Origin of the sequence: Massilia niastensis DSM 21313 (genome assembly GCF_000382345.1) — a bacterium.
Lineage (GTDB): Bacteria > Pseudomonadota > Gammaproteobacteria > Burkholderiales > Burkholderiaceae_D > Telluria > Telluria niastensis.
Genome location: NZ_KB908122.1, coordinates 1 through 47,052, shown reverse-complemented (window position 1 = coordinate 47,052; position 47,052 = coordinate 1). Strand labels below are relative to the sequence as shown.

43 protein-coding genes and 1 pseudogene are annotated in these 47,052 nt (G+C 66.6%); 31 read left to right on the top strand and 13 right to left on the bottom strand.

Annotated elements, in window-relative coordinates:
- On the bottom strand, positions 1–177 hold a 177-nt coding region (locus tag H162_RS33475; protein ID WP_211223712.1), incomplete at its 3' end, for a transposase domain-containing protein.
- Positions 178–457: 280 nt separating this feature from the next.
- Here H162_RS33475 and H162_RS0122545 point away from each other — a divergent pair.
- The gene (locus H162_RS0122545; protein WP_020655758.1) at positions 458–2,290 is read left to right on the top strand and encodes a DUF885 domain-containing protein; all 1,833 of its coding nucleotides are present in this window, start codon (positions 458–460) and stop codon (positions 2,288–2,290) included.
- Between the two features lie 19 nt (positions 2,291–2,309).
- Here the strand turns inward: H162_RS0122545 and H162_RS0122540 are convergent, their stop codons facing one another.
- Complete coding sequence (locus tag H162_RS0122540; protein ID WP_020655757.1) at positions 2,310–2,681, bottom strand: cupin domain-containing protein; 372 nt, start codon at positions 2,679–2,681, stop codon at positions 2,310–2,312.
- 123 nt (positions 2,682–2,804) lie between these two features.
- Between H162_RS0122540 and H162_RS0122535 the strand changes: the two genes are divergently transcribed.
- Positions 2,805–3,638: a metallophosphoesterase gene (locus tag H162_RS0122535; RefSeq protein WP_020655756.1), complete on the top strand. Its 834-nt coding sequence runs from the start codon at positions 2,805–2,807 to the stop codon at positions 3,636–3,638.
- Here H162_RS0122535 and H162_RS0122530 read toward each other — a convergent pair.
- The 3 genes from H162_RS0122530 to fnr form a co-directional block, all read right to left on the bottom strand.
- Positions 3,635–4,552, bottom strand: coding sequence for a DMT family transporter (locus H162_RS0122530; protein WP_040787942.1), 918 nt, complete (start codon positions 4,550–4,552; stop codon positions 3,635–3,637). The two genes, H162_RS0122535 and H162_RS0122530, sit on opposite strands and share 4 nt — an antisense overlap.
- Positions 4,553–4,616: 64 nt before the next feature.
- On the bottom strand, positions 4,617–5,375 hold the full coding sequence (locus H162_RS0122525; RefSeq protein WP_020655754.1) for a helix-turn-helix transcriptional regulator: 759 nt from the start codon (positions 5,373–5,375) through the stop codon (positions 4,617–4,619).
- A gap of 4 nt (positions 5,376–5,379) precedes the next feature.
- Positions 5,380–6,144: a fumarate/nitrate reduction transcriptional regulator Fnr gene (gene fnr, locus H162_RS0122520; RefSeq protein WP_020655753.1), complete on the bottom strand. Its 765-nt coding sequence runs from the start codon at positions 6,142–6,144 to the stop codon at positions 5,380–5,382.
- A gap of 223 nt (positions 6,145–6,367) precedes the next feature.
- Here fnr and H162_RS0122515 point away from each other — a divergent pair, with 223 nt between their 5' ends.
- The 21 genes from H162_RS0122515 to H162_RS0122415 all read left to right on the top strand — a co-directional run bounded on the left by H162_RS0122515 (position 6,368) and on the right by H162_RS0122415 (position 25,896).
- Complete coding sequence (locus tag H162_RS0122515; RefSeq protein ID WP_020655752.1) at positions 6,368–7,804, top strand: cytochrome ubiquinol oxidase subunit I; 1,437 nt, start codon at positions 6,368–6,370, stop codon at positions 7,802–7,804.
- A gap of 2 nt (positions 7,805–7,806) precedes the next feature.
- Positions 7,807–8,826, top strand: a complete 1,020-nt coding sequence (gene cydB / locus H162_RS0122510; RefSeq protein WP_020655751.1) for a cytochrome d ubiquinol oxidase subunit II — start codon at positions 7,807–7,809, stop codon at positions 8,824–8,826.
- Positions 8,826–8,993, top strand: a complete 168-nt coding sequence (locus tag H162_RS33470; RefSeq protein ID WP_020655750.1) for a DUF2474 domain-containing protein — start codon at positions 8,826–8,828, stop codon at positions 8,991–8,993. The genes cydB and H162_RS33470 overlap by 1 nt, the downstream gene beginning before the upstream one ends.
- 127 nt (positions 8,994–9,120) lie before the next feature.
- Entirely contained in the window at positions 9,121–9,741 is a 621-nt protein-coding gene (locus tag H162_RS31625) for a TorD/DmsD family molecular chaperone (protein ID WP_020655749.1), read from the top strand.
- Positions 9,734–10,018 carry a formate dehydrogenase gene (locus H162_RS0122495; RefSeq protein ID WP_229452198.1) on the top strand — a complete coding sequence of 95 codons (285 nt, stop codon included), beginning with the start codon at positions 9,734–9,736 and terminating at the stop codon, positions 10,016–10,018. The genes H162_RS31625 and H162_RS0122495 overlap by 8 nt, the downstream gene beginning before the upstream one ends.
- Positions 10,019–10,037: 19 nt before the next feature.
- Entirely contained in the window at positions 10,038–12,860 is a 2,823-nt protein-coding gene (locus H162_RS0122490; protein WP_020655747.1) for a formate dehydrogenase subunit alpha, read from the top strand.
- 27 nt (positions 12,861–12,887) lie between these two features.
- Positions 12,888–13,571, top strand: a complete 684-nt coding sequence (gene fdh3B / locus H162_RS0122485; RefSeq protein ID WP_026354955.1) for a formate dehydrogenase FDH3 subunit beta — start codon at positions 12,888–12,890, stop codon at positions 13,569–13,571.
- Positions 13,568–13,786, top strand: coding sequence for a hypothetical protein (locus H162_RS0122480; protein WP_020655745.1), 219 nt, complete (start codon positions 13,568–13,570; stop codon positions 13,784–13,786). The genes fdh3B and H162_RS0122480 overlap by 4 nt, the downstream gene beginning before the upstream one ends.
- 13 nt (positions 13,787–13,799) lie before the next feature.
- On the top strand, positions 13,800–14,909 hold the full coding sequence (locus tag H162_RS31620) for a formate dehydrogenase subunit gamma (protein WP_084677096.1): 1,110 nt from the start codon (positions 13,800–13,802) through the stop codon (positions 14,907–14,909).
- Positions 14,910–14,917: 8 nt separating this feature from the next.
- Positions 14,918–15,361, top strand: coding sequence for a hypothetical protein (locus H162_RS0122470; RefSeq protein ID WP_020655744.1), 444 nt, complete (start codon positions 14,918–14,920; stop codon positions 15,359–15,361).
- Entirely contained in the window at positions 15,358–15,912 is a 555-nt protein-coding gene (locus tag H162_RS32850) for a hypothetical protein (RefSeq protein ID WP_020655743.1), read from the top strand. The genes H162_RS0122470 and H162_RS32850 overlap by 4 nt, the downstream gene beginning before the upstream one ends.
- Positions 15,913–15,928: 16 nt before the next feature.
- Positions 15,929–16,369 carry a DUF3305 domain-containing protein gene (locus tag H162_RS0122460; RefSeq protein WP_051109976.1) on the top strand — a complete coding sequence of 147 codons (441 nt, stop codon included), beginning with the start codon at positions 15,929–15,931 and terminating at the stop codon, positions 16,367–16,369.
- Positions 16,366–16,908, top strand: coding sequence for a DUF3306 domain-containing protein (locus tag H162_RS31610; RefSeq protein ID WP_084677095.1), 543 nt, complete (start codon positions 16,366–16,368; stop codon positions 16,906–16,908). Before H162_RS0122460 ends, H162_RS31610 begins: the two co-directional genes overlap by 4 nt.
- On the top strand, positions 16,905–18,572 hold the full coding sequence (locus H162_RS0122450) for a 4Fe-4S binding protein (protein WP_020655740.1): 1,668 nt from the start codon (positions 16,905–16,907) through the stop codon (positions 18,570–18,572). The genes H162_RS31610 and H162_RS0122450 overlap by 4 nt, the downstream gene beginning before the upstream one ends.
- A gap of 102 nt (positions 18,573–18,674) precedes the next feature.
- The gene (locus tag H162_RS0122445) at positions 18,675–20,357 is read left to right on the top strand and encodes an AMP-binding protein (RefSeq protein ID WP_020655739.1); all 1,683 of its coding nucleotides are present in this window, start codon (positions 18,675–18,677) and stop codon (positions 20,355–20,357) included.
- A gap of 33 nt (positions 20,358–20,390) precedes the next feature.
- Entirely contained in the window at positions 20,391–20,897 is a 507-nt protein-coding gene (locus H162_RS0122440) for a VOC family protein (RefSeq protein ID WP_020655738.1), read from the top strand.
- Positions 20,898–21,004: 107 nt separating this feature from the next.
- Positions 21,005–21,505: an SET domain-containing protein gene (locus H162_RS0122435; RefSeq protein WP_020655737.1), complete on the top strand. Its 501-nt coding sequence runs from the start codon at positions 21,005–21,007 to the stop codon at positions 21,503–21,505.
- Positions 21,506–21,515: 10 nt separating this feature from the next.
- Positions 21,516–22,706: a nicotinate phosphoribosyltransferase gene (gene pncB / locus H162_RS0122430; protein ID WP_020655736.1), complete on the top strand. Its 1,191-nt coding sequence runs from the start codon at positions 21,516–21,518 to the stop codon at positions 22,704–22,706.
- 87 nt (positions 22,707–22,793) lie between these two features.
- Entirely contained in the window at positions 22,794–23,207 is a 414-nt protein-coding gene (locus H162_RS0122425; RefSeq protein WP_020655735.1) for a DUF4019 domain-containing protein, read from the top strand.
- 436 nt (positions 23,208–23,643) lie between these two features.
- The gene (locus tag H162_RS31605; protein ID WP_020655734.1) at positions 23,644–24,804 is read left to right on the top strand and encodes a GGDEF domain-containing protein; all 1,161 of its coding nucleotides are present in this window, start codon (positions 23,644–23,646) and stop codon (positions 24,802–24,804) included.
- Between the two features lie 111 nt (positions 24,805–24,915).
- Positions 24,916–25,896, top strand: a complete 981-nt coding sequence (locus H162_RS0122415) for a Bug family tripartite tricarboxylate transporter substrate binding protein (RefSeq protein WP_020655733.1) — start codon at positions 24,916–24,918, stop codon at positions 25,894–25,896.
- 226 nt (positions 25,897–26,122) lie between these two features.
- Here the strand turns inward: H162_RS0122415 and H162_RS31600 are convergent, their stop codons facing one another.
- A complete protein-coding gene (locus H162_RS31600; RefSeq protein ID WP_020655731.1) occupies positions 26,123–27,244 on the bottom strand; it encodes a DNA topoisomerase IB in 1,122 nt (373 codons plus the stop codon).
- 328 nt (positions 27,245–27,572) lie between these two features.
- Here H162_RS31600 and H162_RS0122400 point away from each other — a divergent pair, with 328 nt between their 5' ends.
- The 3 genes from H162_RS0122400 (at position 27,573) to H162_RS31595 (ending at position 33,254) form a co-directional block, all read left to right on the top strand.
- Positions 27,573–29,873 carry an FdhF/YdeP family oxidoreductase gene (locus H162_RS0122400; RefSeq protein ID WP_040787939.1) on the top strand — a complete coding sequence of 767 codons (2,301 nt, stop codon included), beginning with the start codon at positions 27,573–27,575 and terminating at the stop codon, positions 29,871–29,873.
- Positions 29,870–30,718 carry a formate dehydrogenase accessory sulfurtransferase FdhD gene (gene fdhD, locus H162_RS0122395; protein WP_020655729.1) on the top strand — a complete coding sequence of 283 codons (849 nt, stop codon included), beginning with the start codon at positions 29,870–29,872 and terminating at the stop codon, positions 30,716–30,718. The genes H162_RS0122400 and fdhD overlap by 4 nt, the downstream gene beginning before the upstream one ends.
- Positions 30,719–30,869: 151 nt before the next feature.
- Entirely contained in the window at positions 30,870–33,254 is a 2,385-nt protein-coding gene (locus tag H162_RS31595) for a sensor domain-containing protein (protein ID WP_169444552.1), read from the top strand.
- A gap of 21 nt (positions 33,255–33,275) precedes the next feature.
- Here the strand turns inward: H162_RS31595 and H162_RS35025 are convergent, their stop codons facing one another.
- Entirely contained in the window at positions 33,276–35,198 is a 1,923-nt protein-coding gene (locus tag H162_RS35025; protein ID WP_211223738.1) for a coiled-coil domain-containing protein, read from the bottom strand.
- A 761-nt stretch (positions 35,199–35,959) separates the two neighbouring features.
- On the opposite strand from H162_RS35025, the gene H162_RS34385 reads away from it, so the two are divergent.
- Together H162_RS34385 and H162_RS34380 are read left to right on the top strand one after the other, a co-directional pair.
- Positions 35,960–36,508, top strand: a complete 549-nt coding sequence (locus H162_RS34385) for a hypothetical protein (RefSeq protein WP_156885753.1) — start codon at positions 35,960–35,962, stop codon at positions 36,506–36,508.
- A gap of 108 nt (positions 36,509–36,616) precedes the next feature.
- Entirely contained in the window at positions 36,617–36,805 is a 189-nt protein-coding gene (locus H162_RS34380) for a hypothetical protein (protein WP_156885752.1), read from the top strand.
- A gap of 9 nt (positions 36,806–36,814) precedes the next feature.
- Here the strand turns inward: H162_RS34380 and H162_RS0122370 are convergent, their stop codons facing one another.
- On the bottom strand, positions 36,815–38,203 hold the full coding sequence (locus H162_RS0122370; RefSeq protein ID WP_020655724.1) for an FAD-binding oxidoreductase: 1,389 nt from the start codon (positions 38,201–38,203) through the stop codon (positions 36,815–36,817).
- A gap of 585 nt (positions 38,204–38,788) precedes the next feature.
- On the opposite strand from H162_RS0122370, the gene H162_RS0122365 reads away from it, so the two are divergent.
- Complete coding sequence (locus tag H162_RS0122365; RefSeq protein WP_026354953.1) at positions 38,789–40,489, top strand: multicopper oxidase family protein; 1,701 nt, start codon at positions 38,789–38,791, stop codon at positions 40,487–40,489.
- A gap of 34 nt (positions 40,490–40,523) precedes the next feature.
- Positions 40,524–41,105, top strand: a complete 582-nt coding sequence (locus H162_RS31590; RefSeq protein ID WP_229452196.1) for an SCO family protein — start codon at positions 40,524–40,526, stop codon at positions 41,103–41,105.
- 102 nt (positions 41,106–41,207) lie between these two features.
- On the opposite strand, the gene H162_RS31585 is transcribed toward H162_RS31590, so the two are convergent.
- The 4 genes from H162_RS31585 to H162_RS34375 all read right to left on the bottom strand — a co-directional run bounded on the left by H162_RS31585 (position 41,208) and on the right by H162_RS34375 (position 46,005).
- The gene (locus H162_RS31585) at positions 41,208–43,391 is read right to left on the bottom strand and encodes a peptidase domain-containing ABC transporter (RefSeq protein WP_229452193.1); all 2,184 of its coding nucleotides are present in this window, start codon (positions 43,389–43,391) and stop codon (positions 41,208–41,210) included.
- The gene (locus H162_RS0122350; protein ID WP_020655720.1) at positions 43,388–44,698 is read right to left on the bottom strand and encodes a beta-barrel domain-containing protein; all 1,311 of its coding nucleotides are present in this window, start codon (positions 44,696–44,698) and stop codon (positions 43,388–43,390) included. Before H162_RS0122350 ends, H162_RS31585 begins: the two co-directional genes overlap by 4 nt.
- Before the next feature lies 1 nt (position 44,699).
- A complete protein-coding gene (locus tag H162_RS0122345) occupies positions 44,700–45,665 on the bottom strand; it encodes a hypothetical protein (RefSeq protein WP_020655719.1) in 966 nt (321 codons plus the stop codon).
- A gap of 175 nt (positions 45,666–45,840) precedes the next feature.
- The gene (locus H162_RS34375) at positions 45,841–46,005 is read right to left on the bottom strand and encodes a hypothetical protein (protein ID WP_020655718.1); all 165 of its coding nucleotides are present in this window, start codon (positions 46,003–46,005) and stop codon (positions 45,841–45,843) included.
- A gap of 302 nt (positions 46,006–46,307) precedes the next feature.
- Here H162_RS34375 and H162_RS0122335 point away from each other — a divergent pair, with 302 nt between their 5' ends.
- Positions 46,308–46,598, top strand: coding sequence for a hypothetical protein (locus H162_RS0122335; protein WP_156885750.1), 291 nt, complete (start codon positions 46,308–46,310; stop codon positions 46,596–46,598).
- Positions 46,599–46,920: 322 nt separating this feature from the next.
- Here H162_RS0122335 and H162_RS34370 read toward each other — a convergent pair.
- Positions 46,921–47,052: pseudogene (locus H162_RS34370) on the bottom strand (IS5/IS1182 family transposase); the annotation flags it as partial.

Below are 47,052 nucleotides of genomic sequence, written 5' to 3'. Positions count from 1 at the left end.
CAACGCAATGACCAACCACACTACCTGCTGTGCTGGCAAACGTCTTCGTCGAATGCTCGCCTTACCTGTATGGCTGAGCGCCTGCTCGATCCACTCAACTGGCAGATGCTCACCCAGCCGTTGCCAATCAGGAGCGGGAAGATCTGCGGTTACAAGTGGGAGGGTATCGGCTAGCATCGGAACCGCAGGTTAACAGAGCCGCTACACGTTTACAACAGCCAAATGATCAAAGGCGGCTTAACTTAACCGCATTAGACTCTGACCCTCACTGTTTGGGGCGGGTGCGGAAGGGCTGTACAGACGCGGGGTGGCAACAGAGGATGTTGGTGGATGGATCTTTTCCGTGTTAGATTTCAGCGCGGCAAAAGCGGTGTACAACACCGCAACAAGGATTGCGACAGGACAGTTGTCGTAGTCGAAAAGCCGCTTACATCAACATATGGAAGAGAGACCCACGATGCCAGCCATCCGCTCGCGCAGCCTGCGCGCCACCGTTGCCGCCCTGTTCATTCCCGCCGTTCTTGTGGGCGCCGTCTTGCCGAGCACGGCGCTGGCGGCGCCGAGCGCTGCTGTTGCCGCCGTCAAGGCGAACAAGGCGTTCGATCTTTGGGCGGACCGGTTCGCGGAAGAGTGGGTGCGCATGAATCCGCAGCTGGCGACCATGACCCAGTACTTCAGCGGCGCCGAGCAGGCGAAACTGGACCGCGAGCTCACGCCGCTGACCCAGGCGCAGCGCCAGAAGGTGCTGGCGCTGGCGAAGAGCGGGCTGGCGCGCCTCGACAAGTTCAAGCCGGCTGCGCTCGACGACAGCCAGAAGATCTCGGCCGCGGTGATGCGCTGGTCGCTGCAGAACGTGGTCGCCAACGAACCCTTCGAAGACCATCACTTCATCTTCTCGCAGTTCAGCGGCGTGCAGGTCGGCCTGGTCAACTTCATGACCACTACCCATCCGCTGCGCAACGCGGCCGACGTCGACAGCTACCTGGCGCGCCTGGAGCAGGTCGGCACCCGCATGGACGAGGCCCTGGGCCGCGCGCGCGGCGCCGCTGCGAAGGAATTCATTCCGCCGCGCTTCATCCTCGAACGCGCCCAGTTCCAGGTCGACCACTTCCTGAAGCCGGAAGCGGCCCAGAACGTGCTGGTCACCACGCTGCAGCAGCGCAGCGCCGAGCTGAAGGACCTGAGCCCGGAGGCGCGCGCCGCCGCCGTCGCGCGCGCGACCCGCATCGTCGAGGACAAGATCCGCCCGTCCTACGCCCGCGTGAAGGAATTCATGGCCGGGATCCACCCGCGCACCGGCGACGTGGCCGGCATCTCGCGCCTGCCGAACGGCAGCGCCGCCTATGCGCGCGCGATCGAGAACTTCACCAGCACCAAACTGAGCGCCGAGCAGATCCACGAGATCGGCCTGCGCGAAGTGGCGCGCATCGAAGGCGAGATGGACAAGCACCTGCGCTCGCTGGGCCTCGCCGAGGGCAACATCGAAACCCGCATGAAGCAGCTGGACGCGCGCTTCCAGCCGAAAGGCGAGGGCGATCCGCGTCCCGCCATCCTGGCCAGCTACGCCGACATGGTGCGCGACGCCGAGAAGCGCAGCGCTTCGCTGTTCAACCTGAAGCCGCGCGCGCCGGTCGACGTGCGCCGCGAACCGCCGCTGACCGAGCCCTCGGCCGCCGCCCACTACTCGCTGCCGGCGCCGGACGGCAGCCGTCCCGGCATCTTCTGGGTGCCGCTGCGCGGCCCGAGCTTCGACATGATCCGCATGCGCAGCCTGTCCTACCACGAGGCGGTGCCGGGCCATCACTTCCAGCTGGCGATCCAGCAGGAACTGACCGGCATCCCGAAATTCCGCAGCCAGCGCATCTTCAGCGGCGGCAGCGCGCATGCCGAGGGCTGGGCGCTGTACACCGAGCGCCTGGCGGTGGAACAGAACTGGTACGAAGGCGACGTCCCCGGCCTGCTGGGCGCACTGGGCTCGGAACTGTTCCGCGCGCGCCGCCTGGTGGTCGACACCGGCCTGCATTCGAAGGGCTGGACCCGCCAGCAGGCGATCGACTACGGCATCGGCGCCCAGGAAGTCGAGCGCTATGTCGCCTGGCCGGGCCAGGCCAACGCCTACATGATCGGCATGCTGCGCATCATCGACCTGCGCGAGAAGTCGCGCCAGGAACTGGGCGAGAAGTTCTCGCTGCCGGCCTTCCACGACCTGGTGCTGGGCGCGGGCTCGGTGCCGCTGGACGTGCTGGGCGAGCTGGTCGACCAGTGGATCGCGCGCCAGAAGAAGGCCTGACCCGCCCTCCGGCCGGATCCTACCAGGGCAGCGGAATCGGCGCCCCCGCGGCGTCGACCACCGGCACCGGCGAAACCGCCAGGATGCCGTACAGGGTCAGGTCCTCGCTGCCGGTGTTCACGATCTGGTGCAGCTCGTTCGGCTGGCACAGCAGCACCGTGCCGGCCGTGCACGGCGTCTCGATGCCGGCATGGTGCATCACGCCGTTGCCGCCGGTAAAGACAATCACTTCCTCGCAATCGTGGCGGTGCAGCGGCGTGGCCGCCCCCGGACCCAGCGACTGCTGCCATACCTCGAACGCATGGATCCCGCCGGCATGGGACGCCAGGGTCTGGTGCTTCAGCCCGGGCAGTTCGATGGCCGGGATCGACTTCACGTTGCGGACTTCCATGGAAACTCCTTTCGCGTTCGGGGTGGTATGGATGCATTATCCACGCCTTCCCGGCCGGCCTGTCGTGCTGCACGCGGAATGTTGCGGATAAACTGAGGTACTGCGCGATATACTGCGCGGATCATGCGCATACAGCTCTTTTCCGATCTCCATCTCGAACGCTACCCGGACTTCCGTCCCGCGATCGCCCACGACACCGACGTCGTGGTGCTGGCCGGCGACATCGGTTCCTACCAGTCCGGCTCCCGCCTCGGCGGCGACGACTTCGGCCTGGAACGCTTTTCTCCCCTGCGCCCTGATGCGCCGCGCGCCAGGGTGCTCTACCTGCCGGGCAACCACGAGTTCGACGCCTTCGAATTCGACGAAGCCTACGCGCGCCTGCGCGCCCTGTGCGACCGGCTCGGCATCGTCTGGCTCGATCGCGAGGTGGTCACGATCGACCACGTGCGCTTCGTCGGCACCACCCTGTGGAGCGACTTCGACGCGCTGGCCAGCCGCCACGACGACCTGAGCAAGCAGCTCCAGCAGCGCAACAAGGCCTTCCGCGCGGCGAACTACTACCTGAGCAAGAACACCACGCTCAAGGCCGGCGCGCCGGTGATGGCCGAGGAAATGCGCGAGATGGCGCTGGAATGCCAGGACTGGCTGCGTGCGGCGCTGGCGGCGCCGTTCGACGGCGTCACCGTCGCGGTGACGCACTTCGCACCCAGCCTGCTGAGCGCCGACCCGCGCTACGGCCTGACGCCCGGCACGGCCGGCTTCTGCAACGCGCTGGACGCGCTGTTCCCCTTCGCCGACGTCTGGATGCACGGCCACCTGCACTGCATGAACGACTACACCGTCGAGGGCAGGGAAGACGGCCGGCCCTGGTCCTGCCGCGTGGTCGCCAATCCGCTGGGCTACCTGAGCAAGGGCGAACAGGAAGCCTTCCGCGCCGACCTGGTCATCGATCTCTAGTCACGTACGCGGTGCGCCGCGGCGCAGGACAGCACGCCGGCGACCAGCAGCGCCAGCGCCGCGCCCTCGGCGGCGCTCGGCCAGCGCCCCTCCCACAGGAAGCCGTACAGCGAGGCGAACACGGTCTCGAACACGATCATCTGTCCCGTCAGGCTCAGGGGCAGTGCGCGGCTGGCGTGGTTCCACAGCGCGTTCCCGAGCACCGAGCAGAAGATGGCCACGGCGCTGACCACGGCGCCGAAGTGCAGCCAGTCGAACGCACTGTGGCCGCCGGACGCCGGGACGAAGGCCGGCACCGCCAGCAGCAGCGCCAGCAGGCCGGTCACCACCCCCACCAGCAGGTTCCACTCGTGGGCCGTGACGCCCTCCAGCCGGGCGAGCCAGCGGCTGTTCCCGACCGCGAAGACGGTCCACGAGACCAGCGCACCGACGGCGCACAGCAGGCCGGGCAGCGACGCCATCCCGATCGAGGACAGCGACTGCCAGCCGATGCAGGCCAGGCCCGCGCCGCTCAGCGCCAGCGAGGGCGCGAGCCGGCGCAGCGGCACGGCGTGGCGGTCGCGGCTGCCGACCAGGGTGACGGCGATCGGCAGCAGGCCGATCACGATCGAGGTCATGGCCACGCCGCCGCGCTGGACCGCGTTGGCCAGGAACAGGTAGTAGATGATGTTGCCGGTCAGGCTGAGCCAGAGCAGGCCGCGCCAGGCTTGCCAGTCGAGCGTGCGCCGCAGCCGCGGCCAGGCCTGCGCGACCAGCACCGCGGCGACCAGGCCATAGGCCAGGTAGCGCCCCGCGGAGAGCTGGAGGGGCTGGAAGCCGGGCGTGAGGATGGGCGCGAGGAACACCCCTCCCCAGAGCGCGCCCGCGGCGATGCCGGCGCCGACGCCGAGCCGGGTGGAAGTCAAAGCAGACATGGATCGAATCTCCTGAAAACAAGGGAGATTCTCGGCGCTGGAGGGGAAGAAATCCTGGCCGGGCCTACTGGTTTTTTGGCCTGGTCTCGCGACTTGCGCGCCGGTAGGCGGCGGGCGTGCAGTCCATGGTCCTGCGCAGCGCGCGCGTCAGGGCGCTCTGGTCGGAGAATCCGGCCGCCAGGGCGATCTCGGCCACCGTGCGCTCGGTACCGGCCAGCCATTCGCACACCCGCCTGATCCGGCACTGCAGCAGCCAGTCATGCGGGCTGGTGTCCAGCGCCTCGCGGAACAGCGCATGCAGCCGGCTCACGCTCAGGTGCGCGGCCCGGGCCATGGCCTCGGTGGTCCAGGGCAGGCCCGGCTCGGCTTCCATGCGCGCCAGCAGCGCGGCCAGGCGCGAGGCGGGCTGCGGCGCGTCCAGCGCCAGGGTGTCGAGCAGCAGCGGCATCCAGCCCTGGACCAGGGAGGGCGCGTGGCCGGGCCGGGCCGCCATGATGCCCATGAACTCGACCAGCTTGCGGGCCGCCGCGCCGAGCGGCGCGAACGGCCGCTCCAGCAGGCCTTGCCACGGTCCCTGTTCCAGGACCGCGCCGTCGATGTCGACGATGATCGAGCGGTTCGCCACCGCGCTCCACTGGGCGTGCCAGGCGCCCGCCGCGACCACCGCCCCGTGGACCGGATCGAGCCGCCCCTGCCGGCCTTCGATGTCGAGCATGACCGTGCCGCTCACCGGCAGCACCAGCTGGGCGTAGGCATGGCGGTCGCCCTCGCGCCCGCCGCCGTAGCTGCGCAGGTGAAGGTCGACGGGCGGCAGCGGCTCCACGCTGTCACTCCATCGGGCTGCAGGCGTCGGTGCCGGCCGCCATGGCCTTCAGCTTGGCCGGGTCGAGCAGGGTGACTTCGCGCTTGTCGACCTGCAGCCAGCCCTGCTTCTTGAAGCGCGACAGCAGGCGGCTGATGCTTTCGATGGTCAGGCCCAGGTAGTTGCCGATGTCTTCGCGCGACATGCGCAGCTGGAAGCTGTTGGGCGAATAGCCGCGCGTGGCGTAGCGCGCCGACAGGTTGACCAGGAAGACGGCGAAGCGCTGCTCGGCGCGCATATTGCCTAGCAGCAGCATGACGTTCTGCTCGCGCGTGATTTCCTGGCTCATGATGCGGTGGAAGTGGCGCAGCAGCGCCGGCACCTCGCCGAACAGCTCTTCCAGCCGCGCGAACGGGATCTCGCAGACTTCGCTGTCCTCGAGCGCCACCGCGTCGCAGTGGTGGTTGCCGCTGATGGCGTCCATGCCGAGCAGCTCGCCGGCCATCTGGAAGCCGGTGATCTGGGCTTCGCCGGCGGCGTTCACCTGGTAGGTCTTGAAGTGGCCGAAGCGCACCGCGTACAGGTTGCGGAACGGTTCGCCCATCTGGTACAGGCGCTCGTCGCGCACAAGGCGGCGCCGGCGGCCGATGATCTGGTCGAGCCGGTTGATGTCGGCATCCTCGAGCCCCATCGGCAGGCATAGCTGGTGCATGCTGCACGCGCCGCAGCTGGCCTTCAGCGCATGGATGCTGACGGGCGGCTCGGTCTGGAACGACACGGTCTGGATCATGGAATGGGTCCTGTTATCGATGGCAGTCCAAATTATAGACGCCCCTTTTGTGCACCCGGCGCGACAAATCGTCCTATCCTTGCCTATTCGACAGAATCTCGTTGCGTATTGATCAGCGCGGGAATAGGATGGGGAGTGGTGATATAAAAAAGACATCGGTCAAGCGTGCACACAGCAGGGCCGTGCTAGATTCGCACACACCCATCAGTACAGAGGAGCATTCATGTTCGGTCTGTCAGCCCTGGATCTTGCACGCGTCCAGTTCGCCTTCACGATGTCGGCCCATATTCTGTTTCCAGCGATCACAATTGGGATGGCCAGTTACCTGGCCGTGCTGGAACTGTGCTGGCTGCGCACCGGGCGCCAGGTCTATGTCGACCTCTACCATTTCTGGCTGAAGTTCTTCGCCGTCTGCTTCGGCATGGGGGTGGTGTCGGGCATCGTGATGGCCTACCAGATCGGCACCAACTGGAGCTACCTCTCCGAATTCGCCGGCAGCGTGATGGGGCCGCTCCTGGCCTACGAGGTCCTGACCGCCTTCTTCCTGGAAGCGGGCTTCCTGGGCGTGATGCTGTTCGGCTGGAACCGCGTCGGTCCGGGCCTGCATGTGGTCGCCACCTGCATGGTGGCCGTCGGCACCCTGATCTCGGCGACCTGGATCCTGGGCGCCAACAGCTGGATGCAGACGCCGCAGGGCTATGCCATCGAAGGCGGGCGCATGGTGCCGGTCGACTGGCTGGCGATCATCTTCAATCCTTCGTTTCCCTACCGCCTGGTGCACATGGTGCTCGCCGCCTATCTCACCACGGCGCTGATCGTCGGGGCCGCGGGCGCCTGGCACCTGCTGCGCCGGCGCGACAATCCGGCGGTGCGCAAGATGCTGTCGATGGCGATGTGGATGATCCTGCTGGTCGCGCCGATCCAGGCCGTGGTCGGCGATTTCCACGGGCTGAACACGCTCGCGCACCAGCCGGCCAAGCTGGCGGCCATGGAGGGCCACTGGGAAAACAAGCCAGGCCATGCGATCCCGCTGCTGCTGTTCGGCATCCCCGACATGGAAGAGGAGCGTACCAAGTTCGCGGTCGGCATCCCGGTCCTGGGCAGCATCATCCTGACCCACAGCCTGGACGGCCAGATCCCGGCGCTGAAGGACTTCGCGCGCGCAGACCGCCCCAATTCGCTGATCGTGTTCTGGAGCTTCCGGCTGATGGTCGGCCTGGGCAGCCTGATGATCGTGCTCGGCGCCTGGAGCCTGTGGCTGCGGCGCGGCAAGCGCATCTTCAGCACGCGGCCCTTCCTGCGCTTTGCCCTGTACATGGGCCCGGCCGGGCTGCTGGCGATCCTGGCCGGCTGGGTCACGACCGAGGTCGGGCGCCAGCCCTGGACCGTGTACGGCGTGCTGCGCACCGCCGATGCCGTCTCGCCGCACGGGGCCGTGTCGCTGGCCCTGACCCTGGTCCTGTTCGTGGTCACCTATTTCTTCGTGTTCGGGGCCGGCGCCATCTACCTGCTGCGGCTGATCCGCAAGGGGCCGCAGCATGTCGACCTGCATCGCGCGCCCCAGGGCGGGCCCGGCGAGGAGCGCACGCCGAGCCGGCCGATGTCGGCGGCCGACGTGCCGAACGACGATTCCGAAGAAGAACATCCGACGAGGAGCTGAGCATGGGGATCGACACTTCCATCATCTGGGCAGTCATCATCTTCTTCGCCGTCTTCATGTACGTGCTGCTGGACGGCTTCGACCTCGGGATCGGCATGCTGTTCCCCTTCACACCCAAGAAGCGCGACCGCGACACCATGATGAACACGGTGGCCCCGGTCTGGGACGGCAACGAGACCTGGCTGGTGCTGGGCGGGGAAGGGCTGCTGGCCGCCTTCCCGGTCGCCTACGCGATCATCCTGTCGGGGCTCTACCTGCCGCTGATCTTCATGCTGGTCGGGCTGGTGTTCCGCGGCGTGGCCTTCGAGTTCCGCTTCAAGGCCAAGGAGCATGAGCGCCACCTGTGGGACAAGGCCTTCATCGGCGGCTCGGTGGTGGCGGCCTTCTTCCAGGGGGTGTCGCTGGGCGCCTTCCTGGACGGCATCGCGGTGTCCGGGCGCAGCTATGCCGGCGGCCCGCTCGACTGGATCGCGCCGTTCCCGCTGCTGGCCGGGGTGGGCGTCATGATCGCCTACACGCTGCTGGGCGCGACCTGGCTGATCATGAAGACCGAGGGCGAGCTGCACGCGCGCATGGTCCAGGTCGCGCGGCCGTTCACCCTGCTGCTGCTGGGCGCGATCGTGGTGATCAGCATCTGGACCCCGCTGCGCGACCCGGCGGTGGCCGACCGCTGGTTCAGCTTCCCGAACATCGTGCTGCTGGCCCCGGTGCCGATACTGGTGCTGGCCTGCCTGGTGCTGATGCTGCGTTCGCTCAGCCGGAACGCCACGCGCGTGCCGTTCCGATTGCCCTTCGTGCTGGCGCTGGGGCTGATCTTCCTCGGCTATAGCGGCATGGCGATCAGCATCTGGCCGCACATCGTGCCGCCCGCGATCAGCATCTGGGAAGCCGCCTCGCCGCCGGCCAGCCAGGGCTTCGCGCTGGTGGGCACGCTGTTCATCCTGCCGATCATCCTGATGTATACGGCCTGGTCCTACTGGGTGTTCCGGGGCAAGGTCAAAGCCGACGCGGGGTACCACTGATGAACGCGCCACGGAAGGAAGCAAAACGCGGTGCGCGCGCCATCGGCCCGCGCGAATGGCTGCGCCGGATCGGCTGGATGCTGGTGCTCTGGGCGGGCGGCGTGGTGACCCTGTCGATCATGGCCTTCCTCATCCGGGTGATCATGCATGCGGCGGGGATGCGTTGATGCAGCAATTGTGCGCGGCCTATGACTTTAGAAGAATACACTTTCCAACAACCTTTGCTATCAGGAGAGCAGCACAGTGACTCAACAGAGCGCGCCTGTCAACGGTCGACCTAGCGCAGGCGCAAGATTGGCCCTGCCCCTGAGTGGCGAGGAGCAGGCCCGCGCCGACCTGTACGCATTGCTGTCAAGGCTGCTTCTGGCGCCTCCCGACGCCGGGCTGCTGGAAGCGCTTGCCGCATCCGATCCGATCCTCGCGCAAGGCGAGGACCTGGCGCTGGAACAGGCTTGGGAACAGCTCACCCTGGCCTCCGGCGTGATGGACCCGCAGGCGGTGGCCGACGAATTCGACGCGCTGTTCATCAGCATCGGCACGCCGCCCGTCAATCCCTACGCTTCGCGCTACCTGTCCGGCTTCATGAACGACGCTCCGCTGGCCGCGCTGCGCGCCGACCTGGCGCACCTGAAGCTGGCGCGCGTGGGCGGCGTGGGCGAGTTCGAGGACCACCTGGGGGCGCTGTGCGAAACCATGCGGGTCCTGATCGCGGGCGGCCCGGGTATCGCGCGCCAGCCGCTGGCGCGGCAGCAACAGTTTTTCGAGGCCCATATCGGGCCCTGGTATGCGCGTGGCGTGGCCGACATCGCGGCCGCCGAGGGCGCCAATTACTACCGGCTGGTGGCAAGGCTGGCCGGGGCCTTCCTGGCCATCGAGGCCGAGGCCTTCGTGGTAGGGGAGGAGACCGATGACTAACTATGATGAGGCAACACGCATGGACCAGCATCCGCAACTGCCGGAAGCGACCGGCACGTCAGTGACAGCGAGCGCCGCGCCGCAGGGCAAACCCGACGCCGCCCGGCGCAGCTTCCTGAAGGCGGCGCCCCTCGGGGCGCTGGCCGTGGTCGCCGGCCGTGGCCAGGCGGCCGAGGCGCCCGCACCGGCGCCGGCCCCGGCCGATCCGCAAGCCAAGCGCGGCTACCACGAAACCGACCACATCCGTCGTTACTATCAGAGCGCCGCCTACTGGTGAGCGTATAAAGGAGGAGCACATGTCCCTCGTCAAAACGACACGCGACAGCGGCCTGAAGCGTCGGCGCTTCCTGGTCGGGGCCGGCGTGGCCGTCGGCGCCGGCGCGCTGGCGCGGCACCTGCCGCTGAACGTGATCGAATCGGCCGGCGCCTCCGACCCGGTCGCCGGCGCCCCGGTGCCGACCGAGATCAAGCGCACCATCTGCACCCACTGCTCGGTGGGCTGCTCGGTGGACGCGGTGGTCGCCAACGGCGTCTGGGTGCGCCAGGAAGCGGCCTTCGATTCGCCCATCAACATGGGCGCGCACTGCGCCAAGGGCGCCTCGGTGCGCGAACACGCCTTCGGCGAGCACCGCCTGCGCTATCCGATGAAGCTGGTGGGCGGCAAGTACCAGCGCATTTCCTGGGACCAGGCGATCAACGAGATCGGCGACAAGCTGCTGCAACTGCGCCAGCAGGCGGGACCCGATGCGCTGATGCTGATCGGCAGCTCGAAGCACAACAACGAGCAGTCCTACCTGCTGCGCAAATGGGTATCGTTCTGGGGCTCGAACAACTGCGACCACCAGGCGCGCATCTGCCACTCGACCACGGTCGCGGGCGTGGCCCAGACCTTCGGCTACGGCGCGATGACGAACTCGTTCAACGACTTGCATCACAGCAAGGCGGTGATGTTCATCGGCTCCAACCCGGCCGAGGCGCACCCGATCTCGATGCTGCACTTCCTGCACGCCAAGGAACTGGGCGCGAAGATGATCGTGATCGACCCGCGCTTCACGCGCACCGCGCGCTTCGCCCACCATTACGTGCGGGTGCGCCCGGGCACCGACATCCCGCTGGTGTGGGGCATGCTGTGGCACATCTTTAACAACGGCTGGGAAGACAAGAAGTACATCGAGGAGCGCACCTACGGCATGGACGAGGTGCGCAAGGAAGTCGCGAAATGGACGCCCGACAAGGTGTCCGACGTCACCGGCGTGCCCGAGGCCTCGGTGCGCATGGCCGCCGAGATGCTGGCCAAGAACCGTCCGTCCTCGGTGGTCTGGTGCATGGGCATCACCCAGCACCACGTCGGCACCGCCAACGTGCGCGCGCTCTCGATCCTGCAGCTGGCGCTGGGCAACATCGGCGTCGCGGGCGGCGGCGCCAACATCTACCGCGGCCACGACAACGTGCAGGGCGCCACCGACGTCGGCCCGAACGGCGAGTCGCTGCCGGGCTACTACGGCCTGGCCGAGGGTGCCTGGAAGCACTTCGCCTCGGTCTGGGGCGTCGACTACAACTGGATCCTGTCGCGCTACGGCTCCAAGGAGCTGATGGAAAAGCCCGGCATCACGGTGTCGCGCTGGTTCGACGCGGTCAGCGAGAAGAACGAGTTCGTCGACCAGCCGAGCAACCTGCGCGCCGTGATCTACTGGGGCCACGCCCCCAACAGCCAGATGCGCCTGCCGGACATGAAGGCGGCGATGCAGAAGCTCGACATGCTGGTCGTGGTCGACCCGTATCCGAGCATGACGGCGGCCATGCACGGCCGCACCGACGGGGTCTACCTGCTGCCGGCGGCGACGCAGTTCGAGACCCAGGGCTCGTGCACCTCGTCGAACCGCTCGATCCAGTGGCGCGAGCGGGTCATCGCGCCCATCTTCGAGTGCAAGACCGACCACGAGATCATGTACCTGTTCGCGCGCAAGCTCGGCTTCGCCAACGAGCTGTGCAAGAACATCAAGGTCGTGCACAACGAACCGGTGATCGAGGACATCCTGCGCGAGATCAACCGTTCCTGCTGGACCATCGGCTACACCGGCTGCTCGCCGGAGCGCCTCAAGCTCCACATGGAGAACAAGCACACCTTCAACCCGACCACCATGCGCGCCGATTCCGGTCCGTGCAAGGGCGACTACTACGGACTGCCGTGGCCGTGCTGGGGCACCCCGGAACTGAAGCACCCGGGCACGCCCATCCTGTACGACCTGAACAAGAGCGTGGCCGAGGGCGGGCTGGCCTTCCGCGCCAACTGGGGCGTCGAGCACAACGGCGCGAGCCTGCTGGCGGGCGACGGTTCGACCAACAAGGACAGCCAGCTCGACACCGGCTACCCGGAATTCGACCATGTGTTCCTGAAGAAGCTGGGCTGGTGGAGCGAGCTCACGCCCCAGGAACAGGCCATGGCCGAGGGCAAGAACTGGAAGACCGACCAGTCGGGCGGCATCATCCGGGTCGTCATCTCGCACGGCTGCTCGCCCTTCGGCAATGCGCGGGCGCGCTGCAACGTCTGGAATTTCCCGGATCCGGTTCCCGTCCACCGCGAACCGCTGTCCTCGCCGCGCCGCGACCTGGTCGCCAGGTACCCGACCTACGACGACAAGGCCGCCTTCTGGCGCCTGCCGACCCTGTACAAGTCGGTGCAGGCGGTCGACTACTCGAAGGACTTCCCGCTGATCATGACCTCCGGCCGCCTGGTCGAGTACGAGGGCGGCGGCGACGAGACCCGCTCGAATCCCTGGCTCGCCGAGCTGCAGCAGAACATGTTCGTCGAGATCAATCCGCACGACGCAGTCCAGATCAAGGCCAGGGTCGGCGACTACGTCTGGGTCGAGACCCCGACCGGCGCCCGCCTGAAGATGATGGCGATGGTGACCGAGCGGGTGCCGATCGGCCTGGTCTGGATGCCCTTCCACTTCGGCGGCTGGTGGATGGGCGAGGACCAGGAGCGCAACTACCCCGAAGGCTCGGCGCCGACGGTGCGCGGCGAGGCCTGCAACACGGGCTGGACCTATGGCTACGACGCCGTGACGATGATGCAGGAAACCAAGGTATCGCTGTGCCGCGTGGTGCGCGCCTGACGAGCCGACAAGACGGAGGAGACTGGCATGGCTGCTAGGATGAAGTTCATTTGCGATACCGAGCGCTGCATCGACTGCAACGGCTGCGTTACCGCATGCAAGAACGAGCACGAAACCCCGTGGGGCGTGAACCGCCGCCGCGTGGTGACCATCAACGACGGCGTCCCGGGCGAGCGCTCGGTGTCCGTGGCCTGCATGCACTGCACCGACGCCCCTTGCCTGGCGGTGTGCCCGACCAACTGCATCTACCACACCGAGGACGGCATCGTCCTGCACAGCAAGGACCAGTGCATCGGCTGCGGCTACTGCTTCCTGGCCTGTCCGTTCGGGGCGCCGCAGTTCCCGGAAACCGGCCTGTTCAACCACCGCGGCAAGATGGACAAGTGCACCTTCTGCGCCGGCGGGCCGGAACCGGACACCTCGGAGGCCGAGTTCAAGAAGTATGGCCGCAACCGCATCGCCGAAGGCAAGCTGCCGGCCTGCGCCGAGATGTGCGGCACCAAGGCGCTGCTGGGCGGCGACGCCGAGATCATCGCCGACATCTACCGCCAGCGCGTCGAGACCCGCGGCTATGGTCCGGAACTGTGGGGCTGGAAGATCGCCTACGGCAGGCCCAAGCGCGGCGGTGAAGTGAAGGCCAAGGGCGACCTGCCGCGCGAGAACCAGGTGCCGAACGACTTCCAGAACGGCGGCGGGAGGATCCCGACATGAGACGGCTCAAGTGCTGCATCGCCGCGCTGCCGCTCATGCTGCTGGCCGGCTGCCTCGAGGTGGACCAGCATCCGGAGTGGGTGCGGGGCGAGTACGCGGGCAAGGAAGACCACCGTCCCTACCAGACCCGCTTCCACAATGACCGGCTGGCGTGGTGGGCGACGATCGCCAACCGCAACAACAGGCAGAACGAGTACAACCGGTCCAACCCTTGAGGAGGAGCCGACCATGCGAGCGAACCTGATAGCCCTGCGCGTCATCCTGCTGCTGGCGGTGGCGCTGCTGCTGCCGTCGGCCTGGGCCGGCGTGCCGAACAAGGAAGCCAAGCCCGCCTATGCGGAAGAACAGACCATGCTGCAGCTCGAGGCCGACTCGCGGGTGCGCGATCCCGGCTATGGCAGCGCCGCCTCGGGCCGGGTCCACATGGACCGCCACTTCCTCGGCCAGTACGGCAGCAACGAGGCCAACGTCATCGTCCAGCGCGGCGGCAATACCTGGCGCCACCTGCGCAACGGGCCGCTGGCCTCGATCGCCGGCACCCTGCTGCTGGTGGTGCCGCTGCTGATCTTCGTGTTCTACAAGACCGTGGGACCGGCGCGCGAGGAAGCGCGCTCCGGACGCAAGCTGCAGCGCTTCAACCGCTGGGAGCGGCAGATTCACTGGGTGACCGCCTTCGCCTTCATCGCGCTGGCCGTCACCGGCATCATCCTCCTGTTCGGCAAGAAGATCATGCTGCCGTGGATGGGGCACGACCTGTTCTCGTGGGTGGCGATCATCTCCAAGTACCTGCACAACTTCGTGGGGCCGCTGTTCATCGTCTGCACCCTGCTGATGTTCTTCACCTTCGTGCGCCGCAACTTCTTCAACCGCACCGACTGGCAATGGGTCAAGCAGGGCGGCGGCCTGGTGTCGCACAAGCACGTCCCGGCGGGCTTCTTCAATGCCGGCGAAAAGGCCTGGTTCTGGGGGGGCGTGATCCTGCTCGGCCTGATCATGTCGATCACCGGCCTGGTCCTCAACTTCGTCAACTTCGGCCAGACCCGCTACCTCATGCAGATGACGAACTACCTGCACCTCGGCGCCGCCACCCTGTTCATCGTGGCGTCGATGGGCCACATCTACATCGGCACCTGGGGCACCCCCGGCGCCTACGAGGCGATGCGCCACGGCACCGTGGACGAGGAATGGGCCAGGGCCCACCACGCCCTGTGGTACGAACAGGTGAAGGCGGGCGTCGCTCCCGGCGCCACGCCGCCCACGGGACCGGGCAGCGTGCCGCCTTCGGCGCGTCCGGAACCGGGACGACCGACGCCGGCGCGTCCGGGTCCAGCGCTGTGAGGAGGCCCATGAAACCGACCACCATCCTGATGTCCTCCTGCCTGGCGGCGCTCGCGCTGCTCGCATCCGGCTGCGACCGCGGCCGCACGCCGGCCGCCGACGGTGTCCTGCAGACCAAGTTCCCGGGCCAGGTCACGTCCGGCGGCGGCAGCAGCGGCGAGGTGCTGGCGCGCAGCGCGCGTCCCACCACCGACGCCACCTATGCCGGCGGTACGCCGGGGATCGCCGGCGGTTCCGGCGGCACCACCGGCGGCGCCGCCATGGGCGGCACGGTGCAGGAGTCCGGCCAGGGCCCGTCGAGCGGCACCACCCAGCCGGCCAGCGCCGGCCAGGCCGGCACCACGCTGCCGTCGGGCGACAACAAGACGCCGGCTGCCGGCCCGACGCCCACGGCCCCGGCCAGCAACGCTTCCCCGCAGGGGCCGGCAGCCCCGAGCAAGGAGACCAGATGATGACACCGACTACGGCAATCAAACTGGCGCTCGCGGCCGGCCTGGCGCTGGCGCAGGGCGCATGGGCGGCGCTGCCGCCGCCGTCCCCGGCCCAGAAGCAGGCCGCCGCGGCCAAGAAGGCCGAGGCCGACGCCAAGGCGGCCAAGGAAAAGGAGCTGCTGGCCGCCTCGATGGACAGGCTCAGCGCGCGCTGGCGCGCCAAGGCGCCCGGCGAGGGCTGGAAGGTGAACGCGCCGGTCGCCATCGCGGCCGCCCCCGCTGCCGCCGCGCCGGGCGCCGCGCCAGCGGGGGTGACGCCGGCCGCGGCCGGCATCCCGGCGCCGGCGCCATCCAACGCGGCGCCAGGCGGCGCGGCGGTGGCGCCGGCCACCGGCGCCGCGCCGCACAGCCCGCAGGCGCTGAACGCCGCCAACGTGCCGGTGAAGAGCGAGAAGCTGGGCACGGCGCGCCCGAGCGAGGACGTGAAGAAGGGGCCGACCAGGCCGGTGCCGGCCGGCACCCCGCCCGCCATCGAAAAGAAGGGTACGCCGGAAACGGCCAACAAGAAGTGAAGGAGGCTGGAAGCGCATGAAAATGGGAAGCATGCCGATCGCGGTGATCATGCAGCGCCGCGCCGTCCAGCACCGCTGGGCGGACGAAGCCTGGGAGGCGGTCGGGATCGTGCCCGACCGCGGCGACCTGCCGCGCCTGCAGGTGCTGAGCGAAAGCCCGGAGCGCGACTACTACCTGGTGTCGGGCCTCGAGCTCGAGCTCTACACCGACGAGAACGAGGGCTATTTCGAGAACTGCATGGCGCCCGAATCGAAGGTCTTCGTCATGTGGCGCATGGAAGAGGGCAGGGCGATGCCGGTGCGCGCCTCGGTCAGCTATGTCGAGGGCACGCGCATGTTCGATAACGGCGAATCGGCCGACGGCGTGGCGATGCCGGCCGAGATCCATGCCTGGGTGGCCGACTACCTGCGCGCCAACTACGATCCGAAGCCGCGCAAGGGACGGCAGCACGGATGAGCGGGGCACCGATGGAAGGCGAAGGCTTCTTGCGCCGCTGGTCGCGGCTGAAATCGACGGGCGGCGAGGCCGCCGCGCCGCAGGAAGCGCCGGCAGCCGCGCCGGCTGGCGCAGCGAGCCCGGCCGATCCGCTGGCGCCGGCGCCTGCCGCGCCGGTCGCGCCTGCGCCGCAACCGGCCGCGCCGCCGGACGACGGCCCGGCGCATCCGGCCCCCACGCTCGAGGATGTGGCGCAGCTGACGGCGGACTCGGATTACTCGGCCTTCGTCGCCCGGGGCGTGGACAAGAACATCCAGCGCCTCGCGCTCAGGAAGCTGTTCACCGACCCGCACTTCAACATCAAGGACGGGCTCGACATCTACATGGACGATTTCACCAAGCCTTCTCCGCTGTCCCCGGCGATGCTCGCCTCGCTCCAGCATGCGCAGGATGTCGTGGCGCGCCTGCTGGGCGACAAGGAAGAGGAGGAGAAGGACGGCGACACCGCGCAGGCAGCGCAAGAGACGCTGCCGCCACCACCACAACAAGGGAACGCATGAACATCCGACTCAATGACGGGGCGGCCACCGACCCCGTCCAGAACGAGCGCGACGCGCTCGCCCGTAGCGCCGCCATGCAGGCCGCGAACGCGATTCCCGCCTTCGAGCCCGCGGTGACGGTCGGCTACCGCTCGGCCGGCCGGACCCTGGTGGTCGGCCCGGCCGCCTCGGCCCTGCCCTGGGCCGACCGGCTGGCGGCCGCCATGCCGGTGACGGCGCTGCTGCTCGACGAAGCGCCTGGCGGCGCCGCGCGCGCCTATCCGGTCCACGGCGCCCGCAGCGTGGCCGTCGCCGGCTGGCTGGGCGCCTTCGAGGCGCGCTGGCAGGCCGCCGGCCAGCCGGTCGGGCAGGGCCGGTTCGACCTGGTGCTCGACCTGTGCGCGGCGCGCCTGATCCCCAGCCACCAGCGCCCGCACGGCTACTACGCGCCGGGCGAGGACGAGGAAGCCCGGGCCCGCGCCGCCGAGGAACTGCAGGACATGGTCGGCGACTTCGAGAAGCCGAAATACTTCAACTACAAGGAAAGGCTGTGCGCCCACAGCCGCAACGGACGCCAGGGCTGCAACGCCTGCATCGACATCTGCTCGGCCGAGGCGATCCAGGGCGACGGCGACAGGATCAAGGTCAATCCCTACCTGTGCGCGGGCTGCGGCGCCTGCGGCACCGTGTGCCCGTCCGGCGCGATCAGCTACGCCTATCCTCCCGCCGCCCTGGCTGGCAAGCGCATCCAGGCCATGCTGCGCGCCTTCCGCGAAGCGGGCGGGCGCGAACCGGTGCTGCTGCTGCACGACGGCGGACCCGGCGCCGCCATGCTCGAGGAGCTGGGCGCGGCCATGCCGGGCCGGCTGCTGCCCCTGGGCCTGCACCACATGGCCTCGACCGGGATCGATGTCTGGCTGGCGGCGCTGGCCTATGGCGCGGCCGGGGTGGCGGTACTGGCCACGGGCGAGGAAGCGCCCCAGTACGTGGCCGCGCTCGACGCGCAGATGGCGGTGGCCCAGGCCGTGCTCGATGGCCTCGGCTATGCGGGGCCGCACTTCCAGCTGCTGCATGCGGGGGCGCTGGACGAGCTGGCGCTGGCGCTGCGCCATGCGCCGCGCGGCGAGGTCCCGCTGGAACCGGCCGTGTTCCACCTGGCGGCGGACAAGCGCAACACGCTCGACTACGCGCTCGAGCACCTGTACAGGCATGCGCCCGAGCAGCCGGAACAGGTGCCGCTGCCGGCAGGCAGCCCGTTCGGCGCGCTGGCTGTCGACCGCGACGCCTGCAGCCTGTGCATGGCCTGCGTCGGCGCCTGCCCGGCATCGGCGCTGCAGGACGGGCAGGGGGCGCCGCTGCTGCGCTTCATCGAGAAGAACTGCGTGCAGTGCGGGCTGTGCGCCTCGACCTGCCCTGAAAATGCGATCACCCTGGTCCCGCGCATGTCGTTCGCGCCCAGCCGCATGCAGGCGGTGGTGCTGAACGAAACCCAGCCCTTCCACTGCATCCGCTGCAACAAGCCGTTCGGCACGCTGCGGGCGGTCGAGATCATGCTGGGACGGCTGGCCGCGCACCCGGCCTTCGCCGGCCACCTCGACCGGCTGCAGATGTGCGGCGACTGCCGCGTGATCGACATGATGGAGCCGGAAGGCGAGATGCGGGTGACCACGCTGCGGCGCAGCTGAACATGGTGTAGCCGCTGGCGCCCAATCGGTGGCAGAATGACCACGTAGGGTGGACCGCAGAGCCGTCCACCCTGCATCCACCGCAAGCGATCAGGAGACACCATGACCCCAACCCAGCGCTTCGTCCAGGCGCGTGATTTCCTCCAGCAGCACCGTACCGACTATGACACCGCCTACCGCGGCTACCAGCGGCCCCGGTTCGACAACTTCAACTGGGCGATCGACTTCTTCGACCACCAGGCCAGGAACAACCCGACCCCGGCGCTGTGGGTGGTCGAGGAAGACGGCTCCGAACGCAAGATCTCGTACGCCGACATGGCCTCGCGTTCCGACCAGGTGGCGGAATTCCTGCGCAACTGCGGGGTGAAGCGCGGCGACCGGGTGCTGCTGATGCTGCCGAACCGGGTCGAGCTGTGGGAAATCATGCTGGCCGGGATCAAGCTCGGCGCCGTGCTGGTGCCGACCACGATGCTGGTCTCGGGCGCCGACCTGGCCGACCGCCTGGAGCGCGGCCGTGTCACCCACGTGATCGCCCAGGCCACCGAAGCCCACAAGTTCGAGGCGCTGCCCGGCAACTACACGCGCATCGCGGTCGGCGGCGCGCTCGAGGGCTGGCGCGACTTCGACGACAGCCGCGACGTGCTGAGCGTGTTCGCGCCCGAGGGCGAGACCCGCGCCACCGACCCGCTGCTGCTGTACTTCACCTCCGGCACCACGGCCAAGCCCAAGCTGGTGCTGCACAGCCACCAGAGCTACCCTGTCGGCCACCTGTCGACCATGTACTGGATCGGCCTGCAGCCGGGCGACGTGCACTGGAATATCAGCTCGCCGGGCTGGGCCAAGCATGCCTGGAGCTGCCTGTTCGCGCCCTGGAACGCCGGCGCCACCGTATTCGTCTACAACTACGAGCGCTTCTCGGCCAAGGGAGCGCTCGACACCATCGTGCGCTGCGGCGTGACCTCGCTGTGCGCGCCGCCCACGGTGTGGCGCATGATGATCAAGGAAGACCTGGCCGCCTGGAAGCCGCCGCTGCGCGAACTGGTGGGGGCGGGCGAGCCGCTCAACCCGGAAGTGATCGAGCAGGTCGAGCGCGCCTGGGGCATCCGCATCCGCGACGGCTTCGGCCAGTCCGAGACCACCTGCCAGATCGGCAATTCGCCGGGCCAGCCGCTCAAGCCCGGATCGATGGGCCGCCCGCTGCCGGGCTACCGGGTCGCGCTGCTCGACATCGACGACCAGCCGGCGCGCGAAGGCGAGATCTCGGTGAAGCTCGACCCGGCCCCGGTCGGCCTGATGCTGTGCTACGAGGGCGACGAGGCCAAGACCGCCAGCGTCATGCGCGCAGGCCACTACCACACCGGCGACACCGCCACGGTCGACGACGAGGGCTACTACTTCTACGTGGGCCGCAACGACGACGTGTTCAAGTCGTCCGACTACCGCATCAGCCCGTTCGAGCTGGAGAGCGTGCTGATCGAGCACGAGAGCGTGCTGGAAGCGGCGATCGTGCCCACGCCCGATCCGCTCAAGCTGTCCGTGCCGAAGGCCTTCGTCACCCTGCGCCAGGGCGTGGAGCCGAGCCGCGAGGTGGCGGCCGCGCTGTTCGCCTTCACCCGCGAGCGGCTGGCTCCCTACCAGCGCATCCGCCGCATCGAGTTCCGCGAGCTGCCCAAGACCATCTCGGGCAAGATCCGGCGCGTCGAGCTGCGCAAGCAGGAGGCCGGCCGCGACGGGCAGAGTGCGGCGGAAGGCATCGAATTCCGCGAGGAGGATTGTCCCGGCTGAGCGTTGGCGGCCGGGCTTGTCGAGGAGAGCAGCATGCAAGTGAAAGCACATATCGTTCCCTGCCTGTGGTTCGACACCCAGGCCGAAGAGGCCGCCAACTTCTACGTGTCGGTGTTCCCGAACTCGCGCATCACCCAGGTCTCGCACTACGGCGAGGAGGGCCGCGAGGTGCACGGGATGGCGCCGGGCACGGTGCTGACCGTGGCCTTCGAACTGGATGGCCAGCCGTTCACGGCCCTGAACGGCGGCCCGGCCTTCCGCTTCAGCGAGGCGGTCTCGTTCCAGGTCAGGTGCGACACCCAGGACGAGATCGACCGCTACTGGGAAGTGCTGGGCGCGGGCGGCGACGAGGCCGCGCGCCAGTGCGGCTGGCTGAAGGACCGCTACGGCCTGTCGTGGCAGGTCATGCCGGGCGTGATGGACGAACTGATCGTCGGCCCGCGCAGCGAGCAGGTGATGGCGGCGCTGATGCCGATGAAGAAGCTCGACCTGGCCGCGCTGCTCGCCGCGGGCGGGCGGGGCGACGGGGCAGGTGTGTGAGAAAGAGTGCGGCACGGACGGGACGATTGGCTTCATAATGGAGGCATTGTGTTCACTCCAGGCGCCGCCCGCCTGCACCTGCGGCGCCGCCCACCTTTCAGCCATCGATGACCACCACCAAGCGATCCAGCAAGCCTGCTCCGGCCTATGAAGTCAGGAAGTCCCCCGTCCACGGCAATGGCGTCTTCGCCCTGCGCACCATCGAGGCGGGCGAGCGCATCATCGAATACCGCGGCGAGCGTATCAGCTGGGACGAGGCCACCGAGCGCGCCGCGAAGGCAGGCGGTCCGGTCAACCACACCTTCTATTTCAGCCTGCACGACGGGCGCGTGATCGACGGCGGCCGGCGCGGCAACGACGCGCGCTGGATCAACCATGCCTGCTCGCCCAACTGCGAGGCCTTCGAGGACGAAGGCCGGGTCTACATCCATGCGATGCGCCCCATCGAGCCGGGCGAGGAACTGAACTACAACTACGCGCTCGTATACGACGAGCGGCATACGCCGGCGCTGAAGAAGCTGTTCGCGTGCCGCTGCGGCACACCCGGCTGCACCGGCACCATGCTGGCGCCCAAGCGCCGCGCCGGCCGCAAGTCCGCCGGCGCCTGAAGGAGCCGACATGAAGCCCGTGGTGCGCAGCCTGCTGGAAACCGACCTGTACAAGTTCACCATGTGGCAGGCGCTGCTGCATAGCCACCCCGGCGCGCATGGCGAATACGAATTCCGCTGCCGCAACGAGCCGGCCTTTCCGCTGGCCGAGCTGAAGGACGAGATCGAGCGCGAACTCGATCACCTGTGCTCGATGATGTTCACCGAAGGGGAGGTCGAGTACCTGCGCGGCCTGCGCTTCATCAAGAGCGACTTCGCCGACTTCCTGACCCTGTTCCGCTTCCAGCGCAAGTTCATCCGGGTCGAGACCGAGGGCCCGCATTTGCGCATCCGCGCCGCCGGGCCGATCGTGCACGTGATGGGCTTCGAGATCTTCGTGCTCTACATCGTCAACGAGCTGTATTTCCGCCGCGTCGACCAGGCGGCGGCGCTGCAGGAGGCGCGCGCGCGGCTGGAACACAAGGTCCGCGAACTGCGCGCGTTCGGACTGGAAGCGCCGCGCGCCAACCCCTTCGAGTTCTTCGACTTCGGCGTGCGCCGCCGTTTTTCCGGCGAATGGCACGACGAGGTGGTGGCGACCCTGGCGCGCGATCTGCCGCAGTACTTCAAGGGCACCTCGAACGTCTACCTGGCGCGCAAGTACAACCTGGTGCCGATCGGGACCATGGCCCACGAATACCTGCAGGCCTACCAGGCCTTCGGCGTGCGCCTGCGCGACTTCCAGAAGATGGCGCTGGAGGGCTGGGTGCAGGAATACCGGGGCGACCTCGGCACGGCCCTGACCGACGTGGTCGGCATGGACGCCTTCCTGGCCGACTTCGACCTGTATTTCGCCAAGCTGTTCGACGGCCTGCGCCACGATTCGGGCGACCCGGTGGCGTGGGGCGAGAAGGCGCTGGCGCACTACACGAAGCTGCGCATCGACGCCCGCACCAAGCGCCTGGTGTTCTCGGACGCGCTGACGGTGCACAAGGCCCTGTCCCTGTACCGGCACTTCGCCGACCGCGTCATGACCGGCTTCGGCATCGGCACCAAGCTGACCAACGACACCCAGTTCAAGGCGCTCAACATCGTCATGAAGCTGGTGCACTGCAACGGCCAGCCGGTGGCCAAGCTGTCGGACGAGCCGGGCAAGTCGCAGTGCAACGACGCCACCTTCATCGCCTACCTGCGCCAGGTGTTCAGCCACCCCGAGCACTGAGAACCGATCCCGGCAAGAATTCGAGAGAATTCGCGCGCCGGGACACGCTATGCTCGTCGCTCACCTTTCGTTCACCAAGAGAACGCCGTGAAGCTCGCAACGGGCATCGCGATCGCCGCGCTGCTTTCCCTGTTCGCCGTCCGCGCGCAGGCGCAGGACCGCGTCCAGGCGGCCGGCGAAGCGGCCGGACGCTGGCTGGAACTGGTGGACAGCGGCAAGGCAGGCGAGAGCTGGACCGAGGCCTCGCCCTCGCTGCGCGCCGCGGTCTCGCGCGAACAGTGGGCGGCCGCGCTGGAGTCGGTGCGCAGCCCGCTCGGCCCGGTGCGCTCGCGCACCCAGCAGTCCGCTACCCTGACACGCTCGCTGCCCGGCGCACCGGCCGGCGAGTATGTCGTCATCCAGTACCGGACCAGCTTCGCGGGCGGCATCGCGATCGAAACCGTGACGCCGATGCGCGAGCCGGACGGCAGCTGGAAGGTCTCTGGATACTACGTCAAATAAGGCGCCCCGCAGGCGCCGGCTGCCAGCGGTGCCGACGCAGGCGCGGGCGCTGCAGCGGCGCTCCGGGCCGGCGGCCATGCGCTCCGCATGATCGCGCAAGTTCGCACCCGCCGGGGTAGGCAGGGCGCTCCACAAGTGTGAAAATTGACGTAATTTCTTGCGCCATCGACATGATATCGTCGCCTGCCAGGGTAACGGTAACCCATGCCGCATGTCCGTGCCTGGAGGGGTATTCCGGTCCGGAAAACAGGCGAGCGGAACCCGGCGGCCGGCGGGAAATCATGCGATAATATTTCAATAGGGCAATATATTTTGCCAGCCGCGCGCCTTCCTCCGCCCATGGGTCGAACGCATGCCGCTGGTCCGGGTGCTGGAACGAACATGCGGGAGGACGCTCATTTGAAGAAGGCATCCTGTGGGTGAAATCAGAGCATTCATGTTGATGCTTGCCATCGGCAACATCACCTATGCCATCCTGATGGCCGGTTATGCGCGGTCTGGTACCCCGGATGCTTCCATGCGAATCTGGACCTGGGCCAAGGTCATCCAGGGATGCGCCTTCTTTACCTTCTGGCTGCGCCCGGAGCTGCCCCCGGCGCTCGGCGCCTTCCTCTCCAACGGCTTGCTGATCGTGGCCGCGGTCGGGGAGCTGGCTGCGTACTCCCTGTTCATGGGCTACCAGTGGCGGCGCCGCCTGGTCGTGATCGCCGTGCTGTGCGAACTCCTGCTGGCGGCGGCGGTGCTGGGCAATGCCTCGCTGGTCAACCTGGCCGGCTTGATGTCCCTGATCGTCGCGGCGATCGCGGGCCTGAACGCCTTCTTCCTGATCGGCGCCGGGCTGACGCTGCTGCGCTTCATCATCGGCGTGCCCAACCTGTTGATCGCGCTGGGCTTCCTGTGGCGCGCCTGGGTCGGCTTCACCGAAGGCACGCTGACCGTCTTCTCTCCGGGACTGCCGCAGACGCTGCTCTACCTGGGGGCGTATTTCCTGCTGATCGTGAACGGCTTCGGCTTCCTGCTGCTGTGCAAGCAAAAGGATGAGCGACGGCTGCGCGAACTGGCGACCCGGGACGGCCTGACCGGGCTGGTCAACCGGCACGCCTTCCTGGGCGAGGCCGAACGCGCGCATTCGCTGGCCAGGCGCCTGGGCAAGCCGATGACCCTCCTGATGATGGATATCGACCATTTCAAGGGGCTGAACGACCGCTACGGGCATGCGTTCGGCGACCAGGCCTTGCGCGTCTTCGCGCGGGCGGCGCAATCCACGCTGCGCCGGCACGACGTGCTGGGCCGGCTGGGCGGCGAGGAATTCGCCGTGTTCCTGCCGGAGACGGACATCGGCGACGCCCTCGATGCGGCCGAGCGCCTGCGCCTGGCCGTCGCGGCGGCCAGGCTCGACGCCGATGGCGAAGCCTGCTCCATGACGGTCAGCATCGGGGTGGCCGAGCTGGCCGCCGACGACGTGGTGAGCATGGCGCTGCTGCGCGCCGACGCGGCGCTGTACGCGGCCAAGCGCAAGGGGCGCAACCGGGTCGAGACCGCGGCCCCGGTGCACGCGCCATCGCCAGGCGCCGGGTTCGCCGTGGCGCAGGGGTGAACCGGCGCCGCTGCAGCTTGGAAAAAGGGTGTGCAGCTCGTCTGCGATCCGGCCTGATGATGGTGTAAAATCCTTGTAGTCAGTTGGACAATCATTGAAAGGAAGTGAAAAATGCGCCTCTTTCCCAGCACGGGCAAATCCCTCGTCGTCGCCATCGCGGCATCGGTCGTGTCGCTCAGCGCCCTCGCACAGAACTGGCCCGATGGGACGGTAACGGTGGTGGTGCCGTGGCCGCCGGGAGGACCGTCGGACATCGCGGCCCGGCCGGTAGCCAAGGGCCTCACCGAAGGCTTGGGTAAAACCTTCGTCATCGACAACCGTGCTGGCGGCGGCGGCAACATCGGCAGCGCCGCCGTGGCCCGCGCCAATCCCGATGGCAAGACGATCCTGATCACCTCGAGCGCGCCCATCGTGATCAACCCGAGCCTGTACAAGAAGATGGCCTTCGATCCGGCCAAGGACCTGGCGCCGGTCACCAACCTGCTGCGCGTGCCGCTGGTGCTGGTGGCGCATCCTTCCGTTCCTGCCAAGAGCCTGAAGGAACTGATGGCCCACATCCAGTCGAAGAAGGGCAACTTCTCCTTCGCCTCGTCGGGCAGCGGCACCCCGCAGCACCTGACCGGCGAGCTGTTCAACAGCGTGGCGAAGCTGAACATGGTCCACGTGCCGTACAAGGGTTCGGCGCCGGCGATCTCCGACGTGCTGGGCGGCCACATCCCGATCATGTTCGACAGCACCATCGCCATCATGCCGCACATCAAGAGCGGCAAGGTGAAGCCGATCGCGATCTCCAGCGCCAAGCGCTCGCCGCTGCTGCCGGATGTGCCGACCTTCGCCGAAGCGGGCCTGCCGGCGATCGAATCCTACGCCTGGTACGGCATGTTCGCGCCTGCCAAGACGCCGAAGAACGTGATCGCCAAGATCAACGCCGAGACCATCAAGGTGATGAAGGCGCCTGAGTTCCAGAAAGTGCTGGCCGACACCGGTTCCGACTTCGTCGGCGACACCCCGGAAAACTTCGGCAAGTTCGTCACCGCCGAAGCCGCCAAGTGGGGCAAGGTGGTGAAGGATAGCGGCGCGACCGTCGACTGAACCTGCGCCTCGCCGAACAGGATGCCTGTTCGGCCCGGGTGACCCGAGCGGGATGGCAGCGTGCTGCCATCCCGCTTTCTTTGGGCGCCTGCCCGCTACAGCACCCCGAATACCAGCAGGAGCACCAGCGTCAGGACGACCGATACCAGGATGGAGCCGAGACAGCCCAGTTTGTTCGAGAAGAATAAGAACATGCCACTCCTTGTAGGTGATGCCGGTCAGGGCTTCATGCGGCGCGGCGCGCCGGTTTCGTGTCCTGCTCCTGTTCGCGCCGCAGGCGCTGCTGCAGCATGGCGACCACGGCCGCCTCCTCGGGCGTGAGCGCGTGCAGGTCGTCGGTCAGCTGCTGCTCGGTACGCTCGCGCAGCACCTCGAGCACGGTGCCCTCGAGATAGGCGTCGAGCACGGCCGGGTGCACATAGCACTTGCGGCAGATCGACGGCGTGTTGCCGAGCTTTTCGGCCACCGATTCGATCGCCTGCACGATGTTCCGCTTGGCCTGGGTCTCGGAATCGAACTTCTCGAATTCCTGCAGCGCGAGGGCGGCCAGCACGGTCCCTGACCAGGTGCGGAAGTCCTTGGCCGTGTAGTCCTCGCCGGTGATCGCGCGCAGGTAGTCATTCACGTCGGCCGAGTCCACGCTGTGGGTCTCGCCTTCGTCGTCCACGTACTGGAACAGTTCCTGGCCCGGCAGGTCGCGCGCACGGGCGATGATGCGGGCCAGGCGCCGGTCCTGCACCCTGACCTTGTGGTAGACCCCGCTCTTGCCGCGGAAGCGGAATTCGACCTTGCTGCCTTCGACCTGCACATGGCGGTTGCGCAGGGTGGTGAGGCCGAAGGACTTGTTGGTGCGCGCATATTCCTCGTTCCCGACCCGCATCATGGTCGCCTCGAGCAGGTAGACGATGGTGGCCAGGACCTTTTCGCGCGGCAGTCCCGGCAGCGCCAGCGCGCGGTCGACCTCGGCCCGGATCGCCGGCAGCGCCTTGCCGAAGTTGAGCATGCGTTCGTACTTGACCTCGTCGCGCACGGCGCGCCATGTCGCGTGGTAGCGGTATTGCTTGCGGCCCCTGGCGTCGCGTCCCGTGGCTTGCAGGTGGCCATTCGCCTGCGGACAGATCCAGACCTCGGTCCAGGCCGGCGGGATCGCGAGCTTCCTGATGCGCGCCAGCGTGGCTTCGTCGCTCACCGCGTCGCCGCCGGCGTCGAGATAGCGGAATCCTTCGCCGGCGGGTTCGCGCCGGATGCCGGGCCGGTCGTCGCGGACGTAACGCAAACCGGCCGCGCGGGCGGCGGCGGGCGGGTCGGCCGGCGTGGCGTCGGTCGCCGGGGTGGTATCGCTGTGCATGAGGCAGGTCCGTCCGAGTTGATCCAGGGCCGATGCTACGCCGGCACGCGCTGGCCTACCGTTCGCGACATAACCTTGTCAGCGGCGGCGCGCCCGCCCGGCAGCATTGCCGGCGCGACACCGAGATCATCCATGCGCGCCCCTTCGCCGAAAGGGCAGATGATATGCGAATGGTTCGGTGCACGAAGCGTCATTGCTTATGCTCAACGAATCACGGCGTGAACGGCGTGAACCGGGAATGCCCCGAACGCGCTGGAGGTCGGTGCGCAAACGCACGGATAAGCAGTGAAGAGGCCACTAGGGTGAACAATCCAAGCAAGGGGGCATCATGAGTCAGGATGGAGGAAAGCCACGCATCGAGCCGGCAACCATGCCGGCGGGGGGCTGGGGATCACTGGGGGGAGTCACGGGCATTCTCCTGGACCAGGAAGCGGCACTGAAGGACAGCCGCCTCCTGATCAGGCAAAACAAGCCGGACGGCTACGCATGCGTCAGCTGCGCCTGGGCCAAGCCGGCCCATCCGCATCCATTCGAATTCTGCGAAAGCGGCGCCAAGGCGACCGCCTGGGAAACCACGACCCGCGCCATCGGCGCCGACTTCTTCGAGCGCTACACGGTCACCGAACTGGAAGCCTGGTCCGACCACGCGCTGGAAGACCAGGGAAGGCTGACGGCGCCGCTGCGCTGGGACCCGGCCACCGACAAATACCGCGAAATCGGCTGGGACACGGCCTTCGCGGAAATCGGCGCGCGGCTGCGCGCCTGCGACCGCGAGCAGGTCGTGTTCTACAGTTCCGGGCGGGCTTCGCTGGAAACCTCCTACCTGTACCAGCTGCTGGCCCGCATGTACGGCAACAACAACCTGCCCGACAGTTCGAACATGTGCCACGAGAGCACCTCGGTCGGGCTGCAGAAGACCATCGGCGTGGCGGTCGGCACCGTGCAGCTGTCCGACTTCGAGCAGACCGACTGCATCCTGTTCTTCGGCCAGAACGTGGGCGTCAACAGCCCGCGCATGCTGCACCAGCTGCAGGCGGCGCGCCGGCGCGGCGCCCACGTCATCACCTTCAATCCGCTGCGCGAGCGCGGCCTGGTGAGCTTCACCAACCCGCAGTCGCCGATCGAGATGCTGACCGGGCATGAAACGCCGATCAGCACCCAGTACCACCAGCTCAGGCCCGGCGGCGACACCGCCGCGATCCTGGGCATCTGCAAGGCCATCGTGGCGCTGGACGACGCGGCCCGCGCCGGCGGCGGGCCGCGCGTGCTCGACGTCGGCTTCATCCGCGAGCACACGCATGGCTTCGAGGCCTTCCGGCGCACGCTGCGCGCGGCCGACTGGGACCATATCGAGCGCGAGTCGGGCCTGATGCGCGGGGCGATGGAAAGCGTGGCCGACATCTACTGCGGCGCGCGCGCCGCCATGGGCGTGTACGGGATGGGCGTGACCCAGCACCGCAACGGCGTCCAGAACGTGGCGATGATCGTCAACCTGCTGCTTCTACGCGGCAACATCGGCCGGCCCGGCGCCGGCGTCTGCCCGGTGCGCGGCCACTCGAACGTGCAGGGCCAGCGCACCGTCGGCATCACCGAGAAGCCGGAGCTGGCGCCGCTCGACAGGCTGGGCGAACTGTATGGCTTCGAACCGCCGCGCAAGCCCGGCATGAACACGGTCGAGGCCTGCGAAGGCATCCTGGCGGGCAGGGTGCAGGCCTTCGTGGCGCTGGGCGGCAACTTCGTGCGCGCCGTCCCGGAAACCGCGCTGATGGAAGCGGCCTGGCGCGAGCTGCCGCTGACGGTCCAGGTGTCCACCAAGCTCAATCGCAACCACGTCATCCACGGCCAGGCCTCGTACATCCTTCCTTGCCTGGGCCGCATCGAGATCGACCGCCAGGCCGGCGGGCAGCAGGCCGTCACGGTCGAGGACAGCACCGCCTGCATGCACGGCTCGCGCGGGATGGCGGCGCCGGTCTCGCCGCACCTGCTGTCGGAAGCGGCGATCGTGGCCGGCCTGGCCAAGGCCACGCTCGAGCCCAGTCCGCGCGTGGACTGGGACGCCTGGGTGGCCGACTACGGCCGCATCCGCGACGCCATCGCCGCGACCTGGCCCGACATCTTCCACGATTTCAATGCGCGCATGTGGGAGCCGGGCGGCTTCCGCAAGCCGATCGCGGCGGCGCAGCGGGTCTGGAAGACTGCCAGCGGCAAGGCCGAGTTCACCGTGCCGGAAGAGCTGGAGGGCGATCCCGACCTGAGCGGCGACGGCGCCGTCCTGCGCCTGTTCACGGTACGCAGCGACGGCCAGTTCAACACCACGATCTACAGCCACGACGACCGCTTCCGCGGCGTGCACGGCAGCCGCATGGTGCTGTTCATGGCGCCGGTCGACATGGCCCGCTATGCGCTGGCGCCGGGCGAGGAGGTGACGCTGTGTTCCGCCACGCACGACGGCGTCGTGCGCCGCGTCGAGGGACTGACCCTGGTGCCCTACGACGTGCCGGCCGGCTGCGTGGCCGGCTACTTCCCCGAGTGCAATCCATTGATCCCGCTCTGGCACCATGCGAAGGAGAGCAAGGTGCCGGCCGCCAAGGCGATCGACGTGCGGATCGAACGCGTGAGGCCGACATGAACGCCGCCGACCTGCTCGCCGGCCTGGCGCCAGGAGCAGCCTGCCGCCTGCCGGCCAGCGCCTGGCGCGACGGCCGGCTGGAGCCGGGCAGCGAACTGGTGGCCGAAGAGGTGCCGGTGGCCCTGGTCTACAACGGCATCACCCAGGCGGTGATGCTGGCCTCGCCCCAGGACCTGGAGGATTTCGCACTCGGCTTCTCGCTGGGCGAGCGCATCGTGTGCGATCCGTGCGAGCTGTACGACATCGAGGTCGAGGAAGCAGGGGCGGGAATCGCGATCGAGATGCGGATCTCCGCCCGGGCCATGGCGCAGCTGAAGGAAACGCGGCGGGCGCGCACCGGCAGGACCGGCTGCGGCCTGTGCGGCGTCGACAGCCTGTCGCACTTCGAGCAGGACAGCTGCGTGGAGGAGGCGCGTGCAGGCCCGCCGGCGGCGGGCCTGCTGGCGCCGGACGCCCTGCATCGGGCCGTGAAAGGCCTGGCCGCCAGCCAGCGCCTGCACCAGGCGACCGGCGCGGTGCACGCGGCCGGCTGGGCCGATTGGGAGGGGCAGCTGCAACTGGTGCGCGAGGACGTCGGCCGCCACAATGCGCTCGACAAGCTGGTGGGCGCGCTGGCGCGCGCCGGGCTGCCGGCGGGGGACGGCTTTGCCGTCGTCACCAGCCGCGCCAGCTTCGAGATGGTGCAGAAGTGCGCGCGCGCAGGATTTTCCGTGCTCGGCGCGATCTCGGCGCCGACGGCGCTGGCAGTGCGGATGGCCGAGCGCGCGGGCCTGACACTGGCGGGCTTCGTGCGCGGCGGACGGCACGTCCTGTACAGCCATCCGGAGCGGCTTGCCCGCGCATGAAGCGTGCCAGCCGGAATCAAATGGGATGGTCGAAGACCAGACATGCTTAACTACCCGTATCGAATACGCGAGCGGTATTTGCTGCGCTATCATTATCGGACTATCATGAGTTCAGGTCGTAATGCCACTCTCTGGTACACAGGAGGGTTTTTTGAATCCCTCGACATTGCCCATCGCGGTTTTCGTCGTCGATGCGGACGGCGCCATCGTCAGCTGGAACAAGGCTTGTGAGAAACTTGCAGGCTATGCCGCGGATGACATCCGGGGGCAGTCGCTCGACCGGGTGATCCAGTTCGAGGACCCGGCCGGCGCCGCCAAGCCCATCCCTGAACGTGCGGAGAGTGATGTTTGCGGGCAGTTGATCTGTGCTAATGGACAGAGGCTGCCAGTCCGGATCACGGTCGCCGCCCAGGCCTTCGACACCGGCCAGGCCGGCGCCTACAGCGTCATCGTGATGCCGCGCGCCGGACAACTGCCGTCGCGCTACGCCCTGATCCAGGACCTGCCCATTGCCGAATTCATCGAAGGCCTGCCCTGCGTCTTCTACGTGATCGACCGCAGCGGCCACCTGCTGCTGTGGAACCGCCAGCTCGAACAGGCGCTCGAGATGGCCAGCGACGAGCTGCCGACCGTCAACGTCCGAGCCTTCTTCGACGAGGCGGAGCGGGGCGAGATCGAGCGCAAGATCCACGAAGCCTTCGAACACGGCGAGTCCTCGCATGAAGCCGAACTGGTCGGCAAGCACGGCAGGCGCACCAGTTTCCTGTTCCACTGCGCCCGGAGCGACCTGGGCGACCTGCCCTGTGTCGTCGGTACCGGCCTGGACATCACGGCGCGCAAGCGCACCGAACACGGCCTGCGGGTCCGCGAACGGGCCATGTACTCGAGCGTGAACGCGATCGTGATCACCTGCTTCGAGGACGGGACGAACAAGATCGAGTACGTCAACCCGGCGTTCGAGCAGATCACCGGCTATACGCTCATGGAAATCAAGGGCCATGATCCGCGCTTCATGCGCATCGAAGGCTGCGACGTCGAGGAGCACGCGCGCATCCGCGAGGCCATCGAGCGCAAGGCGAGCGTCCGGGTCGTGCTGCGCAACGCGCGCAAGAACGGCGAAGTGTTCTGGAACGACCTGCGCATCGACCCCGTCATCAATCTCGACGGCAACGTCACGCACTTCGTCGCGGTGATCAACGACGTCACCGAAGCCAGGCATCACGAACGGCGCCTGCACCACCTGGCCCACCACGATCCGCTGACCGGGCTGGCCAACCGCATGCTGCTGCAGGACCGGCTGAAGTTCGCCATCGAGTCTTCCGCCGGGCGCGAGGGCGTGGGCGCGCTCGCCTACCTCGATCTCGACAACTTCAAGTACATCAACGACAACTTCGGCCACGACGCCGGCGATACGGTGCTGCGCGAGGTCGCCGACCGCCTGCGCGCGAACATGCGCGAAGACGACACGGTGGCGCGGATCGGCGGGGACGAATTCGTGCTCGTGATCACCGACCAGCCCAGCCGCGAGCACGTGGCGGACCTGGTCGAGCGGATCCGCCGCAGCGTCTGCATGCCGGTGGCCGTGGGCGACAAGACCATCGTGCCGGGAACCAGCATCGGGGTCAGCGTGTTCCCCGAAGACGGCGACAGCGTCGAACGCATCATGCGCGCCGCCGATGCGGCCATGTACCATGCCAAGACCCTGGGCAAGAACAACTGCCAGTTCTACTCGATCGAGCTGAACCAGATCGTGCACCAGCACCTGCAGTTCGAAGCAAGCCTGAGCCAGGCCATCAACAACCACGAACTGGAGCTCGCCTACCAGCCGAAGGTCGACCTGGGCACCGGCAAGGTCGTGGGGGCGGAAGCCCTGGTGCGCTGGCGGCACCCCCAGAACGGGGTGATCCCGCCGCACGAGTTCATTCCGATCGCGGAGGAAACCGGCCTGATCGTGCCGATCGGCGAATGGGTGCTGCTGGAAGCCTGCGGGGCGCTGAAGGCCATGAAGGCGATCGGCGTCGAGGAGTTCGTGATCTCGGTGAACCTGTCGGCGCGCCAGTTGCGCCAGTACCAGTTCGCCGAGCGCCTGGGCGAGATGCTCGAGCGCATGCAGATCGCGCCGTCCAGCCTCGAGCTCGAAGTGACGGAAAGCCAGCTGGTCGACCATCCGGCCGAGGCGATGGAGGCGCTGCTGGCCCTCAAGTCCCTGGGCGTGCGCCTGTCGATCGACGATTTCGGCACCGGCTTTTCCAGCCTGAGCTATCTGCAGCGCTTCCCCTTCGACTACATCAAGATCGACCGCTCCTTCGTCGAGACCTTCGAGCAGGAGGGCAACTCGGTCATCACCCGGGCCATCATCGCGCTCGGCCACAACCTGCGGCTGAAGGTGATCGCGGAAGGGGTGGAGACGCGCGAACAGCTCGCCTTCCTGCGCGATCTCTCCTGCGACCAGATCCAGGGGCATTACTTCAGCCCGGCCCTGTCGCAGGAGGCCTTGCAGCGGATGGTGTCGGCGGGGGCGCGGCTGGCGGATTAGGCGCGCCAGCCGACGTCATCATCACTGCAGGCGGATGGCGATGTCGAATATCCAGGTGCGGCGGATTTCGATCACGTCGTACTGGCGCGCCAGGGCGGGAGGGAAGGCGCCATAGGACGCCTGGCTGGCCACGACCTCGCGTATCAGTTCGTCGATCGCGGCCACCCCGCTGGAGACCACGAAGCTCACTTTCTCCACGGAGCCGTCGGCGCGGACCGCCACCGTCACGATCGGTTGGACGTGAGGCTGTTTCACCGTGTCCCGGACCTTGTCGAAGCTGATGTTCATCTCGATCTTGCGGCTCATGGCTTCCGCGTAGAGCACCAGGTCGGCATTCGGGTCGGCGCGTCCGTAAAGCCATCCGCGGCGCAGGCCGCTTGTCGTGGGCGGCAGCGTCTGCGAAGGGCGATTTAATCCGGCATCGCGCTGGGCGGTTTCCTGGTCGAGCTGCCTGCCGATCGCGCGCAGGCGCTCCTCGCGTTGCGCCTCCTGCTCGGCCCGCTCCCGCTGCGCCTGCTGCGCCTGCTGCGCCTGCTGCGCCTGTTGTTCACGCTGCGCCTGTTCCCGCTGCGCCAGCTCTTGTCTTGCCTGTTCTTGTCGCGCCGCCTCTTGCCTGAATGCCTCCTGGCGCGCGGCCTCTCGCTGGGCCTGCTCCTGCCGCGCCGCTTCGAGCTGCGCCTGCCTTGCCTGTTCCTGTTGCAAGGCTTCCTTGCGCGCGGCTTCCAGCCGCGCGGCCTCGGCGCGTTCCAGCTCCTGCCGGGCGGCGTCCTGCCGGGCCTTCTCTTCCAGTCTTGCCTGTTCCTGCCGCACCGCCTCGCGACGCAGGCTCTCTTGCCGGGCAAGCTCCTGGCGCTCGGCTTCCAGGCGCGCCGCTTCGCTCCTGGCCGCTTCCTCGGCGCGGGCGGATTCCCGGCGCAGCTGTTCCTGGCGCGCCGCGTCGAGCTGCGCCAGCTTTGCCTGTTCCTGCCGCATGGCTTCCCTGCGCGCGGCTTCCAGGCGCGCGGCCTCGGCCCGTTCCAGTTCCTGCCGGGCGGCGGTTTGTCGCGCAAGTTCCTGGCGTTCGGCTTCCAGGCGCGCCGCTTCATTCCTGGCCGCTTCTTCGGCGCGGGCGGCGTCCTGTCGCAGCTGCTCCTGGCGCGCCGCTTCAAGCTGGGCCAGCCTGGTCTGCTCTTGCCGCATGGCTTGCACGCGCGCGGCTTCCAGTCGCGTGGCCTCGGCCCGTTCCAGTTCCTGCCGGGCGGCGTCCTGGCGGGCCAATTCGTCCTGTCTTGCCTGTTCCTGTCGCAGCGCCTCCCGGCTCAGGATTTCTTGCCGCGCAAGCTCCTGGCGTTCGGCTTCCAGGCGCGCCGCTTCGCTCCTGGCCGCTTCCTCCGCGCGGGCGGCGTCCTGCCGCAGCAGCGCTTGCCGCGCCGCTTCCTGCTGCCTGTCCTGTTCGAGCTGCTGTTGGACGGCATCACCCGTATTGCCGGGTACAGGCAGGTCAGCCCCTGCGGCAGGAAGGGCGCGCGCAAGGGGATCGTCGGGCGCCTGCAGCGGTTGCGCGTCGGGCGCGACCGGCAGGTTCACCTCGGGCCGCTTTCCGGCCGTCATGAGCGGCTCCGGCAGCGGTGCAGGATCGCTTGCCGGCGTCGGTGCGAACGCCGGCAGGGGGATCGACACGGGGGGCGCGGCACGCTGTGCAAGGACGGGAGCCGGCATCGTCACCGGTGCCGGCTTGCTGGCAACCGGGCGCTCGACCGGTGCGGCGGGCGCCGGCGCGGGCAGGTCCGTACGCGGCGTATCCACCGGGGCAGGCGCCGGGACAGGCGCCGGCGTCGGGGCAGGCGCGGGGGGCGGCGCCGTCATGAGCAGGACGTGCAGGTCGTTGGCCCCCAGGCGCCTTTCCTGCCACGGAAACTGGAGACCGGGAAGTCCGAAACCCCCGCCACTCAGGGTAATGCTCAACAGCAGAGCGTGAACCAGCATGGAGAATGACAGCGCAATGCGCATTCGCCAGGGGGCGCGATCGGTGAAGAGAGCAGTTCTCAAATTGGGAAATCCTTGCACAGGCGGTCAGGTCATGCATGACCGGCATGGCCGCCTGTCCGGTTATTCGCGATCGTCCTTCGATGATCGTTCGTCTCAGCTCCTTCAGGTATCTGAACGGCCGGTTCCAGCCGATTGCAAAGATCGGCCAAGGCTCAGTGTACGAGGAGAGTTGCTTTCGTGGCAAGCAGTGTGTTGTTAGGCGTCCATGGCGGGCCGTGAAATATTCTGGCGCCGGTCGCCGTATCCTGCTGGTCCGCGATGGACTGTCGAGCTTTTGCGTGGTCCAGCGCCGTTCGAGCCGATGGCGGAGGAACGATGAAAGCGCCGAGGTGGATGGGGCGACTGCCCGGACTGACCCGGTCCCGGCGGGCACAGGTGCTGCACGCCCTGGGTCCGGCCGTTGGCCTGGACCGGGTCATCGAAGCGAGGAAATTCAAACAAGAATCATTTTGCCAAATAGAAAATTAACCTGTTCTTCACGCTTTCTGAACGCATTCTTAACATCGCTTGAATTCTCATGAGACGACGCCAGGGCCAGCGTCAGCGCATCAGAAAGAGATGGACGCTCAGCGCATACGCGGGAAAGTTTCGGGAAAGTGATGCAGGGGTAAGCATATAACGTATCGGTGCAGTATTTTTGTACTGGGTGATATTAACTCCATGTATTAAATCCGGCTATGAAGTCGATTCGAATTCGTAAGAAAGTCGATGAAGCATCGGGAAGGATCCTGAAATCGCTTGCTTCGGCCAAACTTCATTCCCATCATGTGGCGAAAAAGACAGGCGATACGAAGCATCCCGTGTCGGCCCAGAACGTCGCTGTCTTGGAGGATGTCAGGCAGAGACTTGCCACGAAATATCCATCCGATTGCCTGGAAAGAGATGGCGTTGCAATGTACGGAGCGACGCTGGCAATATGCTTCCTGGTATCACTTCTCATCGGATTCATGTGGGCGCCCTGGTGGTACGTCCTGATCCCCATATTGGGGCCGCCGCTGTTGATCACCGCATTGCCTCGCATTCTCTTCGGAAGGCACCCAGGGCGTCCAAGGTGGGCGCACGCACGTGCTGTTGTCGATCAACGCGACGTGGAGCACATCAACCGTGTGGTCAGGGCCATGACACCAGAGCAGCAGGAAGAAGTTCTACAACACTGTCCAGCGAGTAGTGGAGACCGCTTCTTCAAGATCTGGGAGTATGCTCAGGAGCATGGCGCCAAGCGGTAAGGCGCCAGATGAAGCGCTGCAGGATGTCCGCCGTGCAGCGCAATCAGCCGGTACAATCGATCTTCCGATACCGCTCCGGCTTGCACCGCCCCTGCCATTCCCGTCCTCATGCGACCCCTACCTGTGCGTCTTCGTCCGAAACAGGACCTGCGCATCGCGCTCGAAGCGATGCTGTCCGCGGACGACATCATCCTGCTGGCGCACCTGCCGGATGTCTGCTTCAGTCGCGCGCCGGATGCGGAATCGGGCTGCAATGAACTGGTGATCCGCACGATCCCGCGTCCGGGCGATTCCTGAAGCGCCCGCTCAGGCCCCGGGCCGGATGTTCTGGTTGCTGCGGAACAGGTTGTCCGGATCGTACTTCGCCTTGATCTCCTTGAGCCGGGGGTAGTTGGGGCCGTAGGCTTCGGCGATCCGGTCGACTTCGTCCTCGTTCAGGAAGTTGATGTAGACGCCGCCGGCGGCATGGGGCGCCGCCGCCTTGAAGAATTCGCGCGCCCAGGCCAGGCACCTGGCGTCCTCGGACGGGTCCTGCCAGCGGGTGTGCACGTTCATCGCGTACAGCGCCTCGCGATGCGGATAGGCCATCTCGTCCGCGGCGTGGGTATTCGCCGCGCCGCCCAGCAGTCCGAGGAAGATCTCGCTCTGATCGGACGGCAGCTTGCCGGCGTAGGCGATCACCACGTCGATGGCGTCGTCGCTGAGCCTGTTGAAGTTGTGGGACTTCCAGTAATTGCGCGCCGGCGGTACCAGGAGGGGATCGAAGGCCTGCTGCCACGCGGTGTAAGGCACGGCGCCGATGTGTTCGCCCACCGGCTCGCCGAAGCCGCGCACCCGGGCGACGGCGGCGTCCGCATCTTCCGGCGGCAGCGGCGAAAAGAAGGCGAGCGCCACGATGTCGGTCCCGTGCACCGCCGGCGGCAGGAAGGGCAGGGGCGGGGCCTTGCGCAGGACGGCCCAGACCGATACATCCTCGTCCAGCGCCTCGACGTAGTCGCGGTACTTCCTCAGCACCGATCCGGCCTGCGCGAACGGGAAGACGAGCAGGCCGGCGGTGACCATCGGACCGACCGCATGGAGCGCGAATTCGAAGCTCGTCACGACGCCGAAATTGCCGCCGCCGCCGCGGATGGCCCAGAACAGGTCGGGGTGGCTGTCGCGGTCGGTGTGCAGCCGCTCGCCGCTGGCGATGACGATGTCGGCCGAGACGAGGTTGTCGATGGCCAGTCCAAACTTGCGCGTGAGCCAGCCGAAGCCCCCGCCGAGCGTGAGGCCGCCCACGCCGGTGGTCGAATTGATGCCGAACGGCGTTGCCAGGCCATACGACTGCGCCTCGTGGTCGACGTCGCGCAGGGTCGCGCCGCCCTCGACCCGGGCCCGCCTGGCCTGCGGGTTCACCCGCACCGAGCGCATCATGCCCAGGTCGATCACCAGGCCGTTGTCGACCAGGGCGCTGCCGGCGATATTGTGGCCGCCGCCCCGCACCGCCAGTGGCAGGCCATGGCTGCGTGCGAAATCGACCGCAGTCCGCACGTCGGCCGGGCCGGCGCAACGCACGATCATGGCTGGACGCTTGTCGATCATTGCATTCCAGATCTTGCGGGCTTCGTCGTACTGCGCTTCGCCCGGCAGCAGCAGGGCGCCCCTGAGGCTGCGCTGGAGCTCTTCGATCTCGATCCCCCCTACGGTACTCATCATTCGCCTCCGCATTGGTTCGTTGACAATACTTCAGGATAGGGGAGCGGGGTCGATATGCAAGTGGGTTCGTTAGTTGCTTACCCGTCGGGCGCTGCCTCGCGCTCAATGCGCCGGCAATCGCATGGCTTGCAGTGTCGGAGATTCATTCCATTTTCCTGGAAATCAAGGATGCATTCCCGGTAAAGCGCGATGCACCTGTCTTGTCCCGATTTCTTCTCCCGCTGATGAGCCTGCTTTAAAAAAAATCAAATCCTCATCGATGTCGACATCTCCGAATTCTTCCCTGATGCCACCCCCATTTCGCCATCATTCGTTTGGCAGGCTGGATTGTAACTCTTGCTCTATAGAGAATTTTACCAAATGGTTAAACAAAAATACTACAGTAGCGATAGAAAAAAACGCGCTAGTATAAAAATGCTGTGCTAGCGCTGCGCTCGCTGTCAGTGCTTAAATATGAAAAAGAAGTGTCAGCGAAAATAAAATGATGCGATGGAAAACTCTTCCCGCGGAAAATGCGGCTATCCATACGCACGGAAAATTTGCGTTTTCACATTTCAACCATTAGGGGGTGGGGAAATGACTATGGCGGACGACAGGGGCCCTTTTGCGCCCAAAAAACGTGAGTTCCTCAAGCTTGCTGCAGCCGCCGGGGGCTCCGGTTTCATTACTGCACATGCGGTGGATGCCGCCGCCTCGGACATCAGGCCGCCTTACACCACACCGTTTGTCGAACCGCTTCCCATACCGCCGATAAAGCAGGCGGCAGCCCCGACGCTCTATCCGGTGCCGCAAAAATCGGCGCATCCCGACGAGGCCGGACGCGACGATCACCAGGGGTGGGAGCGCTGGCCTTACAAAAAAGCCTATGTGATCGACGTGAAGGAAGGCTGGCATTATTATCACCGCGAATTGCCGAGGCAAAAAATCTGGGGGTATGACGGCATCCTTCCCGGGCCGACCTTCGTGGTATACGAAGGCGAACCGATTATCATTCGCTATTACAATAACCTGAGGGCTGACGTAAATGGGTTTGGTTCCCCGGAAATATCCACGCATGTGCACAATGCGCATGCCGCTTCGGAAAGCGATGGCTACGCCGGTAATTATTTCAGCGCGACGAAATACGGTCCCACCCTGACCCGGCCAGGCTTTTTCTACGACTGCCATTATCCCAACTGCTTTGCCGGCTACGATGCATTCCCGGACACCGATGGCGACCCGCGCGAAGGGCTGGGCACCATGTGGTACCACGACCATCGCGAGGATTTCACGGCCGCGAATGTCTACAAGGGACTCGCCGGCTTTTTCCTGTTCTTCGACAAGCTCGACACCGGGAACGAGAACGACCCCTCTCTGACCGCATTGCGCCTGCCCAGCGGCGTCGGCGTCTACGATATTCCCCTGGTCCTCCAGGATCCGAAATTCGACTCCGGCGGCCTGCGCGTGTTCGACCAGTTCGACCCGGAAGGTTTCCTGGGGAACAAGTTCGCGGTCAATGGAAAAATCCAGCCGTACTTCAATGTCGCAAGCCGGAAGTACCGTTTCAGGATATTAAACGGCAGTACCTCGCGCTTCTACCATCTCAGCCTTCGCTACAAGGGCGTCGACAAGCCCTTCCAGCTCATTGCCAACGACGGCAACCTGCTGCCGAAGCCGGTGACGATGACATCCTTCCGTATCGGGCCCGCCGAACGCATCGATATCGTCGTCGACTTCAAGGATTTTCCCCTGTACTCCGAACTGTTCCTGTTCGACCGCATCGTGCAGGACAAGGGGCGGGGACCTGAAACCACCCTCAGCAAGACGGGGCAGCAGCTCATGCGCTTCTACGTCAACCGCACAGCCGTCGACAACAGCCGGGTGCCGGACACGCTGAGGGAACTGTCACCGATCGATCTCACCAAAGTGACCAAGAAGCGGCATTTCGAATTCGAGCGCGAAAACGGGGTGTGGGTGATCGACGGCAAGATCTTTGACGTGAACAAGGCGACTTTCGAGGTCGAGCACGGGTCCATCGAGATCTGGGAACTGGAGGGCAAGGGCAGTTGGCACCATCCCATCCATATCCACCTGGAAGAAGGGCGCATCCTGTCGCGCAACGGCAAACCGCCGCCAGCCCATGAGATGGGGCGCAAGGACGTCTTCGTCCTGGCCCCCGGCGAGACCGTCAGGATATTGATCCAGTTCCGGGAATTCGTCGGCAAGTACATGATGCACTGTCATAACACGATCCACGAAGACCACGCGATGATGCTGCGCTTCGATGTCAAGCACGATGACTGATCAGTTCCAGCCACAGGAAACCAGGGAGAGGACCATGGACAGAAGACTTCTGCTGGCAACGATGGGCGGCGTCGCCTGCGGGGCGACGGCCAATCGGCTGCACGCGGCAACGCAAGGCGCACTGGCGGCGCACCCTTACCTGCCTGACCCGGTGCTCCAGGACCAGACAGGGAAGCGGGTGCGGTTCTACTCGGACCTGCTCGCAGGGAAGGTCGTGGTCATCAACATGATGTACGCGGTGTGCACACGGATCTGCCCGGCGAACACCGCGCGGCTGCGCGAAGTGCAGGAGGCGCTCGGCGACCGGGTCGGGCGCGATGTGCATTTCTATTCGCTGACCCTGCGCCCCGAGCTGGATTCCCCGGCGGCGCTCGCGGACTACGCGAGACGCTACGATATCGGCCCCGGCTGGTCGTTCCTGACCGGCCGTCCGCGCGACATCGATCTGGTCCGCCGCAAGCTCGGCTTCTACGATACGGATCCCGTTGCCGATGCCGATCTCGCCAACCACACCGGTGCACTGCGCATCGGAAATGTCGCGCGGGACCGGTGGATGATGATGCCTAACAGGGCGCAGACGGCGCAGATCGTCAAGGCCATCGACAATATTGGCTGAGAGCGTCCAGGATGCTCCGGTACGACCGCAGCAGTGCCGAGCGCTGCAGTGACAGGCCACACCATGCTCGACACGGCGGGCGCACCGGGCGCGGCGACCCGATTACGCCAGCACTGTCAATTCCACGGCCCCATCCCTGGCCCCGGCAAGCGCCAGGAACTCCTCGCGCCCGCGCTCTCCGCGCAGGTCGGCTACGATACGCCCCTTGTCGAGCATGATGATCCGGTCCGCCGACAGGATCGTCTCGCGGCGGTGGGCGACGATGATCCGGGTCATCGGCAAATCCTTGATGGCGGCATTTACCTGCTGTTCGCGCGCCACGTCGAGGTGGCTGGTGGCCTCGTCGAGGAGCAACAGGACCGGCTCGCGGTACAGCGCGCGCGCAATCAGGATCCGCTGCTTTTGCCCGCCCGACAGCACCGTGCCCATGTCGCCGATCAGGGTATGAAAGCCCATCGGCATCGCCTCCACATCGTCCAGCACGGCCGCCTGGCGCGCGCACTCGCGGATGCGGGCGCTTGACGGCGCATCGGCGAAGAAGCTGATGTTGTCCGCAATCGAACCGGCAAACAGCTGGTCGTCCTGCAGCACCACGCCGATCAGGGAACGATATTGCGCCAGGCCGGCCCCGGTCAGCGCCCGTCCACCCGCCAGGACCTCGCCAGCCCCAGGCTCGAGCAGGCTCGCCATGATCCGGAGCAGGGTCGTCTTGCCGCAGCCCGAAGGACCGACGATGGCCATCGACTCGCCGGGCGCGATCGACAGGTCGATGCCGTCGAGAATCCACGGGTCGCTGGCGCCGTAGCGAAAGCGCAGTCCGCGCAGTTCGATCGCCAGCGGCGCGCGGGACTCCGCAGCGTCCGGCGGCGCCACGCCGACGTCCTCGGGCGTGGTCAGCGCGATGTCGGCCAGGCGCTCGGCATGCAGGCGCAGCATCCACAAGTCCAGTACTTTATTGATCAGGTCACTGACACGGCTGAGGAACTGGTCCTTGTAGCTGATAAAGGCGAGCAGCATCCCGACCGAGAAGGTGTTCTGCAAGACCCGCTCGGCGCCGAGCCAGATCACCAGGACGGCAATGACACCGATCAATGCCGAATTGACGGTACGGAACAGCAAACCCAGCTTCTGCGTCGTCACCTGGCGGTTCACGGTCTGCACCAGCAGGCCGAGCCAATGGGCCTGGCGCGCGGCCTGGGCATTGAACAGCTTGATGGTCTTCATGCCGCGCAGCGTTTCCAGCAAATGACTGTCGCGCCGGGCGCCCCACACGATGGCCTCGGCCGACGCGTTGCGCAGGCTGGCGTAGGATGCCGCGCGCAACACGGCGTACAGCAGCGCCCCGGCCAGCACCAGCATGGCGAGTCCGGGCGCATAGACGAACATGACCGCCAGCGTCACCAGCGACATCAGGCCGTCCAGGATGATCTCGACCAGTTCGGTGGTCAGCGCCTGGAGGATGGTGTCCTGCGAGCCGAAGCGCGACAGCACGTCGCCCAGGTGACGGCTCTCGAAGTAGCGCGCCGGCAAGCGCACCATGTGGCCGAACAGGGTGGCGCGTCCCGACACCTTGAGCGTGCTCGAGATGGCGATCAGCGTGGCGCCCCGCATGGCGGTCACGGTGACCCGCAACATCAGGATGAACAGGAAACCGAGCGCCAGCGTCAGCAACAGGTCGCGGTCGGCGCTGACCAGCGCCTCATCCACGACCCATTGCATGAAAAACGGCGTGATGACGGCCAGCAGTTCGATGGCAAGCGCCATGCAGGCCAGTACGCCGAGCGAGCGCCGGATACCGACGAGCTTGCCCACCAGCGCACGCAGGCGTACGCGCGGCGCCGGCTCCGCCGTGGCGAACCCCGGCGCCGGGTTCAGTTCGAGGGCCACGCCGGTAAAGTGGCGCAGCATCTCGGCATGCGCCAGGCGCCGCACGCCGGAGGCCGGGTCGTGGATCACGACCCCGGCCGAGGTCACACGCTTGAGCACCACGAAATGGTTCAGGTCCCAGTGCAGGATGCAGGGTGTCGCAAGCAGCGCGAGTTCGTCCGGTTCGAGCCGCAGCGGGCGCGCCGTCATGCCCAGGTTGTCGGCGATCGCGATCATGTCCTTCAGCGAGGCGCCGCGCTGCGACAGGCCGTAGCGCTGCCGCAGCTGCGCCAGGCCGTAGCCATCGCCATGGAAGGACGCGATCATGGCAAGGCAGGCCAGGCCGCACTCCGCCGCCTCGGTCTGCAGGATCAAGGGCAGGCGCCCGCCGTATCCCGCGCTCTCGTGCCAGTTCATCATGGAGCCCACCTCCCTGTCAGCGTGAACACCGGATCGAGCACCCATTCGAACAGCCGGCGCCGCTCGAGCAGCACGTCGGCGTCGAGCTGCATGCCCGGCTGGAGCGGAGCCGCCTTGCCGTAGGCCATCATGTTCTGGCTGTCGAGGGCGACCGTGACGCGGTACATGGCTTCCGCGGAGCTGCCAGCCGGGCTGCCTGCGAACATCGCCGGCAGCTCGGATGGTTCGATCGCGCTGCGCGAGACGCTGGCGATGACGCCGCGCGCGTGCCCGAACTTCTGGTACGGATAGGCGCGGTAGCGCAGCAGCACCGTTTGTCCGGCATGCACGAAGCCCACGGCCCGGCTCGGCGCATACAGGTGCGCCTCGAGCACCACGCCGCGCGGGACGATGCTCAACAGCGGCGCGGACGGGCCGACCGCCGTTCCGGTGCTGGCATGGATGGCGGTGACGGTGCCGGCCTGGGGCGCCGGGATCACCTGGGAACGGCGCGCCTCGACCTCGCCCAGGTCGCGGCTGTTGACGGCAAGCGTACGTGCGATCAGCGCTTCCTGGGTCGCCATCTTCGACGGCAGTTGTTCAAGTTCGCCCTTCACCACGGCGCGCTCGCGCTCCAGCGACAGCACGCCGCGCTGGAGGGTGCGCAGCTTCGCCGCCTGGTCCAGCGCGCTTTCCGCCGCGACCCGCACCTGCTGCTCCGAGATGTAGCCGCTCCCCTGCAGGCCCCCCAGCCGCTTCTGCCATTGCCGTGCCAGCGCGAGGCGTTGTTGCTGGACTTCGATTTCCTGGCGCAGGCTGTCGGCCTCGCGCCCGAGCGTGTCGAAGCGTGTCGCCAGGGCGGCACGCTGCTGCGCGAACATCTCCTGCGCACGCAGGCGTTCCACATCCAGCGTCGCGCGCTGCGCTTCGAGCGCGCGCACGGTGCCGGCCTGGGTGTCGCCCAGCGCCGCGCTGGTTTCTTCCGCCGACAGCTGCGCCAGCGGCTGCCCCTGCTTCACCTGCGCACCTTCGCGCACCAGCAGCGCGGTGACCACGGCGGCACGGGGCGCGAATACCCGCACCATGCCTTGCTGTGGAATCAGCCAGCCGGACACGCGCGCCTTCCGGGTATAGCTGGCCGTAAACAGAAGCAGGAGAATGGCGAACACCGTCAGCACCGCGATGGCGGCGAACCACCAGTTCATCGCGTGCGGCTTGATCAGGATGGTCCCCATCCATTCGGATTGCTGGTTGCGCAGCACCTCGGGCCGGAACAGGGGCACGCCGGCGGCGGCCCGCTGCTCGCGCTCTCCACCGCCGTCGTTCATGCTAGTCGTCCGCCAGGTAGTCGTCGGTCATGTAGTCGCGCACTTCGAAGCTGACTTCGATCACGCGCGACACTTTGCGGATCGGCAGTATCTTGCGTATCCTGGGGTCGGCGAAGTCCCGGAGCAGGGGCGGGCGCGGCGCATTGAAGAAATAGCCCGGGTCATTGACAACGATCGGTTTCCCGACCAGGTCCAGCTCGTCGCGCGAGGTGACGGTCTGCACGACGCAGGGGGCGTGGGTGATCCCCAGTTCCAGCAGGGCGCAGGCGCGGTGATAGCCGTTATGCAAGACCAGGCGGCCGCTGTCGTCGTCACATACCGCATTCAGGAAATTCGAACCGTAGCCGACCACCAGGCCCAGCGCCGCAGCGACCGAGCCGAAGGCCGCGTAGTCGGTCAACTGCTGCGGTTTCAGCAGCACCGGTTCGTGGAAGCGAAAGTCGGTCGAATCGGAACGGAACTCATAACGCCTGGCGCCGAGTTCGCGGATCTGCACAGGCGCCTGGCTGTCATCCGACGGCAGGCAGAACCGGAACAGCGCAGCGGGGTCGGGGTGCGGCCCCAGGCGTTGCTTGAGCCGGTCGACAAAGCTGCGGGTCACATGGTTCTGGCATACGACCAGGCGGGCCAGTTCCACCATCGCCAGCCGGGACGGCAGGTGGTTGAAGCTGCGCGTGAAGCGGGCGCTGGACAGGACTTCGTCAGCCAGCGGCGCCAGTGCGGGGTCGAGGGGTCTGCAGTCGAGCTTGTCGGCAACGCCGGGCTCCCTTTTTGCGAGCTCCTCGTACCACAGGGCAGCCGCGCTCCACTCCTGCACCAATGGCGTGCGGTTGACGATTTTCGGGCCACATCCGATGTCGACGACGAAATCAAGGTATTTGCGCAGTGGAGCCTGTCCCAACAGCCACATTTCCTGTTCCGCCGCCGACTGCGTCAGCGTATCGTCCAGTTCGCTTTCCCGTTTCATTGTCATCCCCTCGCTGTGTGAGCGGCCCGGTAGCGTCGGCCTGGCCCCGGGCCGGATGGACCATGACGATTCAGCGGCAAGCTTCATGCAAGCGGCGGATTGCCCGCCATCTGCGCGACCTTGTCCTCAACCGACCTGTCCACGAAAGCGGCAGGCTGCCGCGGTCAGCCGGCAATCAATAGCGCTTGCACTTGTTGCGGCTCTTGCTGAAACTCTTGCTGCTGTTGTGTTTATGTTTATCGCGGCTATGGCTGTTGCTATAGCTCTTGCTCTTGTCCTTGTGATCGCCGTTGTGGCCGCCGTATACATGCTGCAGCTCATTGCTGTCCAGGTTACGCATGATCCTCTCCTTCGTTGTTGAACAGAGCAGGAAGTCTGCCCCACAAGGCCCTGCCGATAAGGTCACATTGCCCCTATCTAAAAAACAGAAACAAGCCATCCCATAGCGGGGCGCGCTCCCACTGCAGAATAAATGCTTGCTGGAGCCCCGAATTAAACGGGGACCGGCCTGTAAAAAAAGATTAACAACATGGGAAGTAAAGATCAAATTCAGATCCTATACTGTCGTTTTTCACCACATTCGTGAAAATCTGAAAAAATAATTGAACCTTTTTCTACAGCAGAGAAAACCCAAGTATTCAAATGACGGTAAACCGCATTGGAAAAGCACATGGCCAGGCCGGGTATTATGTCTGTCAGGATATTGAAGAATACTGGGGGAATGAATTAATGATCGACAATGCCAGCAATCGCATTGCCGTAGAGGTGAGGCGCGCGCTGAAAGATCAGGGAAGGCAGACGGACGCAATACCGTCGGCGAGCACGGAAAACCGGAATGCTACGCGAAAAGTATATTTCTTCGATCAGGCCGAATATCCCTTATTCCGGGCCGCGGATTTGTCGATGGCGCAGGCGTTACATGCAGGGATATGAGCGCCGGGATAAAGGCCGACAATTGGCAATCGACTGGCAAACGGCGTATTTGGATAAATACGGGAGCTTCACCACCGTTCGGAATAATCAAGCCACATCCTTGGCCATCCTTCCGAACGGTGTTTCCCCCCCTTATCGGGAAGCTGTCCGGGTTGCTCAATCCCGGCGCTTCCAGCTAAGGAAGCGCTGATTTAATCGATATTTTTCTCGTGGCCGGAGCTGTGCTGTCGACGCTGGCTTGACGAGCAGCGAAGCGAGTATTTTTGCCCCAGCACGGCGTCGCGAGACGATTTTCGAGGTATCCCTGCGAGTTTTTCTCCGCTCAAGACGGAGTTCTGGCGCGAGCGCTTCCGAAGGTTCGTCCAGCCAGCACCAGATTTGCAAACGCAAACAGGGCAAACAGCTGCGTGGTGTTCTTTGCCAGCCCACGATAGCGTGTCTTGCGATGACGGAA

Excerpts from the sequence above, each read along its gene's own strand:
- H162_RS34375 (WP_020655718.1), bottom strand. The coding sequence starts at position 46,005 with ATGCGTAACCTGGACAGCAATGAGCTGCAGCATGTATACGGCGGCCAC.
- H162_RS34385 (WP_156885753.1), top strand. The coding sequence starts at position 35,960 with ATGAAGTCGATTCGAATTCGTAAGAAAGTCGATGAAGCATCGGGAAGG.
- H162_RS0122545 (WP_020655758.1), top strand. The coding sequence starts at position 458 with ATGCCAGCCATCCGCTCGCGCAGCCTGCGCGCCACCGTTGCCGCCCTG.
- H162_RS0122350 (WP_020655720.1), bottom strand. The coding sequence starts at position 44,698 with ATGAACGACGGCGGTGGAGAGCGCGAGCAGCGGGCCGCCGCCGGCGTG.
- H162_RS0122490 (WP_020655747.1), top strand. The coding sequence starts at position 10,038 with ATGTCCCTCGTCAAAACGACACGCGACAGCGGCCTGAAGCGTCGGCGC.
- H162_RS32850 (WP_020655743.1), top strand. The coding sequence starts at position 15,358 with ATGATGACACCGACTACGGCAATCAAACTGGCGCTCGCGGCCGGCCTG.
- H162_RS31600 (WP_020655731.1), bottom strand. The coding sequence starts at position 27,244 with ATGCACAGCGATACCACCCCGGCGACCGACGCCACGCCGGCCGACCCG.
- H162_RS33470 (WP_020655750.1), top strand. The coding sequence starts at position 8,826 with ATGAACGCGCCACGGAAGGAAGCAAAACGCGGTGCGCGCGCCATCGGC.
- H162_RS0122540 (WP_020655757.1), bottom strand. The coding sequence starts at position 2,681 with ATGGAAGTCCGCAACGTGAAGTCGATCCCGGCCATCGAACTGCCCGGG.
- H162_RS31590 (WP_229452196.1), top strand. The coding sequence starts at position 40,524 with ATGGACAGAAGACTTCTGCTGGCAACGATGGGCGGCGTCGCCTGCGGG.
- H162_RS0122450 (WP_020655740.1), top strand. The coding sequence starts at position 16,905 with ATGAACATCCGACTCAATGACGGGGCGGCCACCGACCCCGTCCAGAAC.
- H162_RS0122365 (WP_026354953.1), top strand. The coding sequence starts at position 38,789 with ATGGCGGACGACAGGGGCCCTTTTGCGCCCAAAAAACGTGAGTTCCTC.
- H162_RS0122480 (WP_020655745.1), top strand. The coding sequence starts at position 13,568 with ATGAGACGGCTCAAGTGCTGCATCGCCGCGCTGCCGCTCATGCTGCTG.
- H162_RS31585 (WP_229452193.1), bottom strand. The coding sequence starts at position 43,391 with ATGATGAACTGGCACGAGAGCGCGGGATACGGCGGGCGCCTGCCCTTG.
- H162_RS31605 (WP_020655734.1), top strand. The coding sequence starts at position 23,644 with ATGTTGATGCTTGCCATCGGCAACATCACCTATGCCATCCTGATGGCC.
- H162_RS0122460 (WP_051109976.1), top strand. The coding sequence starts at position 15,929 with ATGAAAATGGGAAGCATGCCGATCGCGGTGATCATGCAGCGCCGCGCC.
- cydB (WP_020655751.1), top strand. The coding sequence starts at position 7,807 with ATGGGGATCGACACTTCCATCATCTGGGCAGTCATCATCTTCTTCGCC.
- H162_RS0122470 (WP_020655744.1), top strand. The coding sequence starts at position 14,918 with ATGAAACCGACCACCATCCTGATGTCCTCCTGCCTGGCGGCGCTCGCG.
- H162_RS0122345 (WP_020655719.1), bottom strand. The coding sequence starts at position 45,665 with ATGAAACGGGAAAGCGAACTGGACGATACGCTGACGCAGTCGGCGGCG.
- H162_RS0122535 (WP_020655756.1), top strand. The coding sequence starts at position 2,805 with ATGCGCATACAGCTCTTTTCCGATCTCCATCTCGAACGCTACCCGGAC.
- H162_RS0122515 (WP_020655752.1), top strand. The coding sequence starts at position 6,368 with ATGTTCGGTCTGTCAGCCCTGGATCTTGCACGCGTCCAGTTCGCCTTC.
- fdhD (WP_020655729.1), top strand. The coding sequence starts at position 29,870 with ATGAACGCCGCCGACCTGCTCGCCGGCCTGGCGCCAGGAGCAGCCTGC.
- H162_RS0122370 (WP_020655724.1), bottom strand. The coding sequence starts at position 38,203 with ATGAGTACCGTAGGGGGGATCGAGATCGAAGAGCTCCAGCGCAGCCTC.
- H162_RS0122445 (WP_020655739.1), top strand. The coding sequence starts at position 18,675 with ATGACCCCAACCCAGCGCTTCGTCCAGGCGCGTGATTTCCTCCAGCAG.
- H162_RS0122400 (WP_040787939.1), top strand. The coding sequence starts at position 27,573 with ATGAGTCAGGATGGAGGAAAGCCACGCATCGAGCCGGCAACCATGCCG.
- H162_RS0122440 (WP_020655738.1), top strand. The coding sequence starts at position 20,391 with ATGCAAGTGAAAGCACATATCGTTCCCTGCCTGTGGTTCGACACCCAG.
- H162_RS0122435 (WP_020655737.1), top strand. The coding sequence starts at position 21,005 with ATGACCACCACCAAGCGATCCAGCAAGCCTGCTCCGGCCTATGAAGTC.
- pncB (WP_020655736.1), top strand. The coding sequence starts at position 21,516 with ATGAAGCCCGTGGTGCGCAGCCTGCTGGAAACCGACCTGTACAAGTTC.
- H162_RS31610 (WP_084677095.1), top strand. The coding sequence starts at position 16,366 with ATGAGCGGGGCACCGATGGAAGGCGAAGGCTTCTTGCGCCGCTGGTCG.
- H162_RS31620 (WP_084677096.1), top strand. The coding sequence starts at position 13,800 with ATGCGAGCGAACCTGATAGCCCTGCGCGTCATCCTGCTGCTGGCGGTG.
- fdh3B (WP_026354955.1), top strand. The coding sequence starts at position 12,888 with ATGGCTGCTAGGATGAAGTTCATTTGCGATACCGAGCGCTGCATCGAC.
- H162_RS0122415 (WP_020655733.1), top strand. The coding sequence starts at position 24,916 with ATGCGCCTCTTTCCCAGCACGGGCAAATCCCTCGTCGTCGCCATCGCG.
- H162_RS34380 (WP_156885752.1), top strand. The coding sequence starts at position 36,617 with ATGCGACCCCTACCTGTGCGTCTTCGTCCGAAACAGGACCTGCGCATC.
- H162_RS0122495 (WP_229452198.1), top strand. The coding sequence starts at position 9,734 with ATGACTAACTATGATGAGGCAACACGCATGGACCAGCATCCGCAACTG.
- H162_RS0122335 (WP_156885750.1), top strand. The coding sequence starts at position 46,308 with ATGACGGTAAACCGCATTGGAAAAGCACATGGCCAGGCCGGGTATTAT.
- H162_RS0122530 (WP_040787942.1), bottom strand. The coding sequence starts at position 4,552 with ATGTCTGCTTTGACTTCCACCCGGCTCGGCGTCGGCGCCGGCATCGCC.
- fnr (WP_020655753.1), bottom strand. The coding sequence starts at position 6,144 with ATGATCCAGACCGTGTCGTTCCAGACCGAGCCGCCCGTCAGCATCCAT.